The sequence below is a fragment of the Massilia sp. LMS1-1-1.1 genome (assembly GCF_040815535.1).
Classification (GTDB): domain Bacteria; phylum Pseudomonadota; class Gammaproteobacteria; order Burkholderiales; family Burkholderiaceae_D; genus Janthinobacterium; species Janthinobacterium aestuarii.
This window is the reverse complement of the sequence record NZ_JBFPNG010000023.1, coordinates 452,517-510,187: the sequence shown is the minus strand read 5'-3', so window position 1 is coordinate 510,187 and position 57,671 is coordinate 452,517. Positions and strand designations below refer to the sequence as shown.

The following is a 57,671-nucleotide window of genomic DNA, read 5'->3' as shown; positions in this document are numbered from 1 at the left end:
CCGATCCCGATCTGGATCTTTTTATTCGTCGCCGCGGCCGGCGCCATCATCCTCAACCGCACGACCTTTGGCCGCCATGTGCAGGCGATTGGTTCCAACGAGCAAGTGGCGCGCTATGCGGCCATCAATGTCGATAGAGTCAAGATCGCTACTTACATGCTGCTGGGCGTCTGTGTGGGCATCGCCACGGTGCTGTACGTGCCGCGGCTGGGCTCGGCCACGCCGACGACGGGCTTGCTGTGGGAACTCGAAGCCATTGCCGCCGTCGTCGTGGGCGGCACGGCGCTGAAGGGGGGAGAGGGACGCATCGTCGGCACCGTGATCGGCGCCATCCTCTTGTCCGTGATCAGCAATATCCTGAATTTGACCAGCATCATCAGTGTCTACCTGAATGCCGCAGTGCAAGGCGTGGTGATCATCGCCGTCGCCTTCCTGCAGCGAGGCCGCAAATAAAAACATGGCGGCGTTCTGAAAGGGCAGCCAACGGGCGCCCACAACCTTGGAGGAGAGCAGCATGAAGAGCTTTATACGGGTAGCAGGGATGGCAGTGCTGGTGATGCAGGCGTGGGCGCTGCCGAGCGCACAGGCCGCTGAAAAGCTGGTGGTCGGCGTGGCCATCCCCACGGCTACGCACAGCTTTACGTCGGGCATCGTCTGGTGGGCGAACCAGGCCAAGGCGGAACTGGAAAAAGCCCATTTAGGGCTGAAAATCATCGTCAAGACGGCCGCCACGGCACCGGAGCAGGCGAACCAGTTGCAGGACATGTTGACGGTGAACAAGATCAACACCCTGGTGATCTTCCCCATCGAATCGGCCTCGCTGACGCAGCCCGTCGCGCAAGTGAAAAACAAGGGCGTCTACGTCACCGTGGTCGACCGTGGCTTGACGAACACGCAGTCGCAGGATGCCTACATCGCCGGCGACAACACTGCGTTTGGCAAGCTGCCGGCCGAATACCTGGCGAAAAGCCTGAATGGCAAGGGCAATATCGTCGTGCTGCGCGGCATGCCGACCACCCTGGACAACGAGCGCTATGATGCCTTCAGCGCCGTGATGAAGGGCCATCCCGAGATCAAGATCCTGGACGCCAAGTATGGCAACTGGAACCGCGACGATGCCTTCAAGGTCATGCAGGATTATCTGACGCGCTTCAAGCAGATCGACGCCGTCTGGGCCGCCGATGACGACATGGCCATCGGCGTGCAGAAAGCCATCGCGCAAGCCAAGCGCACGGACATCAAGCAAGTGTTCGGCGGCGCGGGCGCGAAGGGTGCCGTCAAGAAGATCATGGACGGTTCCGACCCGCTGATCGTGGCCGACGTGTCCTACTCGCCCAAGTTCATGTACGACGCCATCAAGCTGACGACGGAAGCGCGCCTGAAAGGTGATAAATTGCCGGCCAACACGATCATCCCATCGGTGCTGATCACGCGCGAGAACGCCAAGCAGTTTTACTTTCCGAACTCGCCTTTTTAACGACACCCCAAAACAAGGGCTGGGGTCGTACCCTCAGGGTACGACCCCGGGTTTCGGTTTGGGTTAACAGGACATTGACATGAAAACCATCCAGGGCCCGGCCATTTTCCTGGCCCAGTTTCTCGGCGATGAGCCGCCGTTCGACTCGCTCGAGCACCTGGCGCAATGGGCGGCCAGCCTCGGTTACAAGGGCTTGCAGCTCCCCACGGCGCCGCGCCTGTTCGACCTGGAGCAGGCGGCGGCCAGCCAGCAGTACTGCGACGACGTGAAAGCCTTGCTGGCGCGCCACGGCTTGCAGGTGACGGAATTGTCGACGCATCTGCAGGGCCAGCTGATCGCCGTGCATCCCGCTTACGACGCCCTGTTCGACGGCTTTGCGCCCGAGCACGTTCGTGGCGATCCGGCTGCGCGCACGGCCTGGGCCACGCAGCAACTGCTGTGGGCGGCTACCGCCTCGCAGCGCCTGGGCCTCAAGGCGCACGTGACGTTTTCCGGCGCGCTGGCCTGGCCCTATCTGTATCCGTGGCCGCAGCGCCCGGCCGGCCTGGTGGAAACGGCATTTGCCGAACTGGCCAAGCGCTGGCTGCCCATCCTCGATGCCTTCGATGCCGCTGGCGTGGACGTCTGCTATGAACTGCATCCGGGCGAAGATTTACATGACGGCGTGACCTTCGAGCGCTTCCTGGCCGCCGTCAACGACCACCCGCGCGCGTCGATTCTGTATGACCCCAGCCACTTCGTGCTGCAGCAGCTCGATTACCTGGCCTTTATCGACATTTATCACGCGCGCATCAAGGCCTTCCATGTAAAAGATGCGGAATTCCGGCCGAACGGGCGCCAGGGCGTGTATGGCGGCTATGCCGACTGGCAAGACCGGGCCGGGCGCTTCCGCTCGCTGGGCGACGGGCAGATCGATTTCAAGGCGATTTTCTCGAAGATGGCGCAGTACGATTTCCCGGGCTGGGCCGTGCTGGAATGGGAATGCTGCCTGAAACACCCGGAGGACGGGGCGGCCGAAGGGGCGCGTTTCATCCGCGAGCACATCATCCACGTGGCCGAACGCGCGTTCGACGATTTTGCCGGCAGCGCCGTGGATCAACATCAGATCAATCATTTGCTCGGCTTGAAATAAGGAAACGACATGCAGCGACGCTTACGGCTGGGTATGGTAGGGGGCGGGCAGGGCGCATTCATCGGCGCCGTGCACCGTATCGCGGCGCGCATCGACGACCAGTATGAACTGGTGGCGGGCGCGCTGTCGTCCGATCCGGACCGCGCGCGCGACAGCGGCGCCGCGCTGCACCTGGCGCCGGACCGCATCTATTGCGATTACCGCGCCATGGCGCAGGCGGAGGCCGCCAGGGCGGACGGCATCGAGGCCGTGGCCATCGTCACGCCCAACCATTTGCATGCACCGGTCGCCACGGCGTTCATGGAAGCGGGCATCCACGTGATTTGCGACAAGCCGCTGGGCATCTCTTTGGCGGAAGGGCAAAAGCTGGCGGCGCTGGCGCAACGCAAAAATTTGCTGTTTGCGCTCACGCATACCTACAGCGGTTACCCGCTGCTGCGTCATGCGAAAGCGATGGTCGAGGCGGGCGAGATCGGCGAACTGCGCCTCGTGCAAGTCGAGTATTCGCAGGATTGGCTGGCCGATGCGATTGCGGCGGGCGGCATGAACGAGGGCAACTGGCATAACGACCCGCAGAAAGCCGGACCCGGCGGCACTTTGCTCGACGTGGGGCTGCACGCCTACCACCTGGCGCAATTCGTCAGCGGATTGACGCCGCAGGCCGTGCTGGCGGAACTGTCGACGTTTGTACCGAACCGCACGCTGGACGACCACGTGCAAGTGATGCTGCGCTATGCGAATGGGGCGAAGGGTACGTTGTGGGCCAGCCAGGTAGCGACCGGTTGCGAAAACACGGTGCGTCTGCGCCTGTTCGGCACCAAGGCGCAGCTGGACTTCGACCAGGAACAACCGAACGAATTGTGGTGTACACCGCAGGGCGGCAACCGCCAGCTGCTGCGTCCGGGGCGGGTCGACAGCGCCGCCGCGCGCCATGCCACGCGCGTGCCGGCCGGCCATCCGGAGGGGTATCTGGAAGCGTTTGCCCAGCTGTACCTGGATGCGGCCCTGGCCATCCGCGCGCTGCAAGCGGGCTTGCCCGTGCCCAGGGAAGCGAGCTGGCTACCGACGGTGGCCGATGGCGTGGCGGGCCTGGCCTTTGCCGAGGCCGTGCTGCGCAGCCATGCGGCGGGCGCCAGCTGGACTGCGCTGGCGGACTGTTAAACTGGAGGCATGAGCGCGCCTCCCTTTACCATCACCATCGTCCCGCAAGGCTGGCAATTCCCGGCCGAAGCGGGCACGACCATCCTGGCCGCCGCCGAGCTGGCCGGCATCCGCCTGCTCAGTTCCTGCCGCAACGGCACGTGCCGCACCTGTCTCTGCCACATGCCGGCGGGCCAGGTGCGTTACACGGTGGACTGGCCCGGCATCAGCCCCGATGAACGGCTCGACGGCTACATCCTGCCCTGCGTGGCCGTGGCCGAAAGCGACCTCACGGTGCAAGCGCGGGCTGTGCGCACCGGGGCCTGATTCACGTTGACTTGCCGCCCTTGAGCCGCTGCAGCAGCGCATCCACGCTGTCGCTCACGGGCAAGCCGTGGCGGCGCAGCAGCTGCACGTGCAAGACGAGGTTTTCCAGCACCAGCTTGGCCGCCACGGCCAGCAAGGCCAGGTTGCGGTCTTCGGGGCTGAAACTTTCCATGGCGTCGGCCATCTCGCACAGGTGGTTGGCGATCAGTCCGCGCAATTCCTGCTCGTTGAAGGGCAGGTCGGCAAAATCGATGGGATCGGCCACCTCCACTTCCTGCATCAGCACCGCTAGTTCTTCCGGGGTAATCGTCATGCCTGGCCTCCTTGTGTGCTTGCCGCTATTTTAATTGTATTGGCCGCAAAGCGGACTAGAATGAGTCGAGGCCGACGACGTCGAAGGGCAGCATGGCGCATCTGCATTTTACGCAACAACTGGCACGCTACCTCGACGTCCCCACGGTGGACGTCGATGCACCACGTCTGCGCGCCGCCCTCGATGCCGCGTTTGTGCAGCAGCCGCGCCTGCGCGGTTATGTGCTCGACGAGCAGGGCGCCTTGCGCCCGAACGTGGTGATCTTCATCGACGGCGTGCGCTGCCGCGAGCGGCGCGTGCTCGACGACGTCTTGCTGCCCGACAGCCAGGTCTATATCTTGCAAGCACTTTCCGGAGGTTAAGTATGGCTCAACGCGCGTATCTCGGCACCCGCAAGGGGCTGTTCCAGTTCGATGTCGATGCGGCCGGTGCCTGGCAGCTGGCGCTGGTGCAGTTTGCCGGCGATCCCGTCTCCATGCTGCTGCACGATGGCCGCGACGGTGCCGTGTACGCTGCCCTGAACCTGGGCCACTTCGGCGCCAAGCTGCACCGCCTCGACGCGGGCGCCAGCGCGTGGCAGGAAGTCGCCGTGCCCGCCTATCCTGCCAAGCCCGAGGACAGCACCGATACCGTGGACTGGACCTTGCGGCAAATCTGGTCGTTGGCGGCCGGCGGCCCGGACCAGCCCGGCGTGCTGTGGGCGGGCACCTTGCCTGGCGGCCTGTTCCGCTCAAGCGACCGCGGCGAGAGCTGGCAGCTGGTGGAGTCCTTGTGGAACGTGCCGCAGCGGGCGCAGTGGTTTGGCGGCGGCTATGACGTGCCCGGCATCCACAGCATCTGCGTCGACCCGCGCGACAGCAACAAAGTACTGGTTGGCGTGTCCTGCGGCGGCGTGTGGCAAACGCTCGATGGCGGCGCCAGCTGGGCCTTGAGCGCGACGGGCATGCGCGCCGATTACATGCCACCCGAGCTCGATGAAAACGAGGCTGTGCAAGACCCGCACCGCATCGTGCGCAGCGCCGGCACGCCGGACGCCCTGTGGTGCCAGCACCATAACGGCATCTGGCGTTCGGACGATGCTGGCTGGCACTGGCAGGAAGTGACGACGGCGCCGCTGTCGCATTTCGGCTTTGCCGTGGCCGTGCATCCGCGCGATGGCGGCACGGCCTGGTTCGTGCCGGCGCAGGCGGACGTGCTGCGCATTCCCATCGATGGTGCGCTGGCCGTCACGCGCACGCGCGATGGCGGAAAAACCTTCGAGGTGTTGCGTGCGGGCTTGCCGCAGCAGCATTGCTACGACCTCATCTACCGCCACGGGCTGGCGCTGGCCGACGACGGGCGCAGTTTATTGATGGCGTCGACGACGGGCGGCGCCTGGTATTCCGGCGATGAGGGCGAACACTGGCAGACGCTGTCTGCCCACTTGCCGCCCGTTTATGCCGTCTGTTTCGCCAAGCCGTAATAGCACAGGAAGATATCGACGGCCAGTTCCGTTATTTCGCGCCGGCGTGCCGGGCCCAGCAGGGGCTCACCCATGGTGATCTGCGGCCAGAAGGCAAAGGTTTTTAAAGGCGACATCAGCAGATGCGCCACTTCCAGGGTCTCGCCCGCCTTGATGCGCCCGTCTTGCTGCGCCGCGCGGATCCAGATATTCAGGCCCGTTTCCTTCTCATTCAGGCGCGTCACCATCGCTTGCGCGCGCTCGGGCGAGTGGACGGTTTCGCCAAAGATCACGCGCGCCAGGTCGATGAAGGCCGGATCGCACAGCAATTCCATTTTCTGCTCGACCAGGGCCAGCACTTGCGGGCGCAACGGCTGGTCGGCCACATAGGGCACGGCTGGCTGGGACACGCTGCTTTCCCACATGCGCTGCAGGATTTCCGCGAACAATTCGTCCTTGCTGGGGAAATGGTTGTACACGGTGCGCTTGGAAACGGCGGCCGTGGCAGCGATCCTGTCCATGCTGGTCGCATCAAAACCGTGGTCGCGGAACTCGGCGATGGCGGCATCGACGATGGCGACGCGCTTGCGGTCGGTGAGGCGTTGCGGTGCGGCCATGGCTGAAAATCTCCTTTGAAAACAATATTTTACACCTCTTGGTTTACTTTGCCAGAAATAGGAACTACACTGTGTAGTGTAATTTAATCCTTGTTAATTCCTTGCCGGGCCATATATGCACTTGCACCGAGCCGCACGTCGTCTCTTCTTTCTGGGAGTCCTGATCATCATGAGTTCTTGCACCTTGCGCGCCGCGCCTGCCGCGCCCGCTGAATCCCCACAACGCCACGAAGGCAAGTTCCGCAATCCCGTGGAAATGTACAAGCTGGGCACGACAGCGACGCTCAAGCTGCTGTGGACGTTTGTCTTCGACAAGCCGGACAGCACGGTGCCGGCCGCTGCCGTTCCCGTGCAAGCCTTGACCCGGGCGCAGCTGCTGGCCGCGCCCGACAACAGCCTGTTTCGCCTCGGCCATTCGACCCTGCTGCTGAAACTGAATAATGAATTCTTCCTCACCGATCCCGTGTTTTCCGAGCGCGCTTCGCCGGTGCAGTGGGCAGGACCGAAACGTTTCCACCAGCCTCCCATCAGCATCGCCGACTTGCCGCCGATCAAGGCCATCATCCTGTCGCATAACCATTACGACCACCTCGACTATGCCGCCGTGCTGCAACTGGCCGCCAAGACCGAACACTTCGTCGCGCCGCTGGGCGTGGGCGACACCCTCGTCGAATGGGGCGTGCCGAAGGAAAAGGTGCAGCAATTCGACTGGTGGCAAGGCACGACGATTGCCGGCGTGAAACTCGTCGCCACGCCATCGCAGCATTTCTCGGGACGCGGCCTGTTTGACAGCAATCAAACCCTGTGGGCCTCGTGGGTCATTGACGCTCCGGACGTGCGCGTGTTTTTCAGCGGCGACTCCGGCTATTTCGACGGTTTCAAGCAGATCGGCGACAGGTACGGCCCGTTCGACGTGACCATGATCGAAACGGGCGCCTACGACAAGCTGTGGCCGGACGTGCACATGCAGCCGGAACAGACCTTGCAAGCGCACCAGGACTTGCGCGGCAAGTGGCTCATGCCCGTGCACAACGGCACGTTTGACCTGGGTCTGCATGCCTGGCATGAACCGTTCGACCGCATCACGGGACTGGCGGCCAAGCAGGGCGTGAACCTGGCCACGCCGCAGATGGGCGAAGCGGTCGACCTGGCGCAGCCGAAGAAGGGAGATAAATGGTGGCTGGCGATGCTGGAGGAGGAGATGGGCCAGTAATTTACGCCGTCACGTCGATCAGGCGGCCGAGGGTCTGGCCATAGCCGTTCAACTGGGGCGTGCTTTTCGGTGCGGCCGGGGCCGCTTGTTGCGGCACGGCCACCTTGATCGCCTGGTCCAGCTGCGGTGCCTTGACGGCGGCCGGGGCATCGGCCTGCGCTTGCTGGCTGCTGCGTTGCGTCTGGCTCAGCGATTCCTGTTCCCGCGCCAGCAACTGGCGGCTTTGCGCCAGCTGTTCGCTGTCGCGTTGCACCTGGTTCTGGCCTTGTTCGACCCTGCGTTGTGCCGTGGCGAGCGAGGCTTGCAAGTTGTTGACGGACGTTAGCGATACCACATTGTTCACCTTTGAAAGTATGCCCAAGCGTGTACAGAAAAGAGGGAAGTCCAGGAAGATGTGCTGCACCAAGCGCAACATGCCTGGCAGTAACCTTTACCTGAATCAAGATTAGGACAAATTCTCGCACAGTTCCAGTAAATATGTTTTCTTGATAATGCTATCGCGCGCGTCCTGTGTTGCCGAAGCGTCATGCCGAAGGTAAGGAGATGATTGTCGAAGTGAGTACATGCTGTCGCCTGCGAGCATTGTTTCTCTGCCATCAGTGACTCCGTGCCGTAGAGAAGCACATGTGCTCATATTTAAAACGTTGCTTTTTAGATAGTCAATGTATTGTTGTTTTTATACCATGTCTGCGCCCGCTAATGCGCGGCCTGTTTGGCGCTCTGGGCTATAATGGACGGTCAGAGTTGGTTTCTTTTGCCATACAGACAGGTAGTTAACATGAATCTCAAGAGCCTCGCAATTGCCCTCGGCATGTCGAAAACGACAGTTAGCAGGGCGTTGAACGGCTATCCGGAAGTCAATTCCCGCACCCGTGAAATCGTCCTGGCCGCCGCCAAGAAAGTCGGCTACCGGCCTAACCCGCTTGCGCGCAGCCTGGCCGTCGGCCGCACGAATGTGCTGGGCATGATCTACCCCTTGTTGCCCAGCGACCTGGGCGACAGCGTCTTTCTTTCCGTGGTCAATGGCATGTCCGACGCCGTCGAAGCGTCGAAGATGAGTTTGATCATCGCCCCCGTGTCGCCGCAGAACGAACAGCCCTCGTATGAAAACATGGTGCGCGGGCGCCAGGTCGATGGCCTGGTGGTGGGCCGCACCAAGGTTGTCGACGAGCGCATTGCCTACCTGACGAAAGTCGGCTTTCCCTTTGTCGCGAATGGCCGCACGCGCATCGATGCGCCATACGCCTATTTCGACTACGACAACGACACGGGCATCGACCTGGCCGTGTCTTTCCTGGCGGCGCACGGGCATCAGCGCATCGCCCTGCTGAGCGCGCCGCTGGATCTGCATTTTGCGTATGAGCGCAAGGAAAGCTTTATCCGCTGCATGGCGCAAGCGGGCTTGCCGGTCGATCCCGCCTGTCTGCTCGACAATACTTTTGATCGCCGCAGCGGCTACCAGGCCATGCAGCAATTGCTGGCCTGCTCGCCACGTCCCACGGCCGTCATCGTCGACAACCACTTGTCCGGCGTGGGCGTGGTGCGCGCGCTGATGGATGCGGGCATCGAGATCGGCAAGGAAATCTCCGTCATCGTCTGGGGCAATGTGGAAGACACCTTGATCGGTATCAATGTCACCACCATCGACCAGCCCGACCTGCGCCGCGCCGGCGCCAAGATGGTCGAAATGCTGCAATCCCTGCTGGCCGGCACGCCGCCGGAACGGCTGCAGGAAATCTGGCAGCCGGTGCTATTGCCGGGGGCGACGGTGGGGCGCTGCCCCGAATAAAAAAACGCAGAGCCGAGGCTCTGCGTTGTCTTTTATGCCGCGTGCTTGCTTCCATCCGCCAGCACGGCCAATAGTCTCGCCTTATCCTTGCGGTAAGTATCGACTGCCGCTTCCTTGACGTGGCCGAAGCCGCGGATTTTCTCGGGCAGGGAGGCCAGTTCCACGCAGGTGGACAGGTTCTCCGCCGTCAGGTTGACCAGCAGGCCCGCCAGCAGTTCGCGGTATTCGACGATCAGCGCGCGTTCCATCTTGCGCTCGGCTGTGTAACCGAAGAGGTCGAAGGTGCCGCCGCGCAAGCCCTTGGCTTTGGCCAGCAGCTTGAAGGCGCGCCACATCCAGGAACCGAACTCCGCTTTCACCAGATGCCCTTTCGCATCTTTCTTGGCGAACAGCGGCGGCGCCAGGTTGAATTTGACGGAAAAATTCCCTTCGAACTGCTGCTGCAATTGCTCGACGAAACGGCCATCCGTGTACAGGCGCGCCACTTCGTATTCGTCCTTGTAGGCCAGCAATTTGAAATAGCTTTTCGCCACGGCGGTCGACAATTTCTGTCCCAGTCCCAGGGTATTTTCGCGGTCGCGCACCTGCTTCACCAAGGTCGCATAACCATCCGCATACGCGGCATTCTGGTAGGCCGTGAGGAATTCCACGCGCTTCTTGATGACGCTGTCGAGGCTTTGCGGCATTTGCACGATGATCGCTTGCGACGGCGTGGCGATTTGCGTTACACGGCGCACGTCGACGGCGGCACGGCGGCCCCACAGGAAACTTTTCTTGTTCGATTCGATGCCCACGCCATTCAATTCGATGGCGCGCAGCAAGGCCGCTTCCGTCAGCGGGATACGGCCCTTTTGCCAGGCGTAGCCGAGCATGAACAGGTTGGCGGCGATCGAGTCGCCCATCAGTGCGGTGGCTAATTTTGTCGCATCGATGAAGTCGGCCGCGTCGGCGCCGCCGACGGATTCCTCGATCAGCTGGCGCACTTCCGCCGTCGGATATTGCCAGTCCGCATTCTGCGCAAACGTGCCCGGCGGCTGCTCGTGCAGATTGACGACTGCCAGGCTGCGGCCCGGACGCATTTTCGACACGGCATCCTGCGCCCCGGCCGTCAGCATGTCGCAGCCCAGGATCAGGTCCGCTTCACCCGTGGCAATGCGCTGTGCGCGGATGTGCGCGGGGGATTTGGCGATTTTCACGTGCGAGGTGACGGAACCGTTCTTTTGCGACATGCCCGTCATGTCCAGCACGGACGCGCCCTTGCCTTCCAGGTGCGCCGCCATGCCCATCAGGGCGCCGACGGTGATGACACCGGTGCCGCCGATGCCGTTGATCAGGATGTTGTACGGCGCGTCGCAAGCGGGCAGGACGGGTTCCGGCAGGGGGCCGAAGTTGTCCGTCTCGCCTGCTTTGCTTGCGCCCGTCTTGGTCTTCTTCAGGCTGCCGCCTTCGACGGTGACGAAGCTGGGGCAAAAGCCCTTGGCGCACGAATAATCCTTGTTGCACGAGGATTGGTCGATGGTGCGCTTGCGGCCAAATTCCGTCTCTTTCGGCAAGATCGACACGCAGTTCGACTGCACGCCGCAGTCGCCGCAGCCTTCGCAGACGGCGTCGTTGATGACCATGCGCTTGGCAATGTCCGGATACTCGCCTTTCTTGCGGCGCCGGCGTTTCTCGGCCGCGCAGGTCTGGTCGTAGATCAGCACGGATACGCCTTGGACTTCACGCAATTCGCGCTGCACGGCATCCATGTCCTTGCGGTCGTGCAAGGTCAGGTGGGCGGGCAGGTTGCTGCGGTCGCTGTAGCGGCTCAGGTCTTCCGTGACCAGCGCGATGCGGGCGATGCCTTCGGCCGCCACTTGCTGCGCCATCATCGGCACGGTGATGAGGCCGTCCACGGGCTGGCCTCCCGTCATGGCGACGGCGTCGTTGTAGAGAATCTTGTAGGTAATGTTGACCTTGGCCGCCTGCGCGGCACGGATGGCCAGATAGCCGGAATGGAAATACGTGCCGTCACCCAAGTTCTGGAACACGTGCGGCAGTTCCGAGAACGCGGCTTGCCCGATCCACGGCGCGCCTTCGCCGCCCATGTGCGTGGTCAGCTTGTTCATTTCCGGATAGATCGACGTGGCCATCACGTGGCAGCCGATGCCCGCCAGCGCCAGGCTGCCGTCCGGGACCTTGGTCGAGGTGTTGTGCGGGCAGCCGGAGCAGTAAAACGCGGGGCGGAACGGTGTGTTCACGGCCTTTTTCAGCACCGCATCCTTTGCGTCGAGAAAACTCAGGCGCGCCTTGATCAGGTCGCAGGTGACGGGGTCGGAAATCAGGCGCGCGATGCGGCTGGCGATGACACGCGCCACTTGCGAGACGGAAAAATCCGCCTTCGAGGTCAGCAGCCATTCGCCACGTGGCGCCACCCATTCGCCTTTTTCGTCGAACTTGCCGATCACGCGAGGGCGCACGTCGTCGCGCCAGTTGTACAGCTGCTCTTTTAACTGGTATTCGACGATCTGGCGTTTTTCTTCGACGACGAGGATTTCATCGAGGCCTTGCGCGAATTCGCGCACGCTGTCCGGTTCCAGCGGCCACGGCATGGCGACTTTGAACAGCCGCATGCCGACGTCGGCCGCCATCTGTTCGTCGATGCCCAGCTCTTCCAGCGCCTCGAGCACGTCCAGGTAGGACTTGCCGGAGGCGATGATGCCCAGCTTGGCGTTCGGGCTGTCGATGGTGGTGTGGTTGAGCTTGTTTTCGCGCGCGTAAGCGAGGGCCGCATAGATCTTGTAATCCTGCATCAGCGCTTCCTGGTTGCGCGCCTGCTGGCCCAGCGGGATGCTCGACAAGCGTGCGTTCAGGCCGCCTTCGGGCATGTGGAAATCCTGTGGAATTTTCACTTCCACGCGGAAAGGATCGGCATCGATGGAAGCCGACGATTCGACCGTGTCGGCCAGGGCCTTGAAGGCCACCGTGCAGCCGGAAAAGCGCGACATGGCCCAGCCGTGGATACCGAGGTCCAGGTATTCCTGCACATTGCATGGATACAGGACGGGGATCATCGAGGCGGAAAACAGGTGGTCGGACTGGTGCGGCAGGGTCGACGAATAGGCGCCATGGTCGTCGCCGGCCACCAGCAGCACGCCACCCAATTTGGATGTGCCCGCATGGTTCATGTGCTTGAAGACATCGCCGCAGCGGTCCACGCCAGGACCTTTGCCGTACCACATGGCGAACACGCCGTCGTACTTGGCCGGCCCGATCAGGTCCACCTGCTGCGAACCCCAGACGGCCGTGGCGGCCAGGTCTTCGTTGACGCCGGGCACGAACTGCACGTGGTGCGCTTCCAGCTGTTTCTTGGCTTTCCACAGGTTCTCGTCGAGGCCGCCCAGGGGCGAACCGCGGTAGCCGGAGATGAAACCGGCCGTGTTCAGGCCGGCAGCCTGGTCGCGCAGGCGCTGCATCATCGGCAGGCGCACGAGGGCCTGGATGCCGGACAGGAAGATGGCGCCGGAAGTGGCCGTGTATTTGTCGTCGAGGCTGACGGTGGTCAAACGGGAAGTGTCGGGGGGGGTAGATGGCGCGGCACCGGCGTTTCTAGCGAACGCTGCGGAGCCGTTTTCCGTGGTCACGGACATGGCTGTCTCCAAAAGGGTGTTTCAGATGACGGCTGTACAAGGGGCACGCCCGGTAAGGCGCGCACTGTGCAGACGGGATGGCCGCGTGTGGGCGGCACATAACTATTTTAAATTTAAAATAGTTAATGTGGTCAGTGTAGAACGAGTGGGGGAGAGGGGCAAATACGGTTTGACGATGGGGGTATAAGAAAAATTGATGGCCTATCCTGCGCTGCAAGACAGGCCATGTTGGCCGTGCACGCTTTAGGGCTGCGTCCATTGCAGCTTGCGCGCGCGCAAGGGATAGGCCACTGGCGTCAATTCGGGCAGCAAGGCATTGAGCGAGTCTTGCGTCAGTTCCAGGGCTTTTTGGGGACTAAGCTCATTGACGCTGAGACTACTCATGAAACCTGTATCAAAGCTCAGATATATGGGAGGACCATTTTCCTTGATATTGACGGTCGTGCGCTTTTTGTAGAAGGCGAGCTCGTATGTGCCCGGTGCCAGCTCCAGCGCCACATGTGTGCCGGAATCATGATAGTAGAGGTTTTTTTTCGCGCTGCCCTGCAGATGGCTGGCCTCGATAGTGTAGAAGGTGCTGCCATCTTCGAATTTCTCGCTATCTACCGTTTCTTGCGGCATGCGGTTAAAGAGGATCAGATTGGCTTTTCTATTGAGTACCGTGCCCGCTTGCCCAGGCGCACTTGACGGCTCCAGGGCGGTCGTGCGGCGCAGGCCTTGTTCCTCTGCTTCGTGCTGGGCTTTGTGTCCCATGATCCCATTCAGCGCAATAGAGACGTTAAGTGGCCCCATGGATCTGGCCTCTTTTGCATCGTAGTGAAGGTCCTTCATGGTGGCACGCGTCGTTTCTATGGAATGCCAGATGGTTTTACTCGCCACTCGGTCATATACCACCGCTTCAATGAGCATGATGAAGGAAGAACGGCAGCCATAGCTATTGCATTTTCCTAGCGTGGTATCTGCATATTTCCAGTCCACCAGAGCCACGTAGCGCCGTCCCGTCGTGCTGGCAGGCAGTCCCTGCACGGTGTCGAGGATGGATGGTTGCTTGAACGCGGGCGGCATGGGGACGAAGGCGAGTTCTTCTTTCGGATCCTTGGCAGCGTCGACATAAGCGCGGCAAGCCCAGCTTTTGAACAGGGAGGTGTTGTCCGACGAGACGATGGTGCCCCAGGTACTTTCATGGGTCTTGGGCGTGCAACTTTCCGGGGCGATAAATACCACCACCTCGATTTCTTTTCTTTCGATGGGCTGCGCAACATCGCTGAGCAGCACTTCGCGCAAGGGAAATTCGGATTGCGGGCGGGCCGCTTGGGCGCCCTGCATCAATAGCAGCAGGGCGGTGCCTGCCGCCAGGCAGCGCAGGGACGTGGTGAGGAAGGACATGGTGACGATGGTGAAATGAATAAGACCATCATTTTATTTCTTTTGAGAAATTATTGCTGGAAAAATAATGCTCGCTACAGCACGTGCGCCCCCACCCAGCGCCCGCTGCCGCACAGCTCGGCGGCCACTTGCAGCACGAGGTTTTTCACGGCGTTGCCCGCATTGGTGAGGGGAATGTTTTTCGAGGCGCACAGGGCCACCGTGCGCGACAGGACGGGGCTGTGGATGGCGTAGCTGCGCATGGCGCCGCTGTCGAGCTCGGCCAGCAGGGGCGCGGCGGGCAGGATGGTGGCGCCCATGCCGGCCAGGATGGCCGATTTCAGGATGGCGATCGAGTTGATCTCGATCACGTTCGCCGTCTCCAGGCCCAGTTCGCGGGCGCGGCTGTCGATGCGTGGGCGCACGCCATGCTGCAGGCCCGGCAGGATCAGGGTGGCGCTCAATGCCTGCGGGAACGACAGCGCCGAGCCCGTGGGCGCGAACGGCGAATCGCTGCGGCAGATGAAACGCATCTCTTCCTCCACCAGGGGGCAGCAGGCAAACGGGGTCAGCTGGCCATCATCGAACAGCACGGCCAGATTGATGCGGCCCGATTTCAGTTGTTCATTGAGGTTGCCCGTGATTTCTTCCGTCAGTTGCAGGGTGATTTCGGGATAGCGTTCGCGCGCGGCCAGCAGCAGGGGCAGGGCCAGCGCGCCCGATATGCTGTGCGGCAAGCCCAGGGTGACGTTGCCGGACGGCCGCGTGGCGCTTTGCGTGACGGCCGAGCGGGCGTCGGCCACCTGTTTCAGGATCGCTTGTGCATGTTCGTAAAACACCTTGCCCGCGTCCGTGCTGAGCACGCCCTGCGCCGAGCGGTGCAGCAGCTGCACGCCCAGTTCCTCTTCCAGCTGGCGCAGCTGCTGCGTCAGGGCCGGCTGCGCCACGTGCAGGATCAGGGCCGCGCGCGACAGCGAGCCGTGGTCGACGATGGCAACAAAGTAGCGTAATTGGCGCAGTTCCATGGGTCCCAAAAGCGGTGCGGTGGTCGGAAAAGCAGCATATTGCGCCGCAGCGCCGAACGCGGCCAGCAGAATAACAATTTTGTTATACTCATTCTAGCGCCTTCGGTGCTCCAGCCGCGTATTTGTGGGATGACAGCATGCTCAAGAAAGTTGATTCGTCTCAATTAAAAGTGGGCATGTACATTCATGACCTCAGCTGCGACTGGATGACGCATCCATTCGTGCGCAACCGCTTCCTGTTGCGCAGCGACGATGAAATCCGCAAGATCATGCAGGCCGGCATCCACGACGTGGTAATCGACAGCGGCAAGGGCCTCGACGTGCAGGATGCGCCCACGGTGGCGCAGGCGCAGGTGGAAACGGAACGCGAACTGGTGCAGATCGCCACGCCGCTGCAAGTGGTCACGCGCGTGTCGCTGGGCATGGAACTGGCGCGCGCCACGCAGGTGCGGCGGCAGGCGGCAAGCCTGGTGCGCACGGTGATGGCCGATGTGCGCCTGGGCAAGGCTGTCGAGCTCGACCGCGTACAGCACACGGTGCAAGACATTACCGAATCAATCCTGCGCAATCCCGGCGCCCTCGTCGGCTTGTTGCGCATCAAGAGCAAGGATGACTACACCTTCTTGCATTCCGTCAGCGTATGCGCGCTGCTGGTGGCGTTTTGCCGCTCGCGCGGCATCGATGCGGCCACCACGCACCAGGCCGGTCTCGGCGGCTTGCTGCACGACACGGGCAAGGCGCTGGTGCCCGATAGCGTGTTGAACAAGCCGGGTCCTCTGAGCCCGGAGGAGTTTATCCAGATCAAGCGCCACCCGCGCGACGGCTACGACATCCTGCGCCAGTCGCCCGAGGTGGGCGCCATTCCCCTCGACATTACCTTGCACCACCACGAACGGCGCGACGGCAGCGGCTACCCGGACCAACTGGCCGGCGACGCCATCAGCGAGCTGGCGCAGATGGCCGCCATCGTCGATGTGTATGACGCGCTGACGTCGGACCGCAGCTATCACAAGGGTATTCCCGCCGCCGAAGCCTTGCGCAAGATCTATGAGTGGAGCAAATTCCACTTCAATCCCGTGTTCGCGCAGGATTTCATGCGCTGCGTGGGAATTTATCCGGTAGGCACCATGGTGATGCTGGAGTCGGGCCGCCTGGCCGTCGTCATCGAGGCGCACGAAAGCAATCTGCTGGCGCCGAAGGTCAATGTGTTTTTCAGTACGAAGAGCAAGACCTACATCAAGCCGGAAACGGTCGATTTGTCTCGCGGCTTCGGTTTTGGCGGCGCTGACAAGATCGTCGGCCATGAGTCGGCCGCCAAGTGGCAGGTCGATCCCATGCGCTTTTTATCGCTGGCGGATGCATGAACGGTGTGCGCCTTTGAAAAGAGCGCCTGAAAAACGTTCAGGGCAAGGCGCTGGCGCGAAGACAGTACGACTAGTACGGCGAGCGCCTGCAACGCCGCCATGGACGTTTTCTCAGGTGATCAGAAAAATTCCGCCGTATCGTTCGAGGTAATGGTTGTCAGCAAGCCTTTTGCCACCAGCTCGTCATAGTGGCACGCCAGGTTGCGGCCATGGCTCTTGGCGTAATACAGGGCCTGGTCGGCGCGGCCGAGGATGATGACGGGCGCCTCGTAGGCGTTGATGCTGACGAAGCCCACGCTGACGGTCACCCTGCCCACTTGCGGGAAGTCGTGCGCTTCGACATTGGTGCGGAAGCGGTCGATGATTTTCTGTGCATTTTCCAGGGTGATCGAGCGCAGCAGCACGACGAATTCCTCGCCGCCGAAGCGGAAGATGCGGTCTTGCGAGCGGAACGACGATTGCAGCTGGTTGGCGATCAGGATCAGCACTTCATCGCCATACAGATGGCCAAATTTATCGTTGACCAGTTTGAAATGATCGACGTCGATCACGGCCAGCCATTGCCGTTCCGTGTCCGTATGGTGGCGCCGTTCTTCATCGATGGGACGCGGCTTTTCCATTTCCGGTTCGCCGCGGCTGTGCAGGATTTTCGCCAGCTGGTCGTCAAAGGTCTTGCGGTTCAACAAGCCGGTGAGCGAATCGCGTTCGCTGTAGTCGAGCAGGTTCTGGAAATTGCGGTATACGCTGACGATGCCGCCGATCACCTGGATGGTGGCACCCGTGTACGGCGTGGGATTGGTGATTTCCAGGCAGGTGGTGACCTGGTCGCCGATCCAGATGGGCAGCCACAGCAGATGGCGGCCATCGGCGCACAAGGTGTCGGCACTCGCTTCATGGCGCTTGATGCAGGCGGCCAGGGCCGGGTAGTCGGACAGCGGTTCGCCGGGCAGGGTCGGGTCGTTATGCTCTTCCATGCGGGCCACGCTGCCCGCCACGATGATGGCCCGCGACCGCACGAACACCTGGCCACGCACGGTGGTCAGCGCCAACACACGGGTCTGCGACGCGGCAGCGAGTTCCTGGACCGCCGAGATCACGGAGATGTCGAGCATCGTGTGGTCGCGGTGCCCGGTCATGTCCACCATGTGTTTCAGTAGGGAATCCATTGTCGATCTCTGGAAAGTGGTCACACAAGTGTCGTCATAACAGCATTGCATCAAGCAAGAGCATGTTCGCGTCCGTCTACAAGAAGCCAAGATTTATTTGGTGGCATGACGCTCTGTACCGCCGGGCGAGAGGCCTTTCCAAAGAAGAGCTAAGCAGGATAATGTCTTTTTGCCTAATAGGCAATTAACGTATGCAATATTTCATGTAAATACATGAGATTCATGCACTACATTGCAAAAAACTTGCCCTGACGCAGGCTTTCAATCCGGATCGCAACATTTGTTTGCGCCAGCCGCCATTTCACCAGAGTTTGATAATTTCCATGTGGAAACTTGTGGCGCGTCAATTTGCCAAAACATGGACGCTTTATAGTCAATGCAATGGCGCAGAAATTTACGGCAGGAAACATATTAGCAGGAAAGGGCAATGTTTCACACCCGATTGCGCCAGGGACTTGTGATTCACTTTTGGGAGCTTGTCATGCATACCTTCCTGTCGGCAGTACAGCAGTTTGTCAAGGATGAGGATGGCATTACGGCAATCGAATACGGCCTGATCGCGGCGTTGATGGCTACCGCCATCACGGCCGGTTTCTTGCTGATCAAGACCAACTTGCTGGCCGTCCTCACCGACATTTCGTCGAACCTGGTGTTGACACCCTAAGCGGGTGCCCGCCATCGGCCGGCCGGTGGCGGGTTTTTTTCGGGAGGTGTGCCATGCCTGCAACTGCCTTGTGCGACCTGCTGTTGCTGAGCTTCGTGACGGGAGCCGCCGTCAGTGATTTGATCCAACGCAAGATTCCGAATTGGCTGGTGCTGGCCGGCATGCTCGCCGCGCTGGCGCTGCATTTGTGGCTGTGGCCGCACCGCGTGCCGCAGCTGGTGCTGGGCGGTATGGCGACGGGCTTCTTCCTGTTCCTGCCTTTATATGTGCTGCGCGGCATGGCCGCCGGCGACGTCAAGCTGATCGCCATGGTGGGTGCCTTTGTCGGTCCCTGGCCCGTGCTGCAGATCTGTTTTGCCACATTTGTCCTGGGCGGCGTGATGGCCGTGATGATGATCACCTGGCAGGGCAAGTGGCGCGTTTGCCTCGGCAATTTGCGCCAGCTGATGTGGCCGATGATCGCGCGCATGGCCGGCATTCCGCTGGCGCCAAGCGCGCTGGGCAGCGGCGCCAGCGTGGGCAACATGCCGTACGGACTGGCCGTCGCCCTGGGCTGCCTGGTGGTGCAAGGGCGGAATTATTTCTGATTGGTATTCATTGCTTTGAATCAATGGACGCCAGTTCTCGCTCGCTAGAATGAATTCTGTTCAATGCAGTCCTAACCGGCTGGGAGACGCAGCATGACCGAGGTCGATTATTCCATGAGCACCGACAGCGTTCCGCGCCCTGCCGACGCGAACCTGATGCCGCCCTTGCCGCCGCAGCCGAAGAGCTTGCGTGAAACGGGACTCGAGCGGCCGCTCGTCGTCGAACTGATCGCCAAGCTGATGTTTGTGGGCGGCAAGACGCACCTGTCGGCGCTGACGACGCGCTTGCGCCTGTCGATCAATGTCTTGCGCGAAGTGCTCGATTTCATGGTGACGGAGCAGATGGCCGAAGTGGCCTGGCGCGGCGAATCCGATATCGACGTGCAGTACCAGCTGACGGGCGCCGGCAAGCAGCGCGCCAGCGCCTTCCTCGAACGCTGCGCGTATATCGGCGCCGCGCCCGTCACCCTGGAAGCGTACCGCGCCATGGTGGCGCGCCAGTCGTGGCTGGCACAGGAACAGCGCGTCGGCAGCGATGACCTGGCCGCCGTGCTCGGTGGCGCCCATGCGGGGCCGGGCATGCTCGACGTGGTCGGCGCGGCCCTGCATTCGGGACGCTCGCTGCTGCTGTACGGTCCGCCCGGCAGCGGCAAATCGACCCTGGCGCTGCAGCTGGGCCAATTGCTGCACGGTCTCGTCGCCGTGCCCTACGCCATCGTCGTCGGCCAGGACATCATCCAGTTGTACGATCCGGCCCAGCACCTGCCGCCCGCGCCGCAGCACGTCAGCCATGCGCGCCAGGCGCTGGAGCGGCGCAGCACGGATATCCGCTGGGTGCTGTGCCAGCGTCCCGTGATCCACGTGGGCGCCGAGCTCGACGCCGGCATGCTGGAACTGCGCCACGACGCCAGCGGCGGCTGCTACCAGGCGCCGCCCCATGTGCGGGCGAATAACGGCATGCTGATCATCGACGACCTGGGGCGCCAGCGCCTGGGTGCGCAAGAACTGCTGACGCGGCTGATGCAGCCGCTGGCGCGCGGCAGCGATCAGCTGGCTTTGCCAGGCGGCGTGCAGATCAGCGTGCCGTTCGACAATGCCCTCGTGCTGGCCACGAATGTGCCGCCGGGCGAGCTGTTTGACGCCGCCTTGCTGCGCCGCATCGGCTACAAGGTGCAGGTGGGGCCGCTGGCCGAGAACGCCTATCGCGCCCTGTTCCGCCAGCAATGCCGGCTGGCCGGCCTGGCCATCGACGAGCTGGTCCTGCACCATCTGCTGCAGCTGCATGGCGCGCAGGGACGGCCCTTGCTGGCCAGCTATCCGCAGGAATTGCTGGCGCGCATAGGCGACTTCGCCGGCTTTGCCGGCTGCGACGCGCGCCTGACGGTGACCGCGCTGGAGCAGGCCTGGAGCAGCCTGTTTGCCAGCTGCGACGTGCCGGCCGCCAGCCTGTGCGAGCGTATCGCATGAAAAACCGGCGCGCCCTCTTGATGATGGCCCTGGCCGTGGTGCTGGGTCTGCTGGCCGTGCTGCTGGCCTCGCACTGGCTGCTGCGCCAGACGCCGGCCGGCAAGGGCAAGATCGTCGTCGCCTCCAGCGATGTCAACCTGGGTCAGCGCCTGACACCCGAGATGCTGCGCCTGGCCGAGTGGCCAGCGGAAAGCTTGCCGCAAGGCGCGCTGCAAGAACCGGCAAAACTGGCCGGACGGGTGCTGAAAACCAGCGTGCTGCGCGGCGAGCCGCTGAGCGAGGCCAAGCTCGCGCCCGTCGGTACCCTGGGTGGCCTGTCGGCCCTGATCACGGAAGGGCGGCGCGCCATCACCGTGCGCGTCAACGACGTGATCGGCGTGGCCGGCTTCGCCTTGCCGGGCAACTATGTCGACATCATCGTCAGTACCCAGCAAGATGCCGGCGACCGCGCGTTTCCGCAAAGCCGCAACATTTCCAAGATCGTGCTCGAACGCATTCTCGTGCTGGCCGTGGCGCAGGAAGTGGGACGCGACGAGACCAAGCCGCGCGTGGTCAATGCCGTGACCCTGGAAGTGACGCCGGAACAGGCGGAAAACCTGGACCTGGCGCGCAGCGTGGGCAGCCTGTCGCTGGTGCTGCGCAACCAGGTCGATCCGCAGCCGGGCGTGACGGCGGGCGCCACCAAGCTGACCTTGCTGGGCGGACCGCACGAAGCCGAGCCTGCTTCTGCGCCTGCCACCGTCGTGCCCGTGGCTGCCGCGGCGCCGCGTCCGGTGCGCGTGGCGAAGGCGCCACCGGAACCACAGCGCCAGTGCAGCACCGTCATCGATGGGACGCGCCAGTCGCGCGAATGTTTTTAGCCAACCATGGACACGCTCATGAACCGCGCCCTGCTGACACTGTGCTGCCTGCTGTTGCCGCTTGCCGGCACGGCAGCCGATCCTGGCCCCCGCTGCGGTGGCGAAGCGGCGACACCGGGCAACTTGCAGCTGCAGGTGGGCAAGTCGAGCATGCTGCGCCTGCCCGAGGCGGTGCTGGCCCGCAGCGTCGGCAATCCGGCCATGCTGCAAGCCATGCTGGTCGCGCCCGACACTTTATATGTCGTCGGTGTCGACGTGGGCAGCACGAATATGATCATCCAGGGCAGGAGCGGCGTGTGCAGCGTGGTGAACGTCAGTGTCAGCATGGACCCGTCCGGCTTGCAAACGACCCTGGCGGCTCTGATGCCGGAAGAAAAAGCCATTCGCGTCACGGCCGTGGCCGACACCCTGGTGCTGTCGGGCACGGTGCAGGATGCGGGCGCCGTGCTGCGCGCCACCGAGCTGGCGCACGCGTATGTGCGCCGCGCTACCGTGCCGCTGGCCTTGCCCAAGCCGGCCGACGGCGCCGCCATGCCGGCGGCGGCCACGGCGCCCGCTGGCAGCGCGAACAGCCGCATCATCAATATGCTCGACGTCAGCGCGCCGCAGCAGGTGATGCTGGCCGTGCAGATCGCCGAAGTGTCGAAGTCGCTCCTGGAACGCCTGGAAGTGGGCGCCACCTTGCGCTTCGCTTCCGGCAGCTGGGCCACCACCTTGCTGTCGAATTTCTTGAGCGGCACGGCCAATGGCTTGCTTGACGTGCGCAAGTCGAATGGCCAGCAGCTGACCATCGAGGCGCAGAAACAGGATGGCCTGGTGCGCATCCTGGCCGAGCCGACCGTGATGGCGATCAGCGGGCAGGAGGGCAGTTTTCTGGCCGGCGGCAAGATCTTCATTCCCGTCGGCCAGGACAACAACAAGATCACCTTGGAAGAGCGCGAGTATGGCGTCGGCCTGCGTTTTACGCCCACCGTGCTGTCGGGCGGGCGCATCAATTTGAAGGTGGCGCCGGAAGTGTCGGAACTGTCGCGCGAAGGGGTGGGCATTTCCGCCGCCGGCGTCAGCGGGCGCTCCATTTTGCCCGTGATCACCACGCGACGCGCCTCGACCACGGTGCAGCTGTACGACGGCCAGAGCTACGCCATCGGCGGCCTGATCAAAAACAACCAGGTGAGCAACATCACGGGCGTGCCGTGGCTCAGCGAGCTGCCCATCCTCGGCGCGCTGTTTCGCAGCACGGACTTCCAGCATGACCGCACGGAATTGTTGTTCGTCATTACCGCGCACCTGGTCAAACCCTTGCCGGCCGATGCCGTGCTGCCGACGGCGCAGCTGGCGCCTCCCTCGCGCACGGACTTGATGTTGCGCGGCAAGATGGAAGGTACCTTGCCGCTGGCGCCGCCGTCCGTGCCGCCACCGCGCGCGGCCAACGGCTTCGAGTTGAAATGAGACGGGGAGACACGCCATGCCGAACTCGTTCCTGATACCGCTGCGGCGCCTGGCCGCCCTGGCCCTGGTCACGCAGCTGGCCGCCTGCGCGCACAGCAGCACGCCGCAGCTGGACCCGCGCTTCGGCAATGCCGTGCGCCTTTCCATGGCGCAGCAGGTCCGTTATCCGGCCAGCGCGGGCAATCGCCAGCCTGCCGACGGGCTGGACGGCCCCAGCGCGCACGCCGTGATGCAGCGCTACCGCGCCTCGTTCGTCGAACCGAACGGCCAGGCGCCGCAGCCGGTGCAATTCATGCTGGGAGGCGGCAATGGCAAATAGACGCCAGCGCCAGCGCGGGGCGATGCTGATCGCCTTTTCCATCCTGCTCATCCTGGTGCTGGGTTTTATCGGCCTGGCGCTCGACGTGGGTCAGGTCATCGGCCGCAAGACGGAATTGCAGAACCTGGCCGACAACGCGGCGCTGGCGGCGGCCGCCGAACTGGTGGGCACGCCCGAAGGCTTGCTTGCTGCCGTGACGCAGGCCAAGAGCAGCGCGGCCGACAAGAGCGCGTGGCGGCGCCGCATGCAGGGCGCGATCCTGTCGGACGCCAGCATCCGCTTCGCCAGCGCGCCCGATGCGCCCGCCAGCGAATGGCATGCGGCGGGCGCCGTGCCCGATGCGGCCACAGCGCTGTTCGCGCGTGTCGATACGCAGGCCAATGACCCGTCGCTGGGGCGGGTGGCGACGGCGTTCCTGGGCGCCTGGTCGCCGGCGCTGCGCACGCTGGACACGGGCGCGCGCGCCGTGGCGGGGCGTACCAGTTTGAACCTGACGCCGCTGGCCGTCTGCGCGTTGTCGGCCAGCGCGGCCAGTGCGCGCACGAATGCGGCGCTGCTGCCGGCCGTCGAGCTGCTGGAATATGGCTTTCGCCGTGGCGTGGCGTATAACCTGTTGAAACTCAATCCGCACGGCCCGGCGGCCGAACATTTCGTGCTCAATCCGCTGGGCCAGCCGGGTGTGGTGGGCTCGTCGCTGCAGGTCGGCGAGACCAGCGTGTTGCCGTTCGTGTGCAGCGGCACGGTGCTGTACCCGCGCATCGGCAGCGCGCAAGTGCACGTGCACCGGCCGTTTCCCGCCACCTTGTGGCCGGCCTTCAACGCGCGCTTCAATCTGCACGCTGGCAGTGGCTGTCATCCCGTCACGGCGCCGCCCGACACGAATATCCGCGCCTATCCGAATACGGCCGCAAACTGGTGGATGACGAACACGCCCGACGCACCGAGCGCCCTGAGTACCGGCAATCCGCTGCTGTCCGTGGCCGATCCGGAATCGAACGCGACGCCGCCCGCCGTTGGCAGTTACGGGCCGTTGTGGTCGTTTGCCAAGGCGGCCAAATACAGCAGTGTGAAGCCGGCCGGCGGCTACCTGCCGTTTGCCACCAGCGACTGGGCCAAGCTGTATCCGGCTAGCCCCGCCGCGCCGGCCGCCAAGTCCGGCTATCCCGCCACGCCGCCGTACCAGACGCTGGCGTACCAGACGGCGCCGACCGGCAATACGGGCGTGGCGCAGCGGCGCCTGCTGCATATTGCCCTGCTGGCCTGTCCGCTGCCGGCCGGCAGCGACGTGCTGGCGCAGGTGCGGGGCATCGGCCGTTTCTTCATGACGGCGCCGGCCAGCAATGGTGTGTTGAGCGCCGAATTTGACGGCCTGGTAGCCGAAGGCGCGCTGGTAGGCCCTGCGGAGTTGCTGCAATGAGGCCGCGCTGCCGCGCGCCACGCCGCCAGGATGGTGTCGCCGCCATCGAGCTGGCGCTGATCCTGCTGTTTTTCATGGCGCTGCTGCCCTTCGTGCTGCTGTTCGGCCGCGCGCTGCTGGTGTACACGGCCCTGCAAAAAAGCACGCACGATGCGGCGCGCTACATGGCAACCATGCCGCTGTCGCAGATGGCCGGTATCGGCACGGCGACCCAGGCGGTCGCATTTTCACGGCAGATGGTGACCGAGGCGATGGCGGAAAGCTGGCCCACCATGGAGGCCGTCAGGGTCAGCGTGGACTGTGTCTATGCCGACGATTCCTACAGTTGCGGCACTTATGCGACGCCGCCGCTGCAGGTGCGCATCAAGTTGTCCGTGGATATGCCCGTCGATATCTTGCCCGAGCTGACGCGCAAGTGGCTGCCGCAACTTGCGCCGATCCCGCTGCGCGCCAACGCGACATTGCGCTATGTCAATTAACCCGCCTCCCCGCCGGCAGCGCCAGGGCGGTGTTTTTGCCGTCGAGTTCGCCATGCTGGCGCTGTTGTTCCTGCTCTTCCTGTTCGCCATGCTGGAAGTGGCGCGCGCCGTGTATCTATGGAATATGGTGCATGAGATTACCCGGCGTGCCGCGCGCGGCGCCGCCGTCGCCGATTTCAGCAATGCAAGTGCGCTGCAGGCCGTGCGCACGCACGCCGTGCTGCGCGCCGCGCCGGGCGTGCTGCCGCTGGGCGGTGGTATCAGCGACGCGTATGTGCGCATCGATTATCTGTCGCAGTCGAGCGGCGGCGCCGCGCTGGCCGCCGTGCCGGTAACGGTATTGCCGGGCTGCCCGCAACGCAACCGCATCAATTGCCTGGACGATCCGCATGGCGCCAGCTGCATCCGTTTTGTGCGCGCGCGACTGTGCGTGCCTGGCGACGGCGGGCGCTGCGAGAGCGTGCCATACCGGCCCATCCTGCCGCTGCTGAACGTGATGTTTCCCTCCGGCGCAGGCGCCGTGCGCCTGCCCAACGGCGCCACCATGGCGGTGGCCGAGTCGCTGGGCTATCCGGACAATCCCGGTTTTTGTCTTTGAGCGCCACTTGCGGCGCAGCCGAATGTGTAGACCTGAAAGAAGCGAGGAAGTGCGATGAAAGCCTTGATGATTAGCCGCGACACCAGCTTGCACGATGAAATTGCCGCGCAGGGGGCGGCCCGCATGCCCGTGCTGCGCCTGCTGGAACGGCGCAGCGGCCTGCGCGACGCCGTCGAGCGCATGCTGCCGGAAGCGCCGGAACTGGTGATCGTCGACGCCAGCGGCATCGATGCCGATGAAGCCGACCTGCTCGAGCGGCTGGCGCGCCAGTATCCGCTGGCCGTGCTGATGCTGCTCACGCGCGGCCAGCAGCAGGATGTGCTGATACGCGCCATGCGCGCCGGCATGCGCGAAGTGCTGCAGCTGCCGCTGGTGCACAAGGCCTTTCACGAGGCGATGGACAGGGTCGATATCCAGGCCGGCGTGACGCAGATGCGCGACGGTAAAGTGCTCGCCTTCATCTCGTGCAAGGGCGGCAGCGGCGCCACCTTCCTGTCGACGAATTTTTCCTACGCGCTGGCCAGTCTGGCCGGCTGCAAGGTGCTGCTGATCGACCTGCACGGCCAGTTCGGCGACGCCACCTTGTATGTGTCGGACCAGAAGCCGGCCATGACCCTGTCCGACATCTGCGCGCAGATCGCGCGCATGGATGGCGCCTTCCTCGCCTCGTGCCTGGTGCACGTGACGCCGAACTTCGGCGTGCTGGCGGCGGCCGACGACCCTTCGCACAAGGTCGACATGCAGCCCGAGCACATGGACCGCATCCTGGCCGTGGCGCGCCAGCACTACGACTACATCGTGCTCGACGTGGGACGCCAGATCGATGCGCTGTCGCTGCGCGCGCTCGACAACGCCGACGCCATCTATCCGGTGCTGCAGCTGGCCTTGCCTGACATCCGCGACGGGCGCCGCCTGCTCGACATTTTCCGCTCGCTCGGCTATCCGGGCGAGCGCCTGCGCCTGATCGTCAACCGCTATGAGAAGGGCGGGCGCCTGCGCCTGGCGGACCTGGAACAGGCGCTGGGCGCGGAAGTGGTGCACACGGTGCCCAACGATTACATCGCCGCCACCGATTCCGTCAACCAGGGCATTCCGCTGCTGCAGCTGTCGCGCACCAGCGCCGTGGCGCGCAGCCTGGCCGAATTGGTGGAACTGGTGACGGCGCGCCGCGTGACGGAAAGCCGCGGCCTGTTCGACCGCCTGTTCAGCCGCAGCGAGGCGTAGCGCAGCAATCGATGTCAAGGCTCCCGCCGGGGGCCATCATGGGAGCCGAGATGACTTTACGCGAGCGCCTGGCGGCGAATGAAACGGTGCGCCCCGCCACCAATGCACAAGGCGCGCTGGCGCTGCACGCCTACCAGGAACTGAAAAAAACCATGCACCAGACGATACTCGACCGTATCGACCTGGAACGCTTAAAACGCCTGACGGCGGAGCAGTTCAAGCACGAGCTGGCGCTGCTGGTGCAGCGCGTGATCGAGGAAGAACGCATCGTGCTGAACCAGCATGAGCGCCATAGCCTGGTGCTCGACATCCAGCACGAGATGCTGGGTTTTGGCCCGCTCGAACCCTTGCTGGCCGATGCCAGCGTGTCCGACATCCTCGTCAATACCTGCGACAAGGTGTATGTGGAGCGGGGCGGGCGGCTGCAGTTGACGGACGTGACTTTCCACGACAATGCGCACCTGATGAAGATCATCGAAAAGATCGTCTCGCGTGTGGGGCGGCGCGTCGACGAATCGAGCCCGATGGTCGACGCGCGCCTGCCCGACGGATCGCGCGTGAATGCCATCATTCCGCCGCTGGCCGTCGATGGACCGATCCTGTCGATCCGGCGCTTTGCCGTGCAGCCGCTCACCATCGCCAACCTGCTCGACTACAAAAGCCTGACGCCGCCCATGGTGCAGGTGCTGCAGGCGCTGGGCCAGGCCAAGGTCAACATCCTGATCTCGGGCGGCACGGGCAGCGGCAAGACGACCTTGCTCAACGTGCTGTCCGGCTTCATTCCCGGCAGCGAGCGCATCGTGACCATCGAGGATGCGGCCGAACTGGCGCTGCGCCAGCCGCACGTGGTGCGCCTGGAAACGCGCCCGCCGAATATCGAGGGCAAGGGCGAAGTGAGCCAGCGCGCGCTGGTGCGCAATGCGCTGCGCATGCGGCCCGACCGCATCATCCTGGGCGAGGTGCGCGGCGCCGAGGCGCTCGACATGCTGCAGGCGATGAACACGGGCCATGAAGGGTCGCTGGCGACCATCCACTCGAACACGGCGCGCGACGCGCTGGCGCGGCTGGAAAACATGGTCGGCATGGCCAATGTGAACCTGACGCCGCGCGCCACGCGCCAGCAGATCTGTTCGGCCGTGACGGTGGTGATGCAAGTGTCGCGCCTGACGGACGGCGCGCGCAAGCTGGTCAGCCTGCAGGAAGTGACGGGCATGGAAGGCGACATCATCGCCATGCATGAAATCTTCCGCTTCGAGCAGACGGGCGTCGATGCCGACGGCAAGGTGCAGGGGCACTTCTGCGCCACGGGCGTGCGGCCGCGTTTTACGGAACGGCTGCGCATGTTCGGTGCGCCCGTGCCAGACAGCGTGTTCGACCCCGACCGCATCTATGAGTAAGGAGGGAACCATGGACCTGGTCTTCTACGGCTTTGCCGTGCTGCTGTTCGCCGCCTGCATCCTGATGGTGGAAGGCGTTTGGCTGTGGTGGTCGGGCACGCATGGCAGCGCGGCGCGGCGCATTAACCGGCGCTTGCGGCTGATGGCGGCGCGCGGCGAGGGGGGCGGCGAGCGGGTCTCCATCCTCAAGCAGCGCCGCTATGCGCGTTCGCCCGGGCTGGAGCGCTTGCTGCGGCGAGCGCCGCAGGCCGCAAAGCTCGACCATTTGCTGCTGCAATCGGGCCTGTCCTGGTCGGTGGCGCAATTCCTGGGCGGCACCGGTGCCTTGCTGCTGGCGGCCTTGCTGCTGCTGGCGGCATGGTCCATGCCCGTGCCCGGCGCCGTGCTGCTGCTGTCCTGCGCCGCGAGCGCACCGTGTTTGTGCGTGCTGCGCGCGCGCGCGGCGCGGCTGAAAAAGATCGAGGCGCAACTGCCGGAAGCGGCCGATTTCCTGGCCCGCGCGCTGCGCGCCGGGCACTCGTTTTCGAACGTGCTGCAGATGGTCGGCGATGAACTCAATGAGCCGATCAGCGGCGAATTCAAGATGGCGCACGAAGAGATCAATTACGGCGTGCCGATGAACGAGGCGCTGCAAAACCTGGCCGCGCGCATACCGCTGACGGACTTGCGCTACCTCGTCATCGCCGTGCTGGTGCAACGTGAATCGGGGGGGAATTTGGCCGAGGTGCTGGTCAGCATCGCGCGCATCATCCGCGCCCGTTTGAAGCTGCTGGGGCAGGTGCGCGTGCTGTCGGCCGAGGGGCGCATGTCGGCCTGGGTGCTGGGGCTGATGCCGGTGGTGATGATCGGTGTCATGGCACTGGTCAACCCGCAATACATCCGCCTGCTGTGGACCGATCCCAGCGGCATCAAACTGCTGTGGTACGCGGCCGGCATGGTGGCGCTGGGCGTCGTGTGGATGCGCAACGTGATCCGCATCCGCATCTAAAACAGGAGGTGCTATGAGCGGTGCACAACTGCTGTTTCTCGTGATCGTCTTTGCCGTGGTGGTGGCGCTGGCCCTGCTGGCGTGGGTGATCTTCTTTCCCGGCACTTTGCGCCAGCGCCTGTTTGGCGCCACGGCGCCGGCCGCCAGCGAGGCGGTGGTGGAAAATGGCTGGGTGGAGAGGGTGGCGCGCGTGGCGCAGCCGTTCAGCAAGCTGTCGCTGCCGGAAGAGGGCTGGGAACGTTCGCCGCTGCGTACGCGTTTCATGAACGCGGGCTGGCGGCAAGCCAGCGCGCCGGCCCTGTACTTCGCGGCGAAATCCGTGCTGGCCCTGCTGTTTCCCACCGTGCTGGGTTTGTATGCGGCCAGCGCCATGGCGGCGCAGCTGCGCAGCGTGCTGCTGTTGCTGCTGTGCGTCAGCGCCACCATCGGTTACTACCTGCCCAACCTGGTGCTGGCCAGCACGGCCAAGCGGCGCCAGCGCGACATCTTTGAAAACATCCCCGACGCGCTCGACTTGCTGACCGTCTGCGTGGAAGCGGGCCTGAGCCTGGAGCGCGCGCTGGTGAAGGTATCGGGCGAAATCCACATCAAGAGCGTGGTGCTGGCGCAGGAATTGCAGCTGGTGCTGATGGAAATGCGCGCCGGCTTTTCCAAGGAAAAGGCGTTGCGCAACCTCGCCCTGCGCAGCGGCGTGGAAGACGTCGACACTCTTGTCGCCATGCTGATTCAATCGGAGCGCTTCGGCACCAGCATGGGCGATTCGCTGCGCGTGCATTCGGAAAACCTGCGCGGCAAGCGCAGCCTGCTGGCCGAGGAGGCGGCAGCGAAGATCGCCCTGAAACTGCTGTTCCCGCTGATCTTTTGCGTCTTTCCCACCCTGATGCTGGTGCTCATGGGGCCGGCCGTGATCGAAGTCTATCGCGTGCTCGTGCCGGCCATGGCCAGCCGCTGAAAGGAGTCACCATGCGCTTGACGATTTCCCGCCTTGCCGCCGCCTGCGCCTGCCTGGGCCTGGCCGCCTGTACCACGCAGTTGGCCCATGTGCCGGTGGCGGTGTGGCCCGACGCCGATGCCGCCTATGCGGCGGGGCGCCAGCATTTCGAGCGGGGCGACTTGCCTGCGGCGCAAGCGGCTTATGAACAAGCCCTGCGCCATGCGCCACGCCACGTGAACGCGCGCAACGGCTTGGCCGTGCTGCATGCGCAGCGTGGCGAACACGACGCGGCGATCGCCCATTGGCTGGCCTTGACGCAGGAAGCGGGTACGCCGCAGCCGCGGCAAGCCTATCTGTTCAGCAATCTCGGTCATGCCTATTATTTGAGCGGACGCGATGCGCAAGCGTTGACTGCGCTGGAGCAGGCCTGTCTGCTCGACCCGCTCCATGCGCTGGCCTGGCGGCATCTGGCGCAGGTACTCGAACGGCTGGGGCAGCACGAGCGCGCCGCCGTCATGCGGCGCCAGGCGGCCAGCTTGCAGGAACACGATGTGCGGCGCGATATGGCCTTGTTACGCGCCGAGGCACCGCCGAAGCTTGTGCCCGAGCCTGTGCCGGATGCGCCCGCCATGGCGCGCGTGGAGATCACGCAGAGCGATGGCATGGCCCGCTTGCGGCGCGTGTCGTCGGCCGTTGTGCGCAGCGTGCCCGCTGCCGCGTCGGTGTCTGTGGCGCCTGCACCGGCAGCTGGCGCGCCGCATCCGCGCCTGGAAATTGTGAACGGCAACGGCGTGCCTGGCTTGGCCGCCGCGCTGGCACGCAGCCTGGCGGGTGCGCCCGTGCAGGTGGTGCGCCTGACCAATGAAACCAGTTTCCAGGTGGCGCGCACGCGCGTCGAATACCGGCCCGCGCAGGAGCAGGCGGCGCGCCAGCTGGTCCGCCAGTTGGGCGCCCAGGTACAGACCCAGGCCGCCGACTGCCCCGCCAGCGAGCTGCGCCTGGTACTGGGGCGTGACCTGAGCGACCCCGCCATGCTGCACCGCTATTATCTGCAGCAATTGCAACTGGCGCGCCGGGCGCTGGCACGGCTCGGTTAAAACATCGTTGTCGGCATAAAAAAACGCGGCGCCTTTTACGGGCGCCGCGTGTTTTTCATGCTGCGGATTATTTCGGCTGGCGGCGGCGCGTAAAAGCCAGGGCCGCCAGTCCCATGCCCAGCAGGAAGAGAGTGCCTGGCTCCGGTACTTGCAGGGGCTCGATGACGACGATGTCGGTGCGCGTGGACTTGGAAAAGTTCAAGGTGTAGCTGCCGGCGGGCAGGGCGAAATTCGAGGTCAGGGAAAACATCGCAAAACCATTCGCAAAGGCGCGCGAGGTGGCCGGGTCGTTGGTGCCTGCCGTCATGTTCAGGCTGAAGGGATCGAGGCTGCCGACCGTATGGTTGCCATTGACGTCGCTGCCATTGCTGGCGTCGCCATCGGGCGCGAACTGGAAGATCACGCCATCGGCATTCGCGTTCGACAGGCAGCCCACGGGACTGGAAGTATTGCACGAGATATTGAAGATATCCATGATCGATACGCTCGACTTGTCACCCATGGTCGTCACGCTGGTGCGCAGATCGCGCCGTCCCATGAAGTTGAAGGTGATGAAGCCGGCGCTCGACAGGGTCAGATTGACGGAGCCGGTGAGCGTGTCGCCAGCCGTGGCCGTGGCGGCGCCGACCGTGTCGCGCTGTGCTTCCGCAACGGCGCGCACGGTGGAGCCGCCATTGAGCATGTTGCCGAATGCGTGCGCGTCGCCGCGTGCGAACTCCAGGGTGGAACTGGGGCTGGGCACGTAGTTATTTTGCGGCAAGCCGCCGCAGCCGCTGCCCGAACACACTTGCAGCACGTCGGCGTTGGCGGCCGGGCCTGTATTGACGGCGCGCGGATTGACGGCCACGCCGCCTTCGAAGAAGGCGCTGTCGCTGGCATTGCGGTTGGCGCCGGCCAGCGACAGCGCGCCGGCGCTGGTGGTGATGCGGAAATTGTTCAACTCATTGACGGCCAGGCCGTACGCACCGGCCTGCGCCTGACCGCTGGCCAGCAAGCTTGCCGCCGCCAGTGCGCCCAGCCAACCCAGGGTCTTGTTTCGTGTGTGATCGACGTTCATCGCAGCCTCTTATCGTAGTCAGTCTCGGAAAATCCGGGGGAGAAAGAATCCAGAATGACCTGCCTGGATTCATCTCGTAGACAGTGATAAGCAGCTTGCGTGCCACACAAAAAAAGCATATTGAATCAAGGGCTTGCGCAAAGCGGACTGAGCCGGTGGAAGCAAAGTGTAAGAAAGGCCGACGCCGTTTTCAGGTGCCCCGGTGATAGCCGAGGTGGCCACCCGAATTGCGCGCGCAGCCGCAACCGATGCGCGCCACTTCCTCGCCTTCCGCCAGTTTCCAGTTGGTAATCGTCGTGTGCTGCCAGTCGATGTCGCTTTTCTTGACAGGCTTTACCGTCAAGGTGCGTGTTTCCGCATCCGTGTACTCCATCAGCTCCTCGTCGTCGGCGATGTCGAAATGGCGGTGGATCAGGGAAATGCCGAAGCGGTCAAGGGCGCCGTAGCGTTGCAGCACGTCGCGCAGTTCGCGAAAGCAGGCGAGGTCGTCGGGTAGCAGCGGATTGACGGCGGAAATATCGGCGACGGGCTGCCATTGCATGGCGTGGATGTTCAGGCTGTGCATGATAGGCTCCTGTGCCCCGTGATGGCAGGACCAGGCTGCCAGAGGGGCACTGGCACGCCTGTCGAAACGTCCATCGTGGCCGCAAAGCCGCTACGGCGTTTGCGCCAGATCAAAGGTGCGGCACATCGCGCCTTGCCCGGTAAAATAGGCCATGGCAAACAAAACCCCCACCTTCCCCGGCGCACGCACGGGCCGCGGCCAGGTCCTGGCCGTGCTGCTGTCGAACCGTGACCAGTCCGGCGCCGAACCGCTGCAAGGCCGCGTCTCGCTGGCCGCCATCGTGAAAGCGCTGAAACGCAAATACCACTGGCCGATCGAGACGCACAGCTTTCCCGCCAACACGCAGGACGGTCGCGCCAGCTGGGCGACCGTCTACAGCTTGCCGGAAAAGGTCATAGCGACCGCGCTGGACAGCGGCGGGCGGGAATGGCTGGAGAGCCGGGGAGTACCTGGGCGGCGCTGAACGCGCCGCCTACTTTACTCGATCTCTTTATTCGAGCCGGAAGCCGACCTTGAGCGTAACCTGAAAGTGCGCCACCTTGCCGTCGACGATATGGCCGCGCGACTCGGTCACTTCATACCAGTCCATATGCTTGACCGTCAGCGCCGCCTTGGCAATGGCATCGCGTATCGCCTGATCGCTGCTCTCGGTCGAAGTGCCCACCAGTTCGATCAGCTTGTAAGTGTGTGCGGACATGATATTTCCCCCGGTAGGCAAGTCAGACAACGGGAGCCTGCTTTGCGCAAGCACGTGCTCATCTTGCGCTTAAATACGCTGGACGTCATTGCGCGGTGCAGCAATGCGTCAACCTGAATGACGATGCGTTTCAGTGTCCCGGATGGCTCCCGCAGGCGGGAGAAAAAGAAAAAAGGGCTACCAGCCGAAGCGGGTAACCCTTTGATTTCCTACTGAATTCTGGTGCCGACTGCCGGTTTCGAACTGGCCACCTGATGATTACAAATCATCGAAAGTCGGTATTCAGGACTGTTGAAGGTTGTTGAAAATTTCAAGGATATTCTTATAAATCAAAAGCTTACGTGAGTTTCATTTTTATTTTATGCAGATGACTGTTGATCGTTATGCTACCATTTGGGTTACATGGTGGTTACATGGCGCTTACACAGCACGTCCTCATGAGGTAATAGTGAAAAAAATAAAGTTCGCGGCGGGTAGGGTAGAAGAGTTCGCCTGTGAGGGTGGAAAAAGTCAGTCATTCCTTTGGGATACCGCTTCACCAGGCCTCGGTTTGCGGGTGACGTCGAAGGGCGCAAAGTCCTATATTTTTCAGGGTAAGCTGGATGGCGTCACCATCCGGCTGACGATCGGTGATCCTCGTACATGGGACATTGCCAAGGCCCAGGCCGAAGCACGGCGCCTCAAGGTACTGCTCGATAATGGGCAGGATCCAAGAAAGGTACGGGAAGATGCACTCGCTGCAGAGCGAGACGCGCGCGCATTGCAGGAAGCTGTCATTGTGGCGGAACAGGAAAAGCAACTGCGGGAGTCTGTGACCCTGGGCGGCGTCTGGCCTGAGTACATTGCTGATCGCATTGCCACGCGAGAGGCCGGCTGGTCAGAACATCATATTGCCGCCCATCGCAAGATCATTCAGGATGGTGGCCAGCCGCGAAAACGCAGTTCGGCGCTGACGAAAGCCGGTCCGCTCTGGTCCTTGTCCTCGCTCCGCCTCATCGATCTGACAAACGAGCGCGTTGAAGCCTGGGCGCGAGAGGAAGCAAAGACCCGTCCATCCAGCGCGCGCCTGGCATGGCGACTGCTCAAAGCCTTCATGAACTGGTGCGCTTCGCACAAAACGTATTCGAGCATGGTCACTAGCAATCCGACAAAGAGCGCGCGAGTGCGCGAGAGCCTCGGTAAAGAGAAGCGGCGCCATGACGTTCTCCAACGCGAGATGCTGCAGTCATGGTTCAGCGCCGTGCGCAAGATCGGAAACCCGGTCATTGCCGCCTACCTGCAAGTTCTGCTGCTCACCGGCGCCAGGCGCGAGGAGCTCGCTGCACTGAAGTGGACAGACGTAAATTTTCAGTGGGGCAGTATCAAACTGTCCGACAAGGTCGAGGATTTTCGGATGGTCCCGCTGACTCCCTTTGTTGCTCAGCTCCTGGCCAGCCTGCCGCGCAGGAATGCCTTTGTCTTCTCCAGTCCCGCTTCCGCATCGGGGCATATCGCCGAGCCGCGTATCGCGCATAACGAGGCCGTCGCCGTGGCGAATTTGCCGCAACTCACGCTACACGGCTTGCGACGCTCATTTGCCACATTAAGCGAGTGGATCGAAATGCCGAATGGCATCGCCGCGCAGATTCAAGGACACGCGCCGCAAGGGGTGCGCGAGCAAAATTATATTCGCCGGCCGCTTGACCTGCTTCGTGTCTGGCACGCGAAGATTGAAGTTTGGATACTTGAGCAGGCGGGTGTCCAATCTGTATCTTTGCCGGCATTACTGCGCGTTGTGGGCGCTTAGCTAGCCAGTGGTTGGCACTTGCGGCGGTGTATAGTCATTTATCCCGCTTGCTTGATCAGGGGCAACCAGATCAACGAGACCTGGTCCATGGACTTCATGCATGATCAGTTGGCCGGTGGTAGAAATATCTGCTTATTCAATATGGTCGATGACTACAACCGTGAGTGGCTTGGTATCGAAGTCGATTTCCGAACACGTTATCCGCTCCCTTGACAGGAACATCGAATGGCATGGCAAACCCCAAGTCATCCGCTGCGATAACGGCCCGGAGTACATCAAATCGGTGACACTACTCTGGGCGGCCACACGTGCAAGCGGGAAGCCGCTCCTGTAAGCTGTCAGCCTGAATAAACCTTAATTGATGGCAATGGCGTCTGCGCGATTGGATTAGAAATCCTCACAGGTGACTATCCGGCTACGTTTAGGACGCAAAGACATCTGTATCTCCCTTCACCCGCTGGGGAACGGCGAAAGCCCCGAAGTTGGTGTCCAACTTTCGGGGTGCAGTTCGCGGCGATAGTCGATTTTTTAACTCCGTTCAGTTTTGTGGCGCCGGCAAGTCGACACCTTTTCCTCCGGAGCTAAAGTCGTCCCGTTGATTCATTCCCTTAAGTGGCGGTCTGGTACCGGACAAGCAGCTTTTGTAAAAGTAGTTGTCGCGTGCTCGACGACATTGCGTCAACACGTGCGATCAGGTCCGAAATATCCAACTCGTCAAGGCGCCTCTCGATCAGCTTTTTCACCTCGTCGAAACGTTCCAGCTCGGTTGCCGAAACATATACTGGATGGTTCTGCAGCTTGGCCAACACGTCGACACACCTCTGCTTGGAAAGCGTAGTAGTCTCGCCCGCCGTAGTCTGCAATTGCGCAATCCAGGCAGCCGCATCACGCGCGCGCTGCGTCTCGAGCGCTTGCGCCAGTACCTCGCGCAATGACTCGATTTCTCCCGTCACACGCAGCCGGTCCTGCTGGGTTAGAAAATCGGGAAGCGAGACGCACAGCGCCGGCATCCCTTCAGCCGCTAGCCGCACTGGATTGGCGCCCCATCTGCTCACTTCTTCCAACGCCGCGGCGGTCCACATATTGGAACGCTTGGCCTGCGCTGATTCCCGTTCGATTGCGTATGCGGTGAAGCAAGCGTTAATCCATTGCAGATCGAATTGCATTTCGTCATCGGTTTCGTTCTCGGCGTCGTCATCGACGAAGTACGGCGAAGCCATGTAAGCCGCTTGCAGCGCTCCTGCGAGTTGGTCCGCGGCAGCGCTGAGTGCGTCGAACTCTGACAGCAACGTGGCCACCGCTGCGCAGGAAGCGTAACGGTATTCGATTTCAGCAGCGTCGGGAGTGCTCGAGAACTGCTGGAGCAACAGATTCCACTGGTAGAGCGTGTCCTTGGCCTGCTGTGCTGTCGATGGAAGAATATCCAATAAAGTCGAATACTGTTCCTGGCGGCCCCTCCGAAATTGGCGCAATGCGGTCTGTTTTTGCCTTAATGCAGCGATCAGTGCGTGGACGTCATCAGGGGTAGACAAGGTTACGACCGCTTCATCAAGGACTTTAATCAACCGCTCCGCTTTCTCGATTTGATCGTTTATCTCTCGCACTCGTGCTGACGCCACCGGATCCGGTGTGCGCGACAGGTCCGCCGCTTCGTTCAAGGAAGTCGCGTACCGATACCGTTCTTCGACTGCCACGATGTTCTTTTTTGCCTGGCGCGCGGTAAGTTGCGCCAGATCGGCCAACCCTAAGGTTTTCAGCACTTTTTCCCACTTTTCCATCCGCGACCGGAAATCCGATACCTGTTGCGGCGAGTTGCAAACTTGAAGGCTGATCCATTTCGGGGCGGTCTCCTGAATCAGGTTCTTGATTTGTTCGCACAGGGCGTCGATCTCTTCCACCTGCTCGCTCGTCCATTCGTACGGCGCATTGGCCATTGCATTTTTGCGTACCACGTATCGATCAGCTACCCCGAGGAATTCGCCGACATTACTGTTGCGTAATGCCGTTTCCAGCCGGCGCTCCGCGTCTTGCAGCGCACTCAAATGATCGTTCAGTTTCTGTTCCGCACCTTGCGCTGCATCGCGCAAATATTTGTAGTTGGGTTCTAGTGTTTCCGGCAGAGGGTCTCTCTGCCGCATTTCGGCCGCTTCGTACAAGCGCTCGACACAGCCTTCCAGGGTTTTTTCGGCCTCCCACTCTTGCATGAAGGCATGCCAACGCGCGACTGCATCCGCAGCAAGGAAGATCACCCTGGTTTTACGCAGCACGGCTTCGTTCATGAACTTGCCGTTGGTTCCATACGCAGCCTGCAGCCAGTCCCTCAGGGCCGTTCCCTCGTCCTGATACTGTATAGCGCGCGGAGGCACCGCTTTCCCGAGAAACAGGCCAAGCAGCATAGAGGCGGACGCGAGGTTGCAGCCGTACGGCGGCCGCAACAGCATATCGAGGTCGTCCCCTAGCGTGCGCTGCGGCGCATCCTGATGCGCACGTTCAAGAGCCTCAAGAACACTGCGAATTTGCAGGTTGTCGGCGATCGCCTTGACCCTGCCATCTTGCGTCAACAGGCCCCACGATGCGCCGAGTACGTTACGCACTCGATTCTGCAGCTTCACCTGTTGTACATTCAGCCAAGCTGCGGACACCTCCCCCCCGAACAGCGCGCGAGCCAGCATTGCGGCGTCCGCACTGCCATTGCCGGAACGCGAGCTTAAGCCATCGAACGGGAACGGCAGCGCGTTTGCGTAGACTTGTTTGAAGATCGCGTTCGCTTCTGCCGACAGGCGCCCGGCCTTGATGTGTACGCCGCCAATCATCGAAACCCGGTCCTGGAGCGCTTCCTTGAGAACCATACGCAAACCGCGCTTGGCAGCTTCGCGTTCTTCCGGAATGAAGCGCGCATAGCGCTCCTTTTCGTTTGACTCGAAGCGTTCGTCCAGCACATATAGTGTCGACACATACTGCTGGATGCGCTGAGAGCGGTCGCTCAGAAAAATGGTCCAGATCGGCGCCGCTGCCAGGTTCGATTTCTTCAGCTCATCGGTGACTAGCGACTCGACCTTGACTTGCAGCGCTGACCAATCAGCGTCCGGCCCTACATAGCAGTAGATGACCTGGCCTTTGGCCTGGTCCGGCTTTATCGCCAGGCGCCAGTCGCGAAACGCGTTCTGAATCGTGCTCGAAACGGTCTTGTCATTGGCAAGCTGCGTGGTAAACACCCATTCGAGAGTCGGGATATCCCGTTCTTGACCGAAGGGCGTCGAAATGTCCTGGAACAAGTCCTCGCCCCAGGCCTTGGCGCGGGTGATGAAAATTTCTTTTGCGTCGGCAGCGCTGATCGCTGCCAGCTTGAGACGCAGGTCCTTTTGATACTGGCCGCGCGTCGCCGCATCGGTAATGATTTCGTACTGCTTGAGTTCATGGCTCCAGGCCAGCACGCCGAGTTCCAACTCCAGACGGGCCACACGTGCGCGCGTGTCGCCCATTGGGCTACCGCTAAATTCAGATAGCAGGCGGTCGTACTCGGCGCGATCGTCAGACACCACACGCATTTTCTTGGCCGCCGCTACCGCGACCAATAGCGCCCGATCCAGCTCGCTCAACTGCGCGTCATACTTGCTCAAAGTGGCAATCAGGTTGTCGATAGCGACGCCACCGTGCGCGCGTTCGGCCGCGAGCATCTCCGATAGCATATTGCCGGCGACGATGCTGCTCGCGGGAATCGTGACGAGCTGGTCGCGCTCAAGGGCGTCTCGAGACAAGGCGCCATCGAGGGCGGTCTTAACAAAAGTAATTGCGGAGCGCGACTGAACGATATCCTGTTGGCGTGTGAGGAACCACGTTGCTAGCGGATGCAGCGGCCAACAACCGCGCACGATCACACGTTCAAATTCGGCCGGATCGCTCCACACGGGCAGCTGCTTTAGGCCGGGGAGCATGGATGCCATGGTCGCGTGCAGCGACTGGCACGACGAGCTCTGTTGATCGAACGCGCGATCGAGCGCCGCCTCGTCCTTTTTTTCGATCAGATGCGCAATGATCGTTTCCAGGTTCGACGAAACGTAGTATTTTCGGGCGACGTCGAAACGGGTGATGTACTTCTGAATGTGCATCGCGTCGCGATTGCCCAAGCGCGCCAGATACGCCTTCAGCTCGTATTGGATGAAACCGAGGAAATGCGCGCGCGACGCGTTGTCCTGGATACCTTGGAAAATTTGCTGCAGCGCCGAGTCGCCCGCCAGTGCGGGTCGTTCGGCCACATATTCCAAGAAACGGCCGAATTCGTCGAACACGATGACCAGGCGGGAAAAGGGGCCGTCCGCGCCGCAATACGCATCGCAAAACGTAGTGATCAGGTCTTGTACCGACTCGCGTCCTTCGACTGGAATATGGATGCCGTTCGCCTGGAAATACACTTCATCGACCAGGGCGTAGACGTCTTCGTCGCGCGCCTCGAGTGCATCGACAATGTCCTGCCTGCTCCGGTCTCCTAATCGAGAGGCGAATTCGCCCGACCGCAGTTCGTAATTTCGCTTGACGAAAATTGCGGCGTCCTCGAAGCGCGGAGAAAGTTCGCGCAACACGCGGTCGTCGATCTGCCGTTCCTTCAGCGAACGGTAGATCGACGCACCGAGTGCGTTACCCAAGTTGAAATTGCCGGTGCCGTCGAGGGTGACCACTAGCGCTGGCTTCTCGATGCGGCCGATTGCTTGCCGCGCAGTCGCTGCCATGTTCGGCTCTGCCAGGGCGAGGTTCGACAGAATTTTTCCGCTCAACTCGGAGCGAGGGTGGCGTAGCAGTTGCGTCAGCGCCAACGCAAAGTGCGATTTGCCCGAGCCGTAACCGGCAATTGCGAGCGAGAACGGATTGTTATTCGGCGCGGTATCTTCCGATAGTCGTCCAAGCAAATCGGCGAGCAACGTCGCTGTGTCGGTCAGTCGATAGGCATCGTCGGTGTGCGCTTCCTTGCCGCCGCCATGGTAACGAGGGCCATGGAATACGAACGTGCTTGCCGCCTCGCCGGCACGCCGGGGGTTCTGGTCGGCCCAAAGCAGCTGGACCGCTCCTTCGAAAAACAAATCCGACCGAAACTCAATCAACTCCTGCACTTTCATTGCAATTCCCTGTAAATTATCTTCAATCTCTACAGCATTTCGGCGTAAATACGGTCCACTAGGTCAGCGCTACATTTGGTTTTCATGACCAGAGTAGTCCCCGTTTGGCGGTCGATGCGTACGATTCCCTGCTCGGTGGCCCAGGACAGGAAATCCTCGAACCCGGCTTCGTTCCAGCCGCTTACTTCGACAAATCCGCATGCTGCCTCCAATTCGGACAAAGACAGCTGTTGGGCTGCCGAGGCGGTCTGCTCCCAATACGACAGCCAGCAATAGGCGTAGCCCCAGTAGTACTCCTCCAGCGACGGCAAGCTGCCGCGCGTCAGCGTATTTTTCTCCACTACCAACATGGCGGTTCTGGCCAAGCTGGCTTCCTCGCGGTAGGTCGAAAAGAGCGGACCGGGCAAGGACGTGCTGCTACCCAGTTCTTTGGCTAACCAGGTCACCGCAGTGTCGACGGACATCGTGCGCCCCAATGCGAGGCGAGTGCGTCCGAACAACACATGCCAGCTCACCGCACCGCCAATCGGTCGCGACAGCATCAGGTGCAGAATCAACTGGGTTAACGGCTCGTGCAGCATTGGGTCCTCCGCCAACATAAGCCTGCCCAAGGCAGTCGGGCGAAGCGCAAACTGGCCATTTCCAGACGACGGCTCGGCGATCAGGCCCATCGCGCTAGCGTACTTTAAATGAGGGATCACCTTCCCGGATTTTTTGCCGGTCGGAATCCCAGTTTTTGCTGCGATTTCCTCCACTGCGCCCGAGAAATCCTGGGCCGTAAGTTTTAGCAGCGCAGCCAAATGCCGGCGCTCAGGAAAGAAGGACAGATGAAAACTGAGCGGCAGTCCTTGAATGATTCGTTGTTGCATAATTCGATTATCGAGTTTCCATAGATGAAATCTTCAGCTTTACCGGGTCGCGTCGCACCGGCCTCCCTGCAGTCTGTCGCTGCGGTCCGATCGCCCAGCACTCGCCCTTACCGAGTTTGCTTAATTCTGCGATCCAGTCGTCGCGGCTGCGGCCTGACGACACCTGGGCCAAGATCTCCGCGAACTCCTTGCGCTCCGTTTCAGCAGGCTTGAAAAACAATTTCTGAGCGCACTGAAAGAGCCGGCTGCGCTGTTCTTTATTGAAATTTGAAATTGTTTGGGTTGCCAAGATCATGCCGACGCCGAATTTGCGTCCTTCACGCAACAATTTATCGATGGCCCGGTCGCTGCGGTGGTCGAGGTTTTGCATCTCGTCGAGGACGACTGGCAGCGGCCTGTCCTTGCTGCCATAGCGGGTCGCATAAGCGAAGAAGTCCCACAGAGCAAATTCGGCGATCAGGCGCTGCACTTCTTTTGATAGGTTAGTAAGCTGCAAAATATGGGCCGGCGACGATCCTTCAAAAATTTGCTGCCAGCCCGAACCTTGCTCGCTGGAGAACGGCTTTTGTTTGACCAGTTCGGCGATTTTGAGCGCCAACGTTGGCGGCGCCGCTGAATCGCCTTCTAGAGCTGCGAGTAACTCCTCAAGTCCGAACTTCCCTCCGTTGCTCAAGCCGAGCTCGATTTGCTTGGCAAGCGCCGCGCGCTGCACGTCGCCCACGTCATACACGGAGCAAAACACATCTGACACCCGACTGGCAACGTTGTGCGGCAGCTCCGGCAGCTCTCCGATGCCGGGCTCTTCGCGAGTCAGGCATTGGAACGGATTGATAGGAAAAGGCTGACGCACGAGTACATGCGTGACTGGTGCGGCCCGCCTGACAAACACTGGATCGAGGTGACTCGGCAGAAAACCATCGGTATAGTCGATAATCGCGGTGTGTTGCTGCTGTTTCATCATTTCCAGCAGCAAACACTGAATCGCATAAGTCTTGCCAGAGCCGGACCCGCCGAAAATCAACAAGTGGCGGTTTTCCAGTTCAGGGTCGCCGTATTCCCAGAAAATGTCTTGACCTCGATTATCGCTACCAAGTAGCAGACGCGAGACCGGAGCAACCTCGACAGGCATGGCGACCTCGGCCTGCACCTGAGCGGGATCGCTTGGCGGGGGGAGGGGCTCAGACACGGGTGGCCTTACCTCTGGCACGGGGTCGGCCGTCGGCAACGTCGCCGGTGCTGCGGAAGACGATACCTTAATGTTGTCCAGAGGCTGGCCCACCAGAATCCCCGCTTCCGGTGCGAATTGTTGAGGGGGCGCCGGCTCTCGCTGCACCGGAGTGTCAGCAACTGTGGTCGGCTTATGCTGCACGGGTCGTATCGGCTCCGTTTCTTGTATTGTGCTGGCGCAATTCGCAGCCACCACACTGGCGCGTGACGACAGGATCAGAGGGGTGCCTGGGCTAGCGAATGGAGCATGCTCCTTGTCCGTCAGCAGACGGATGACTCTATCGGCGCCGAATTGCAACTGGTACACGCCAAAACCGTTCGGCAACGGGCGATCCAATCCAACATCGACCGCCCCCATGAAATTAGGAGTGGCATCTACTTCCGTTTTGTCGGTCCAAAAAGTTGAGGCAAAGGCGCGCCATTCAATGGTGAACTCGCCTTCCGCGAGCCGCTCGAGTGCCGCACACAGGCGCTGGTAGGCGTCGCTCGGCAGTGTCACCACTGCGCGGCTCGACAAGGCTCGATGCAGTTGAGCCCACCAGTATTTTCGCTCGAATATCGTCGACTCCAGTGGAGCGTTGTGTGGCGCGAAAATACGTACCAGCTGCCGCAGTCCCGCGCTTGCTTGGGCAAAAGCTTTTTCCGAGTGGACGCTGTTTTCGTGACCAAATTTGCTCTCGACTACGGTGGCACTGATGTGCAAACCTTCGCCAACGAGGGTAGCGGACATAAACAACAAATCCGGAATGTTAGGATCGTCGCGATCGCGGAACCAATGGCGGAAACTGTCTAGTGGGATAAGTACCTGGAGGACCGAAGTTGGAGCTCGGCCGAACAGTCGGCTGATCAACGAGTACCCGATCACATCGCGGATATATTCATCGTGTCCTGCCGCGCGGACCAATGACAGCCCTGGAATCTCGCAGGCGGTGCCGATTATGTTGCGGGCCGCGAGCTCGGCCTGATCGCTCGACATTTGAATCAGGTGTTGCCGCAAGCGTCTACCGATCGCGCTAGTGAGCGTGGCAAGATCGCTCACTTCGGTCGAGATCGTCTGATTCAGTTCGCCATAGTTGCCTAGTCCGCAAGAGAACCCGACGACCCGGCGATCGCCATCGCCGGCGCCAGTGGCGACCGACGCGATGAGGTTACTATCGATATGTCGGTCAACGCAGGATACCCACAAGGCCTTTTTGTGCAGAAGGTCGAGCGTTGTGCTCCATGCCGAAAATTCCACCTGCGTCACCACCGCATGTTCCTGGCTAGGGGCGGCTTGCGGATATCTCAAACGCGCCGAGATCTCGGTATGTTTGCTCGCCATTTGCACGCGGCGATTGCTGATCAGCGTCTTGCGCAGACTTTGCAACGCCAGCATAGTTGCAGGTCGAGGATATTCGGCGATCGGAAACTGCCTCAGTACTGAGCCTTGCACAGCGTCGAACGGCTCCACATGCTCGAGCTGGTCACCCGCATGTTTTCCCTCCAGGAAGTGCGAGACCACGGCGATGTCGAAACGCAGGTCCGGTTCCATGCGCAACATGCTCTCGAGGTCGTTCACCGCTTTGGCATGGCGATGGCCAATTTGGATCGAACATGGCCGCAAGTTGGGGAACTCTCCTTCCGCCCACGCGTTTTTCCAAGCTACCAAGATATTTAAGGCAGTAGTAGTGGCCACGCCGGTCGTGATGACCTTCACCTCGAGGTTGAACGGCGCTACCTGCTCCACCGTCTCGGTCAGGTAAGTCTTGAGCCATCGGTCTATGCCCGACAGCATCACTTCGATTTCTGAGACATTCGTAAGGAGCAAATTCAACTGATCATTGGCGTGCCGGTGCAAGACTTGGTAATCGCGGATTAGTCGCTCGTAGATGCGCGAGTTGGCCGAGGACTGCAGTCGTTGGCCAAGATCGTCCTCGTCGAAGATGTCCTGGCGCATTAGGCTTTGCGATGCGACCGGCAAATATCTGTTATCGGCGCTGCCGATCAAATGCGTCAACCCAAAAGACCGCGACCAAGTGGTCAGCGCCTTGTTGGCATCTGCAATCAGGCCGACGATCGGCCGGCGGAGTTCGGCCAGTTCTACCAGATGTTGCCAGCGCTGCTGCGCAGCCGTGCTGCCGCTTTCGAACAGTTCCCCGATCACTTCGCGGAATCCGTCGCGCAAGAATACAGCGCGTGCGCTGCAGAGTTCAAGAACGAAGGGCGATATCGGGAGCACCAGCGCGGCGTCGACATAAGGCTGCGACGGATTATCGTTGCCGCGGACCGTCAAGAATGCCCGATAGAGCCGAGGGAGAACGTGCTCGGCGCCAAGGGCGTGGGTACCGATGACCTGCGCGACGGTAGCAGAATACGCGTCGATCACTCGATACACAGAAGAATTCGCCTGGTGAAAACCGTTGGTGAGAATCGCTTCCAGGTGCTCTTTGTACAGGCTGGTCAACGCGGTACAGCTCGACACAAGTTCGGGGGACACATACTCGATCGCCAAGCCCTCGAAGGCGTTCTTCACATCGAGGTCACTTATGCCGAGCAACAGTAATCGATGAGCGTCCTCATCGTCGATCGCATAGAAGAGCTCGTCGAAACCGCCGATATTGAAAACGGGCAGGCGCGGGGCACTGAGGCGTGCCAACAAGCGCAGCGTTTGGTCAGCCAGTACCAGTCGTAAGCGTTCCGGGTGGGTGGTAGGCACCGGCCATACGAACTGTTGCTCAAACGGGTCAGTGTCGATAGTGGACGTGACACTGATCGTGAAACCGACCCGGGCGGTCGCTCGCGTTTCCTTGGGAACAATGTCCTCTAATCCTTCGAAGACGACAGCGATGTCGGCCTTGTTTTCGCCGCCGCCAGGTAACTTCTCGGGAATGACGGCTCCGACGATGCCTTTTAACAGCTGCTGCACTTCTTGATAGGGATCGTCGCCATCGGCGTGGTAGTGCGTCACCTTAACCTTGATTTCCTCGATCTGTCCGGACGCAAGGTCTGCGCGGTATTTTTCGATCAGCTTTTGCAAGGTCAGCTGAATGGCCTGCAGGAATACAACGTCGCTTGATCCCTTGAGGGTGGTCGCTTTCGGCTCCGATGTCCCCTTTTTCTCGCGCTTTTCGAGAAGCTTGAGCAACGAGCTCGCATCCGATTGGCGCAAGCGCTCAAGTGCCTCGCGGTCATTGTCCTTCACGAAAATTCGAACGTCTTCCAGGTACTCGTCCGCGCTGTCGTAACCCCCGCCGCCGAAACCCACTGACAGCGGAAGTTCGAATTCTACGTCTTCGGTGTGCGCATTTGCTAACTTGTTCATCACCTTGTCGCGTTCTGCCTTGGAGACGAAAATCGAATGGTTGCAGAAACGTTGTCCTAGTTCGATCAGGCGTCGGATTCGGGGAAGATTCCTGCCGATCGGCACGTCGAGCAAGGGCAATCCGCCCCAACTCGGTAGTTCGGCATAGCAGCTACGCACGAAATCGCGCAGGTCTTCCGGCTCGCGGTCGAGCAGCTCTTCAAAGAAACGCGCCACGCGTACCAACCGGCGTGCATTGGTCTTGTGGACCGCGTCCAAGAAATTGAGCAGTGCGGCACTGGCGTTGGTATCGTTGTCGTCGAGCTTTTCGCCGATCCGTTCCACCCATTGATCGAAGCGCCTGTTAAGAATACGTGTCCACAGCAGTTCTTCGCTGACCAGGTGAAAATCCTTCAGGCTTCCTTTGTCCGACGCATGGTCGAAACCGAAGAAAACGCAGTGGCCTTCATTCCGGTAGGTGGTCAGCTGGTCATTGATGTCGACCCAAGACCGCTCGACTGACTCAGCTGACGGCAGCGCCGACTTGTCTTCGTCGCTCCAGCTCATCCATAGGCCGCGAGAGATCTTCAGGGCGCGCGGCGTGCCCGGGTGCTGCGTGACAAAGTAATTGTTTAACTTAATTAATACGCTGAGCGTCTCGCTCAAAGGAAGGCTCTGCACGACGAGGGTGATCTTGTTCGATTCGGCGGAATCGGACGTCAGGACCTTGGCGCACTCGTTAATCAGATACTCACTCAAGACATTAACAAACAAATTCACGTTTCATCCCTTGTATGGATTAATCACCAACGCCACGGCGTCGGATAGCGGAATGAGGTAGCCGCCACGGCGCAGCTCTTCCTCGAACCAGGACGAGCCGATACCGAACCCATTCGCACCATGCTGCATTCCGTATGCCGCCAACGCGACGCCGACGAAGTCCTGATTGATTGCAATACCGAAGTGCGAAAATATCCGTTCGTAAAATACGTCGAGGCGAACGCGTTTGCCGGGCTGAATCAGGGCCGCCACCAGTAAACGTACGATGTGCGAAGGCAAGGTAATACGCATGCCGGACCCTTTGCGCGGAACGATGACGCCGATTTGCTTTCCTATCTTTCTAAACAGACGCAGTACGTTGTCGTCGCCCTCGTCGAGCCACTGCTCTTTTTCTTTACGTTCGGGAGGCTGCAAGTCGGCACTACGCAGCGACTTGTAAAGCAGGCTTTCAATCGCATCGTATGCATTAATTCCCAACTTTTTGTTATTGTCGTCCTTTGCTTCGCTTGGCGCGCACGCCACCCACGCGTAACCGCCCGCGAACCCAGAAATCTGGCACGCCGCCGTCACCCGAGCGCTCTGGAAGCACAGGCTACGCATCACATGCAAAACGCAAAGGTCTTTGAGCAAGGATATTTTTTGCAGGCCGCTGTGCTGTGCCTTGCAAATGTTTTCAGTTTCCCAGGCGAACAGGCACGCTTCGGCTGCGGTTTCGCTGGGTACCCAGCCGAGATCGGCCACTGTTGGCTTGCTCGGCTCGCCGTTGACGCCGGCACTCGTGAACGCGTGCGCGATGAATTCGCCGAGCGGCCCGATGGCTTGGTCGCCTTGCCGCAAGAGGTCGGCTAGCTGCGTTTGTAAACTACTGTGCAACGCTCGCAGGCCGGATGACATGTTCAGATGGTCATAGGTTGCGCCTTGGTCGCCGTTAAGCAGCGCCGCTACCGGGCGGTCGATGTGTGAATTGAAGAGGCTCGTCAGCTGCAGATACAAGACCTCCCCCCCCCGTGCCATGAAGCTGTGAGCGCTGGGATTGAAATAATTGCCGTTCCAAGCCTCGTCCCACTCGAGGTTAGGGCACTTAAGTGCGCCTGAGTTCCCGCCGTGTTTCCACAGAATTTCGCGCGCCAGAAGGCTGCCGGAGGCCGGCAGGAACGTGTGCGCAGTCCAGGTACGATCGCCGGCCACGCCGACAAAGCCAGAAAACAGGCCCTGCACAAGACGCACGGCATCATCGGGAGTAATCGCGGAGCCAGGATTAATGCGTCGCTCAATCTCTGCGATGCCGTCCTTAAACGAGCGAATATGGACCGGGTGCCGTGTTTCCAGCTTCGAGGCGCCGAGAAATGCAAAGAGTTTCAGGCTTACGCGATAAGGTGGATGGTATGACAGCTTTAATATCGGCGTGCTGTCGTAAATAGGAAACGAACATGCGTGTGAGTGGTCATCGTCCTTGGGGGAAGCAAAGACGAGCAGGAATTCAGCCAGATATTCGACTGGGGTCTGATCTTTATGGAAGCGGCGACCGAAGACCTGTATCGCGGCGTTGCTATCCTCGTGCGCTAGGTTTCGCTCATCGGACGCCAAATCCGATGCGATGTTGGGGAACCTTGCCATGACTAGCAAACCTCCATAGTCAAGTTATCAAGTTCCACGCTGAAGACTTTCTGTTCACCGGTGACGCCAACACTTAAGAGGCGAATGTCGTCAGGCTGCAAGTGTTTTTCGGAAACGAGCTGGGAGCAAAAGAGATCTAGCTGGTTCACATAGATGGGATCGAGGCTTTGCCCGAATTCGCCTGTACTGCGGCGGGTGACGAAATCAAGCAACGGCAGCGGTAGCCGCATGAAGACTTTTCCGCTCGCCGGAACATAGCACAACCTAGGCATTTTTTCGCCTTGGTCAAACGTCAGCTCGAATTCTTTCTCGTCATATTCGCCGATCACCACTTGGACTGGCTGCGTGGTTTCCAGATCGTCGCGGCGCAAGGTCACGTAAAGCTTGTCGTTAGCGACTGGAACCCGGGTAAAACCGGTGCAGCGTTCGCTGAGAACCGAGAGAATTTGGCGAATGAGTTGCTTGCGTACAACTTTACCCTGCGAAAAATCGCACTTCGTGCGCCATTGTTCCCAATCCTGGAGCCTCTCGGAGCCGGAAAAGGCTTCCACGAAGTTTTTCCACCACCGCTCGTCCTTTTGCAGGCCGAACATAAACATCAAGCGGCGCAGTGAAGCACGCGCGGCCCCGCCGTGCACTCCATCGAGCGACTTCTGTTTCAGGTAGGCGGCCATTGCCTTGACGCGCGTTGTGATCGGTGCGTAGGTGTCGCACTCCTCGTTTTGCAGCTTCAGCTCCACCACGGGCCGGGTCCGTCCCGGCGCGATATACGCTTGCAGTTGCTCGACGCAGTACAAATTTTTCGTTTCCAGACTGTGTCTGCGGTCGGAAAAGCCGAAGAAAAGCTCGCTAAATACGTGCTGACGAAACGCACGTTCAGGCCCGAACTGATCGAGCAATGCCGGAACCTGAGCGCAATCCGTTCCGCCGGTAATGCTATAGGCAAGATGAGCGGTCATTTGGCGCATCGTCAGTCTGCGCTCATATGACGTGAGCAAGCGGTACATCCACGAAACACGCTGAAGCAGTTGCGGCGAATCTTGCATCGCGCTGACGTTTTGCTTGATCGGGCAGGTGGCGCACGACGCGCATTGCTCGCAATCCTTCCAGGACGAATGGAAGGACATTTTCTTCAACACGTTAATTGCCGTCTCGACATTATCGAGCTTGCTCAGGTTTGCCACGTAAATGGGTTTCGCGAAGTCACTGATGCAGTGCGTCGTATCGTGCAGGCTATCACCGATGGGCTGATCGAGCAGTTCCAGGATTCTTTCTTCGACGTCCCCCAAACCTTTCAAAGTGTTGAGTAACGGCCCCGTATTGCTAACAATCAACCAACTGCCCGAGCCGGCACGCAATGCGTCCTCGAACTTCTCGTGTCGGCTGTCGGCCGTATGCTCGCTCATGTCCTTCAAGATGGAGATGCGCTTACCATGGAAGTCGACTTCTTCCAGTGGCTTCGGCGGCCGCGCCAATGCCGTTTCAGGGCTGACGTCACGTAGTTGCTTGAGCACTTCGAGCGCCACCGTTGACTTCCCGTCGCCCGCATGGCCGGACAGGACGATCACCACCTCTGCCCCATTGGTCAGTCGGTGGTAGATATCTCCCGCCATCGGTGTGCTCTCGTAGATACTTGAGAAATAATGATTCGTGGCCTGGTATTCGGCTAGCGCGTTGGCGTTTCCGGCGCTGACGTTATGTAGTGAGTTCAGGTAATGCACAAAAGGGTTGCCAGGCAGCTGCGCATTTTGTTTGTCGTGTCGCAGCGCGCTATCGCCCGTCTGCTCGGTTTCCTTGATGGGGGGCGCCATAGCTCGATCGAGCTCTGCCAGCATCTCCGCGGCGGAGCCGTATTCGCAGCCTGCCTCCGCCATCGCTCGTTTCAGCCAATGCCATAGCGCGGCCTGTTCCGCGTTGGCAGTCGTCAGCGTGTCCCCATTCTCCTCGCCACCGCACAACCATTGACCCAATGTCTTGGCCAAGGCAAACAAATCTCCTTGCGGGCATGCGTTCATCTCGCCGCGCGAGACGAGCGCGGGATGCACGTAGCCGGGCGTACCGCGCAGCGTCACCACGCCAGCCGGCGATGCGCATCCGAAATCGATGAGACCGACCGCATTGCTGGTGCCACCGATTAAAATGTTGTTGGGATTGATATCGTTGTGGATGATTGCAGAATGGTCATCATCGTGCGGATCATGCAATGCGGCCAGGGCTTCGAGGAGGACACGAGCCACATTGACGAACTGTTGCAATGACGGCGTTTCGCCAGCTTGCAGGAGTTGCCGCATGGGGCGACCCGGCACGAGGTCGGTCGCGAGGCACCACCGATGTCCGGACACTTCAGAAAAATGCCGCACGCGGGGATACAAAATTTGCAAATTCAGCCGATCGACCGCGCGTAGTACATCACGCTCGTGTAATGCCTGGTCGCGCGTGACCCCGGACTTGTATATTTTCTGGATGAAGAATTCGCCATGGTTGTCGACACGGAATACTTCCGATGTCGCTCCTTCGGAAATTTTTTCCCTGGCTGTGTAGGTGGTTTCTTCCTTTATGCCGTCATCCTTGGGCTGCTCTTTTGTTCCCTGGACATCAAGCAGGCGCCCAATCACCACGTCGACCTCCGCCGCAGAAGGTCGAACCGCCGGGCTGTGCGCCAGCATCTGTTGCACAAGCGCGATCAGCGCCGCGCGCGTGTGCCCGGCGCATGCTTCGCCGTCGAGGGCGTTCGAAAGGAGTGGCGCTCGTTCAGAGTTATCGTTCAGCTCCTGACCTGTCAGTGCAAGAAAGAACACAGCGCCGAGCGAGTATACGTCGGACTTGAAGTCGGCTTGTCCCAAGAAGACTTCGGGCGCCGCAAATTTAGCCGACAGGTGCTCATCGAATGCTGATCCGAGTACGGTCAGCATTGCGCCAGGATCGAAGGTGAGGTCGAAGTCGGTCAATTGAGCATGCCCGTCCGTGCCGACCAGAATACTTCTAGGCTGAACGTTGCGATGGACCAAGCCGGCCGCGGAATCATGAATGAATGCGAGTGCAGAGGCAATATCGCGCACGATCGTCCCTGCCCGGTGCCAGTCCAGGCGTTCGTGTTCGGCCAACATATCATCTAGCGAGCGCGTCGCGGTCCAATCCGACACTTCGACGATGAGATCGCTCTCGTTGGGATGCGACTGCACGGTCTTGATGCCAGGATGGTAAGGCAAAGCCGATGCGGCTTTCAGGCTGCGCAGCTGCTTTTCACGGATGCTTAAGTCGTTGCTGAGCTTGCCGAACACACGCAGCCTGTACAGGCGGTTGTCAATATTGGGATTGCGTTCGGCGATATATGTAATGTAGCGCGACGTCGAACCCCTGTCCTCACGAATCCGATACCCCGCAATTTGGTCCGCATATTCGGTCCGCAGCTCTTGCTTGTCCCGATCGAGCTGCGCCACCAACTTGTGGAATTGCTGCTCGGTCAGCACTCGGCCGGAGGTGGTTGCATGGTGCAGCCGCAACTTCAGGTATTGTGCCAACTCCTCCACACCATCGAGCGTCACGGTGCCGACTTCACTGCCGACCTGCCGCGCCGAGGGCGCACCTTCGACGTTCGCCTTGGCGCTGGTCAGCGCGATGATCGATTGCACAAACGGAAGCTTCGATTCGGCGACACCGCTCAGGACGTGCTGCATGTAGCTTTTCAAGACCTTGCACTTGCGATTGTTGACCACATGCGGGCTGTCGATCAGCGTGGCACCGCGCCGCCATTTCGGCTCCTGAACAAAGATTGAGCCGATCCATTCCTTCAGATCGATTACCGCAACAAACGATCTTGTAACGACAATTGCGTCACATTCAAGATAGGCATGTTTTGACGGATCGAATAGCTCGATATTCGGAAAGACCATGATATCGGTAGTTTGCGGCAGGGAGCGCGCAAGGAACTCGAATACCCTTCGTTCCGTCTCATACTGGCAATGGCCGAAATCTTTTATCAATGTAATCTCTCATTTTTCCCAAAAAATTACTTCACTCCCGACAGCGATCGCCGCCTTGTATGAACGACATCATGCCAACAGGCATTCAAGTGCGTTGTGCTTTACAAAGTCACCAGAATAGCCGATGTTCTGATATCCATTTTAATGGTCGAGCGCATTCGTAAAGCATGAAGACGCACTGATTATGAGGCTTTCAACACAATAGTAGGAGCTCACACTCTCGGGAGTGTCAATAGGTGAACAGCCCGCCATATTCTTTTTCACAGTCCGAATTTAGGTGCGACGGAACATTATAGATTGAAGCCAAGTCCAATTCCTTTTTTTTTGCAGGATTTTGTTTTTATTTTGATAAACAAAATACATTGATATAAAAATATTATCTATGGTCATGATGCTGGCGATAAGCAGTGGCCTGCTGCACAAGTACGCTGCCGTTTTGTGACATGCTAAAAGGGTCTATCTGCGTAGCCTCATGCAGCACCATAACGATTGTTAGTGTCGTACAATCGAACTTTGCTGGACGCAAGAGGTATCGCAAGGGACTTGGTGCGCCTACATGAATGACGTAGGCGGACATCTTTTTGCTCACGATTGGAGTCTCATTGCTAGTGTTTACCGCGGCGCATTGGGAGCTAAAGTGTGCATTCCAAGATCCTTGGCGGTGAATAACGTGCAGGGCATCGCGCTAAGCCTGTAAAATTCACTATTTGCGAACTGGAGCCCATCTCCAGTCCGCGTGCACTGAAACTGGCGAAAGTCGCCAGTACGGCGACCACTTATCATATGACTATTAACGAAATGCAACTTTCACCCCATTTCTCGGGACATGAGACCTTTCCACTTCGGCAGATGTGGCTGAAAAAGGCCATTGAACAATCTGACAAGGATTGGATCATTTCAAAGGAAACGTTCTCGAATGACGACGCGATCGCCACGTTCGGCGTCGGTCGCAATATGGTGTCATCTATCAAGCATTGGGCGCTTGCCTGCGAAGTGATGGTTGACGACCCATCAAAGAAGCATTTTGTGCTTGATCCCGTCGCCCGCGAAATTTACCGAGATGGTGGCTTCGATCCCTACTCCGAAAATCCGACGACCGCCTGGTACGCACACTGGTGCCTTGCGGGACGGGCGTCGCGTTCGACCACTTGGTTTTGGCTATTTAATGTCTTGAACGTACAGACCTTCACGCGCGACGAAATCCTGCCGATGCTGACGAAGTTTGCGCAGTCGCTATCGCCAGGAAAGAAGCTATCGCAAGCTACTTTAGGCCGGGACCTTGAGACTTGCGTGCGCGGGTATGCGCCACGCTCTGCGGCAACTCCAATTGAAGAGGCCGCCGAACCGATGCTCGCCGAGCTCGGCTTGATGCAGGAAGTGCGCAAGGGCGTGTTTTCGTTCCGGCGTGGGCCGAAGTCGTCGCTGAGCAACGCTTTCTTCGCCTGGGCCCTTATTGACTATTGGGACCGTTACCACGCCGGGGAAACGTCACTAACTTTCGAGTCAATTGCATACGCGGCTGGCTCGCCGGGGCGGGTCTTCAAACTCGACGAAGAATCCACGGCCGAACGCTTATTCGTTCTCGCCGACTTGACGGACGGCAAACTGAAGTGGTCCGAGACGTCCGGATTGCGCCAAGTCTACAGAAGAGACTTCGATGCGATGCGGTTCAAGAAAAGCATGATGAGAAAGACCTATGAATAAAGCCGCAGAAATTCCCTTGCAGCAGGCAGTCCGAATCGCGCGACATTATCGTCGCTCGGTGCGCATCGACGCGGACATCGGCCAGGCCGATGCCCTCGACGGCTATGTATTGACTGACACCGCGCGTCAAGCTTTGTCGATCATGAGCCGCCAAATCGAAGGTTCCAATGACCGCGCCTTCACTTGGACCGGCCCATACGGCGGCGGCAAATCTTCCTTGGCGGTCGTGCTGGCTTCGGCGTTGTCCGGCAATGCCGATATACGTAGGCGCGCCGACGCCATCCTTGGTGATAGCGTGCCGTTTTTTCGCGACGCATTCAATGTCTCCGGCAAGGGGTGGCTGGTGCTGCCGGTTGTCGGCAAGCGCGGCAGCATCGCGGTCGAGACCGCTAGGCTGCTCGACAAGATGCTGAGCCCTGCCAAATCATTCAAGCCACAGCATGTGGTGGACGACCTTGTTGCCTTGGCCGAGGGTGACCGTTTCGACGGAGTGCTGCTTATTGTTGACGAGATGGGCAAGTTCCTGGAAGCTGCGGCGGCCGGGGGCGAGGACATCCATTTTTTCCAGAACTTGGCAGAGAAGGCGGGCCTTTGCAAGGGCCAGCTCACGATAGTGGGGTTGCTGCACCAAGCTTTTCGCCAATACGCATCGCGGCTGGGCATCGAAGCCCGCGAAGAATGGGCAAAGATTCAGGGCCGTTACGGTGATATTTCGTTTGTAGGAACCGGCGACGAAGTGGTGCAGCTAATCGGCAAGGCGGTCGAATGCGACTTGCCCCATCCAGACAGTCTCGACAATGCACACGCAATTGCTGCAGCGATTGCCGCCCGGCGCCCGGCCGTTGGCGACGGCATGGGCGAACTTCTTGATGCGTGCTGGCCGCTGCATCCAATAACCGCCTCGTTGCTCGGTCCTTCCTCGCGACGCCAATTCGGCCAGAACGAACGCAGTGTGTTCGGTTTCCTGTCGTCACTCGAGCCCCACGCATTGCAAGATTTCCTGCAAACGTGGGATGGACGCTCAGTTTATGGACCGGACAACTACTGGGATTACCTACGGACGAACCTGGAGCAAGCGATTCTTGCCTCGCCCGATGGTCATCGCTGGGCGCAAGCCGTTGAGGCTGTTGAGCGCGCGGAAGCGAAAGGAGCTGCCAGTATCGACATGGCCTTGGCCAAGGCGTTGGCCTTGATTGACTTCTTTCGAGGCTCCTCCGGCCTCGTGGCGACCGATGCAGTTCTTCGCACCGCAGTTCCTGGCGCCAGCGAGCAAGCCGTTAAAGATAGCCTAGAAAAACTGACTCAATGGCGCGTTGCCCTATTCAGAAAGCACGTACAGGCCTGGACAGTTTTTGAAGGCAGCGACTTCGACATCGAGCAGGCGGTCACCAAGGCACGCGCGGGCTTCGTGCGGGCAGATACCGCGACGCTGACGAAGATGGCGAGCCTACACCCGGTAATCGCCAAGCGTCACTACCACGAGACCGGCAGCTTTCGTTGGATGGGAGTTTCGTTGCATTCGCTTGAGGAAGCGGAGCATCTGGTCAATCATTACCTGCCTGACAGCGGCGAGTTTGGGCGGTTCGCGCTGGTCCTGCCCAATTGGCAAGCGTCGGGGCAGGACGTACTGAAGTCATTGTCGACAATCGAGCAGCAGGTGGCCAAGCGAGTTGTATTTGGTGTCCCTCCGAACCATCAATTGATTGACGACTTGGGTGCCGAGTTGATTTGCCTTCGGATCGTTGAGGACAGCAGTCCGGAGCTCGAAGGGGACTCGGTGGCCAGACGCGAAGTAGCTGCGCGCCTGACAAGTGTCAAAGGCGCGCTGGAGGAAGCCCTTCGTGAAGCAGTCAACGGAGCGCAGTGGCTGCTTAACGCGCAACCCCAGACTGTCTACAGCTTGTCAGCGGCCTCCTCGCAAATGGCGGACGACATCTACAGAGCTGCACCCAAGGTATGGAGCGAGCTGGTAAATCGAGAATCGCTCTCGGCCAACAGTGTAAAAGCACGTCGCGACCTGCTACATCGTATGGTCGATCACGGCGACAAGAAGCAGCTCGCTATTGAGGGTTTTCCTGCTGAACGCGGTTTGTACGAAACGCTGCTTGCGGCGACCGGCCTTCATGGTCGAATCGCGGACAATACCTGGGGCTTCAAAGCCCCAATTCCGGACGACGACTCGAAATTGCACCCGATTTGGGAAATGACCACACAAGCGCTTTTGCAGGCGGGTGGCAAGAGTATTAGCGCCGCTGAGCTTTACGACAAATGGAGAGCCGAACCTTACGGTGTGAAGGCCGGGCTGATGCCAGTAATTCTGCTCGCGTTTGCGCTCGCCCATTCGAACCGGGTAGCAGTCTACCGTGCAGGGATTTTTGAACCCAAGCTTACCGATGTCGACGCCGACGAACTTTTGCAAGATGCGCACCGATTCACACTGCGCTGGGTGGACGAAGAGCACAACCAGATTGCAGCTGTGGCGTCCGTGGCGGACGCAGTGAGCCGCTGCGGCTTCGCGCCTAGCGGCACCTCGCCCCTAGATATCGCACGCAGCCTGGTCAAGCTCGCCTTTTCGCTGCCGGCGTGGGCGAGACGAACGCAGCGTGTGTCGAAAGAGGCAAAGGCGGTGCGCGACCTCTTGCTTCGTGCCAATGACCCGAACCGGTTATTGATGATTGATCTGCCTGCGACCCTCGGCGTACCAACTTCGGAAGTCGGCCCTGCGCTTGAACCGCTGATGGTCGAATTGTTGGATGCATATCCGCAAATGCTGATGAAAGTGGACCAGGCGATGGCACGCGCGATCGATGCTGGCGAGAAGGATGATCCAGAACTACGCGAACGGGCCGAGTCTGTTTCCAAGCTCACCGGTGACCTTCGTTTAGAAGGGTTTGCCGCCCGCTTGAAGAAACGCGACGGCTCGCAGTTGTCCATCGAGGGTATTTTGAGCTTGGCGGCCAACAAACCGCCGCGTGATTGGACTGATCTTGACATCGATGGGGCTGTGGTCGCTGTGTCTGAACTTGCGCTTGCTTTTCGCAGAGCGGAGGCTTTGGTCAACGTTCAAGGGAGAGGGCCGGGCCGCGAAGCATTCTCGATTATCGTCGGTGCCGCAGGTACATCCCAGGTGTTCACGAAAACCTTCGAACTTGCCGGCCGCGACAAAAATGTTGTCCAGGTCGCCGCCGATGATCTGCTGCGGCATTTGGAGAACTCGGGTTTGAAAGGTGATCTACTGTTCGCTACGCTGGCGCGCGCAGGGTCTATCCTTAATGAAAAGGAAAACAAAAATGAATGAGCGACATGTACTTGGATTGTCTGGCGGTCGCGACAGCGCAGCGCTGGCAGTGTATGTGCGGCAGACGATGCCTGACGTGGACTTCGAATACTTTTTTACCGACACCGGAAAAGAGTTGCCAGAAGTGTACGAGTTTCTTGGGCGCTTAGAAGGTTTCCTAGGGAAAACTATTTTACGCCTGAACCCTCGTCGGGACTTTGATTTCTGGCTTCGGGAATA

Annotated in this window: 44 protein-coding genes and 1 pseudogene (2 of these 45 cut by a window edge); 30 read left to right on the top strand and 15 right to left on the bottom strand. The window is 60.7% G+C overall.

What is annotated here, in order from left to right; genetic code table 11:
* From MRBLMS1_RS17305 to MRBLMS1_RS17285, 5 genes are all read left to right on the top strand, one after another.
* A protein-coding gene (locus MRBLMS1_RS17305; RefSeq protein ID WP_485880646.1) for an ABC transporter permease crosses the window boundary here: on the top strand, window positions 1-453 show its end. Its footprint begins 555 nt before the window's first position; 453 of the gene's 1,008 nt are visible here — the last part of the coding sequence; its start codon lies beyond the left edge, outside the window; it ends in the stop codon at window positions 451-453.
* Between the two features lie 88 nt (window positions 454-541).
* Entirely contained in the window at window positions 542-1,477 is a 936-nt protein-coding gene (locus tag MRBLMS1_RS17300; RefSeq protein ID WP_485881032.1) for a substrate-binding domain-containing protein, read from the top strand.
* 79 nt (window positions 1,478-1,556) lie between these two features.
* Window positions 1,557-2,609 carry a sugar phosphate isomerase/epimerase family protein gene (locus tag MRBLMS1_RS17295; protein ID WP_485880644.1) on the top strand — a complete coding sequence of 351 codons (1,053 nt, stop codon included), beginning with the start codon at window positions 1,557-1,559 and terminating at the stop codon, window positions 2,607-2,609.
* Between the two features lie 9 nt (window positions 2,610-2,618).
* On the top strand, window positions 2,619-3,770 hold the full coding sequence (locus tag MRBLMS1_RS17290) for a Gfo/Idh/MocA family protein (protein ID WP_485880642.1): 1,152 nt from the start codon (window positions 2,619-2,621) through the stop codon (window positions 3,768-3,770).
* A 9-nt stretch (window positions 3,771-3,779) separates the two neighbouring features.
* Window positions 3,780-4,076 carry a 2Fe-2S iron-sulfur cluster-binding protein gene (locus tag MRBLMS1_RS17285; protein ID WP_485880640.1) on the top strand — a complete coding sequence of 99 codons (297 nt, stop codon included), beginning with the start codon at window positions 3,780-3,782 and terminating at the stop codon, window positions 4,074-4,076.
* 1 nt (window position 4,077) lies between these two features.
* On the opposite strand, the gene MRBLMS1_RS17280 is transcribed toward MRBLMS1_RS17285, so the two are convergent.
* Window positions 4,078-4,389, bottom strand: coding sequence for a hypothetical protein (locus MRBLMS1_RS17280; protein ID WP_128140975.1), 312 nt, complete (start codon window positions 4,387-4,389; stop codon window positions 4,078-4,080).
* A 92-nt stretch (window positions 4,390-4,481) separates the two neighbouring features.
* Here MRBLMS1_RS17280 and MRBLMS1_RS17275 point away from each other — a divergent pair, with 92 nt between their 5' ends.
* Both MRBLMS1_RS17275 and MRBLMS1_RS17270 read left to right on the top strand, forming a co-directional pair.
* Entirely contained in the window at window positions 4,482-4,751 is a 270-nt protein-coding gene (locus MRBLMS1_RS17275) for a MoaD/ThiS family protein (protein WP_331778256.1), read from the top strand.
* A gap of 2 nt (window positions 4,752-4,753) precedes the next feature.
* The gene (locus MRBLMS1_RS17270; protein WP_485880637.1) at window positions 4,754-5,851 is read left to right on the top strand and encodes a WD40/YVTN/BNR-like repeat-containing protein; all 1,098 of its coding nucleotides are present in this window, start codon (window positions 4,754-4,756) and stop codon (window positions 5,849-5,851) included.
* Here the strand turns inward: MRBLMS1_RS17270 and MRBLMS1_RS17265 are convergent.
* Window positions 5,824-6,447, bottom strand: coding sequence for a TetR/AcrR family transcriptional regulator (locus MRBLMS1_RS17265; RefSeq protein ID WP_128140978.1), 624 nt, complete (start codon window positions 6,445-6,447; stop codon window positions 5,824-5,826). The two genes, MRBLMS1_RS17270 and MRBLMS1_RS17265, sit on opposite strands and share 28 nt — an antisense overlap.
* A 169-nt stretch (window positions 6,448-6,616) precedes the next feature.
* Between MRBLMS1_RS17265 and MRBLMS1_RS17260 the strand changes: the two genes are divergently transcribed.
* Window positions 6,617-7,660: an MBL fold metallo-hydrolase gene (locus MRBLMS1_RS17260; RefSeq protein WP_485880635.1), complete on the top strand. Its 1,044-nt coding sequence runs from the start codon at window positions 6,617-6,619 to the stop codon at window positions 7,658-7,660.
* A 1-nt stretch (window position 7,661) separates the two neighbouring features.
* On the opposite strand, the gene MRBLMS1_RS17255 is transcribed toward MRBLMS1_RS17260, so the two are convergent.
* Window positions 7,662-7,994, bottom strand: coding sequence for a hypothetical protein (locus MRBLMS1_RS17255; RefSeq protein ID WP_034753595.1), 333 nt, complete (start codon window positions 7,992-7,994; stop codon window positions 7,662-7,664).
* A gap of 444 nt (window positions 7,995-8,438) precedes the next feature.
* Between MRBLMS1_RS17255 and MRBLMS1_RS17250 the strand changes: the two genes are divergently transcribed.
* Window positions 8,439-9,449, top strand: coding sequence for a substrate-binding domain-containing protein (locus tag MRBLMS1_RS17250; protein ID WP_485880633.1), 1,011 nt, complete (start codon window positions 8,439-8,441; stop codon window positions 9,447-9,449).
* Window positions 9,450-9,481: 32 nt separating this feature from the next.
* On the opposite strand, the gene MRBLMS1_RS17245 is transcribed toward MRBLMS1_RS17250, so the two are convergent.
* From MRBLMS1_RS17245 to MRBLMS1_RS17235, 3 genes are all read right to left on the bottom strand, one after another.
* The gene (locus MRBLMS1_RS17245; RefSeq protein ID WP_485880631.1) at window positions 9,482-13,078 is read right to left on the bottom strand and encodes an indolepyruvate ferredoxin oxidoreductase family protein; all 3,597 of its coding nucleotides are present in this window, start codon (window positions 13,076-13,078) and stop codon (window positions 9,482-9,484) included.
* 243 nt (window positions 13,079-13,321) lie between these two features.
* The gene (locus tag MRBLMS1_RS17240) at window positions 13,322-14,464 is read right to left on the bottom strand and encodes a hypothetical protein (RefSeq protein ID WP_139091388.1); all 1,143 of its coding nucleotides are present in this window, start codon (window positions 14,462-14,464) and stop codon (window positions 13,322-13,324) included.
* A 74-nt stretch (window positions 14,465-14,538) separates the two neighbouring features.
* Window positions 14,539-15,468, bottom strand: coding sequence for a LysR substrate-binding domain-containing protein (locus MRBLMS1_RS17235; protein WP_485880628.1), 930 nt, complete (start codon window positions 15,466-15,468; stop codon window positions 14,539-14,541).
* Window positions 15,469-15,644: 176 nt separating this feature from the next.
* Here MRBLMS1_RS17235 and MRBLMS1_RS17230 point away from each other — a divergent pair, with 176 nt between their 5' ends.
* A complete protein-coding gene (locus MRBLMS1_RS17230) occupies window positions 15,645-16,832 on the top strand; it encodes an HD-GYP domain-containing protein (protein ID WP_252867152.1) in 1,188 nt (395 codons plus the stop codon).
* Window positions 16,833-16,951: 119 nt separating this feature from the next.
* Here MRBLMS1_RS17230 and MRBLMS1_RS17225 read toward each other — a convergent pair whose 3' ends face one another.
* A complete protein-coding gene (locus MRBLMS1_RS17225) occupies window positions 16,952-17,998 on the bottom strand; it encodes a GGDEF domain-containing protein (RefSeq protein WP_485880626.1) in 1,047 nt (348 codons plus the stop codon).
* A 481-nt stretch (window positions 17,999-18,479) separates the two neighbouring features.
* On the opposite strand from MRBLMS1_RS17225, the gene MRBLMS1_RS17220 reads away from it, so the two are divergent.
* The 14 genes from MRBLMS1_RS17220 to MRBLMS1_RS17155 all read left to right on the top strand — a co-directional run bounded on the left by MRBLMS1_RS17220 (window position 18,480) and on the right by MRBLMS1_RS17155 (window position 31,478).
* Window positions 18,480-18,662: a Flp family type IVb pilin gene (locus MRBLMS1_RS17220; protein WP_034752975.1), complete on the top strand. Its 183-nt coding sequence runs from the start codon at window positions 18,480-18,482 to the stop codon at window positions 18,660-18,662.
* 53 nt (window positions 18,663-18,715) lie between these two features.
* Entirely contained in the window at window positions 18,716-19,249 is a 534-nt protein-coding gene (locus MRBLMS1_RS17215) for an A24 family peptidase (RefSeq protein WP_485880624.1), read from the top strand.
* 93 nt (window positions 19,250-19,342) lie between these two features.
* Window positions 19,343-20,716 (top strand): ATP-binding protein, encoded by a 1,374-nt coding sequence (locus tag MRBLMS1_RS17210; RefSeq protein WP_485880622.1) that lies wholly within the window; start codon window positions 19,343-19,345, stop codon window positions 20,714-20,716.
* A complete protein-coding gene (gene cpaB, locus MRBLMS1_RS17205) occupies window positions 20,713-21,576 on the top strand; it encodes a Flp pilus assembly protein CpaB (protein ID WP_485880620.1) in 864 nt (287 codons plus the stop codon). The genes MRBLMS1_RS17210 and cpaB overlap by 4 nt, the downstream gene beginning before the upstream one ends.
* Before the next feature lie 18 nt (window positions 21,577-21,594).
* The gene (locus MRBLMS1_RS17200) at window positions 21,595-23,025 is read left to right on the top strand and encodes a type II and III secretion system protein family protein (RefSeq protein WP_485880618.1); all 1,431 of its coding nucleotides are present in this window, start codon (window positions 21,595-21,597) and stop codon (window positions 23,023-23,025) included.
* A gap of 16 nt (window positions 23,026-23,041) precedes the next feature.
* Entirely contained in the window at window positions 23,042-23,344 is a 303-nt protein-coding gene (locus MRBLMS1_RS17195; protein ID WP_139091395.1) for a hypothetical protein, read from the top strand.
* Window positions 23,334-24,761, top strand: coding sequence for a pilus assembly protein TadG-related protein (locus MRBLMS1_RS17190; protein WP_485880616.1), 1,428 nt, complete (start codon window positions 23,334-23,336; stop codon window positions 24,759-24,761). The genes MRBLMS1_RS17195 and MRBLMS1_RS17190 overlap by 11 nt, the downstream gene beginning before the upstream one ends.
* A complete protein-coding gene (locus tag MRBLMS1_RS17185) occupies window positions 24,758-25,240 on the top strand; it encodes a TadE/TadG family type IV pilus assembly protein (protein WP_128140989.1) in 483 nt (160 codons plus the stop codon). The genes MRBLMS1_RS17190 and MRBLMS1_RS17185 overlap by 4 nt, the downstream gene beginning before the upstream one ends.
* Window positions 25,230-25,838 (top strand): TadE/TadG family type IV pilus assembly protein, encoded by a 609-nt coding sequence (locus MRBLMS1_RS17180; RefSeq protein ID WP_485880614.1) that lies wholly within the window; start codon window positions 25,230-25,232, stop codon window positions 25,836-25,838. Before MRBLMS1_RS17185 ends, MRBLMS1_RS17180 begins: the two co-directional genes overlap by 11 nt.
* Before the next feature lie 54 nt (window positions 25,839-25,892).
* Window positions 25,893-27,062, top strand: coding sequence for a CpaE/TadZ family protein (locus MRBLMS1_RS17175; RefSeq protein ID WP_436482302.1), 1,170 nt, complete (start codon window positions 25,893-25,895; stop codon window positions 27,060-27,062).
* Window positions 27,063-27,112: 50 nt separating this feature from the next.
* Window positions 27,113-28,459 carry a TadA family conjugal transfer-associated ATPase gene (locus MRBLMS1_RS17170; RefSeq protein ID WP_436482303.1) on the top strand — a complete coding sequence of 449 codons (1,347 nt, stop codon included), beginning with the start codon at window positions 27,113-27,115 and terminating at the stop codon, window positions 28,457-28,459.
* Window positions 28,460-28,469: 10 nt separating this feature from the next.
* On the top strand, window positions 28,470-29,447 hold the full coding sequence (locus tag MRBLMS1_RS17165) for a type II secretion system F family protein (RefSeq protein ID WP_485880612.1): 978 nt from the start codon (window positions 28,470-28,472) through the stop codon (window positions 29,445-29,447).
* A gap of 13 nt (window positions 29,448-29,460) precedes the next feature.
* Window positions 29,461-30,399 carry a type II secretion system F family protein gene (locus MRBLMS1_RS17160; protein ID WP_072455840.1) on the top strand — a complete coding sequence of 313 codons (939 nt, stop codon included), beginning with the start codon at window positions 29,461-29,463 and terminating at the stop codon, window positions 30,397-30,399.
* 11 nt (window positions 30,400-30,410) lie between these two features.
* A complete protein-coding gene (locus tag MRBLMS1_RS17155) occupies window positions 30,411-31,478 on the top strand; it encodes a LytR C-terminal domain-containing protein (RefSeq protein WP_485880609.1) in 1,068 nt (355 codons plus the stop codon).
* Between the two features lie 67 nt (window positions 31,479-31,545).
* Here the strand turns inward: MRBLMS1_RS17155 and MRBLMS1_RS17150 are convergent, their stop codons facing one another.
* Both MRBLMS1_RS17150 and MRBLMS1_RS17145 read right to left on the bottom strand, forming a co-directional pair.
* Complete coding sequence (locus MRBLMS1_RS17150) at window positions 31,546-32,535, bottom strand: EDSAP-1 family PEP-CTERM protein (RefSeq protein ID WP_485880607.1); 990 nt, start codon at window positions 32,533-32,535, stop codon at window positions 31,546-31,548.
* 190 nt (window positions 32,536-32,725) lie between these two features.
* Entirely contained in the window at window positions 32,726-33,100 is a 375-nt protein-coding gene (locus MRBLMS1_RS17145; protein WP_128140996.1) for a hypothetical protein, read from the bottom strand.
* A gap of 151 nt (window positions 33,101-33,251) precedes the next feature.
* Between MRBLMS1_RS17145 and MRBLMS1_RS17140 the strand changes: the two genes are divergently transcribed.
* Window positions 33,252-33,563 (top strand): hypothetical protein, encoded by a 312-nt coding sequence (locus MRBLMS1_RS17140; protein ID WP_485880605.1) that lies wholly within the window; start codon window positions 33,252-33,254, stop codon window positions 33,561-33,563.
* Window positions 33,564-33,590: 27 nt separating this feature from the next.
* On the opposite strand, the gene MRBLMS1_RS17135 is transcribed toward MRBLMS1_RS17140, so the two are convergent.
* Window positions 33,591-33,797, bottom strand: coding sequence for a dodecin (locus MRBLMS1_RS17135; protein ID WP_034753599.1), 207 nt, complete (start codon window positions 33,795-33,797; stop codon window positions 33,591-33,593).
* A 448-nt stretch (window positions 33,798-34,245) separates the two neighbouring features.
* On the opposite strand from MRBLMS1_RS17135, the gene MRBLMS1_RS17130 reads away from it, so the two are divergent.
* Together MRBLMS1_RS17130 and MRBLMS1_RS17125 are read left to right on the top strand one after the other, a co-directional pair.
* Complete coding sequence (locus MRBLMS1_RS17130; protein WP_485880602.1) at window positions 34,246-35,583, top strand: tyrosine-type recombinase/integrase; 1,338 nt, start codon at window positions 34,246-34,248, stop codon at window positions 35,581-35,583.
* A gap of 69 nt (window positions 35,584-35,652) precedes the next feature.
* Window positions 35,653-35,884, top strand: a pseudogene (locus MRBLMS1_RS17125) (DDE-type integrase/transposase/recombinase); the annotation flags it as partial.
* 307 nt (window positions 35,885-36,191) lie between these two features.
* Here MRBLMS1_RS17125 and MRBLMS1_RS17120 read toward each other — a convergent pair.
* The 5 genes from MRBLMS1_RS17120 to MRBLMS1_RS17100 are packed head-to-tail and all read right to left on the bottom strand — an operon-like array spanning window position 36,192 to window position 52,450.
* Complete coding sequence (locus tag MRBLMS1_RS17120) at window positions 36,192-40,694, bottom strand: hypothetical protein (protein ID WP_485880600.1); 4,503 nt, start codon at window positions 40,692-40,694, stop codon at window positions 36,192-36,194.
* A gap of 29 nt (window positions 40,695-40,723) precedes the next feature.
* The gene (locus MRBLMS1_RS17115) at window positions 40,724-41,563 is read right to left on the bottom strand and encodes a hypothetical protein (RefSeq protein ID WP_485880598.1); all 840 of its coding nucleotides are present in this window, start codon (window positions 41,561-41,563) and stop codon (window positions 40,724-40,726) included.
* 7 nt (window positions 41,564-41,570) lie between these two features.
* On the bottom strand, window positions 41,571-46,850 hold the full coding sequence (locus tag MRBLMS1_RS17110) for an ATP-binding protein (RefSeq protein ID WP_485880596.1): 5,280 nt from the start codon (window positions 46,848-46,850) through the stop codon (window positions 41,571-41,573).
* A gap of 3 nt (window positions 46,851-46,853) precedes the next feature.
* Entirely contained in the window at window positions 46,854-48,467 is a 1,614-nt protein-coding gene (locus MRBLMS1_RS17105) for a hypothetical protein (RefSeq protein ID WP_485880594.1), read from the bottom strand.
* A gap of 2 nt (window positions 48,468-48,469) precedes the next feature.
* The gene (locus MRBLMS1_RS17100; RefSeq protein WP_485880592.1) at window positions 48,470-52,450 is read right to left on the bottom strand and encodes a protein kinase domain-containing protein; all 3,981 of its coding nucleotides are present in this window, start codon (window positions 52,448-52,450) and stop codon (window positions 48,470-48,472) included.
* A 783-nt stretch (window positions 52,451-53,233) separates the two neighbouring features.
* On the opposite strand from MRBLMS1_RS17100, the gene MRBLMS1_RS17095 reads away from it, so the two are divergent.
* The 3 genes in view from MRBLMS1_RS17095 to MRBLMS1_RS17085 are tightly spaced (each overlapping or abutting the next) and all read left to right on the top strand, a layout consistent with a single transcriptional unit that may run on beyond the window.
* Entirely contained in the window at window positions 53,234-54,154 is a 921-nt protein-coding gene (locus MRBLMS1_RS17095) for a DUF4007 family protein (protein WP_485880590.1), read from the top strand.
* The gene (locus tag MRBLMS1_RS17090; RefSeq protein WP_485880588.1) at window positions 54,147-57,452 is read left to right on the top strand and encodes an ATP-binding protein; all 3,306 of its coding nucleotides are present in this window, start codon (window positions 54,147-54,149) and stop codon (window positions 57,450-57,452) included. The genes MRBLMS1_RS17095 and MRBLMS1_RS17090 overlap by 8 nt, the downstream gene beginning before the upstream one ends.
* Window positions 57,445-57,671, top strand: the 5' end (the start) of a protein-coding gene (locus MRBLMS1_RS17085; RefSeq protein ID WP_485880586.1) for a phosphoadenosine phosphosulfate reductase domain-containing protein. The gene runs 613 nt beyond the window's last position; 227 of the gene's 840 nt are visible here — the first part of the coding sequence; the start codon lies at window positions 57,445-57,447; its stop codon lies off the right edge, out of view. Before MRBLMS1_RS17090 ends, MRBLMS1_RS17085 begins: the two co-directional genes overlap by 8 nt.

What these genes read in the sequence shown, in the direction of transcription:
- MRBLMS1_RS17095 (WP_485880590.1), top strand. Translation starts at nt 53,234, where the DNA reads ATGACTATTAACGAAATGCAACTTTCACCCCATTTCTCGGGACATGAG.
- MRBLMS1_RS17270 (WP_485880637.1), top strand. Translation starts at nt 4,754, where the DNA reads ATGGCTCAACGCGCGTATCTCGGCACCCGCAAGGGGCTGTTCCAGTTC.
- MRBLMS1_RS17170 (WP_436482303.1), top strand. Translation starts at nt 27,113, where the DNA reads ATGACTTTACGCGAGCGCCTGGCGGCGAATGAAACGGTGCGCCCCGCC.
- MRBLMS1_RS17245 (WP_485880631.1), bottom strand. Translation starts at nt 13,078, where the DNA reads ATGTCCGTGACCACGGAAAACGGCTCCGCAGCGTTCGCTAGAAACGCC.
- MRBLMS1_RS17190 (WP_485880616.1), top strand. Translation starts at nt 23,334, where the DNA reads ATGGCAAATAGACGCCAGCGCCAGCGCGGGGCGATGCTGATCGCCTTT.
- MRBLMS1_RS17145 (WP_128140996.1), bottom strand. Translation starts at nt 33,100, where the DNA reads ATGCACAGCCTGAACATCCACGCCATGCAATGGCAGCCCGTCGCCGAT.
- MRBLMS1_RS17200 (WP_485880618.1), top strand. Translation starts at nt 21,595, where the DNA reads ATGAACCGCGCCCTGCTGACACTGTGCTGCCTGCTGTTGCCGCTTGCC.
- MRBLMS1_RS17185 (WP_128140989.1), top strand. Translation starts at nt 24,758, where the DNA reads ATGAGGCCGCGCTGCCGCGCGCCACGCCGCCAGGATGGTGTCGCCGCC.
- MRBLMS1_RS17135 (WP_034753599.1), bottom strand. Translation starts at nt 33,797, where the DNA reads ATGTCCGCACACACTTACAAGCTGATCGAACTGGTGGGCACTTCGACC.
- MRBLMS1_RS17300 (WP_485881032.1), top strand. Translation starts at nt 542, where the DNA reads ATGGCAGTGCTGGTGATGCAGGCGTGGGCGCTGCCGAGCGCACAGGCC.
- MRBLMS1_RS17090 (WP_485880588.1), top strand. Translation starts at nt 54,147, where the DNA reads ATGAATAAAGCCGCAGAAATTCCCTTGCAGCAGGCAGTCCGAATCGCG.
- MRBLMS1_RS17115 (WP_485880598.1), bottom strand. Translation starts at nt 41,563, where the DNA reads ATGCAACAACGAATCATTCAAGGACTGCCGCTCAGTTTTCATCTGTCC.
- MRBLMS1_RS17195 (WP_139091395.1), top strand. Translation starts at nt 23,042, where the DNA reads ATGCCGAACTCGTTCCTGATACCGCTGCGGCGCCTGGCCGCCCTGGCC.
- MRBLMS1_RS17105 (WP_485880594.1), bottom strand. Translation starts at nt 48,467, where the DNA reads ATGGCAAGGTTCCCCAACATCGCATCGGATTTGGCGTCCGATGAGCGA.
- MRBLMS1_RS17220 (WP_034752975.1), top strand. Translation starts at nt 18,480, where the DNA reads ATGCATACCTTCCTGTCGGCAGTACAGCAGTTTGTCAAGGATGAGGAT.
- MRBLMS1_RS17265 (WP_128140978.1), bottom strand. Translation starts at nt 6,447, where the DNA reads ATGGCCGCACCGCAACGCCTCACCGACCGCAAGCGCGTCGCCATCGTC.
- MRBLMS1_RS17210 (WP_485880622.1), top strand. Translation starts at nt 19,343, where the DNA reads ATGACCGAGGTCGATTATTCCATGAGCACCGACAGCGTTCCGCGCCCT.
- MRBLMS1_RS17260 (WP_485880635.1), top strand. Translation starts at nt 6,617, where the DNA reads ATGAGTTCTTGCACCTTGCGCGCCGCGCCTGCCGCGCCCGCTGAATCC.
- MRBLMS1_RS17250 (WP_485880633.1), top strand. Translation starts at nt 8,439, where the DNA reads ATGAATCTCAAGAGCCTCGCAATTGCCCTCGGCATGTCGAAAACGACA.
- MRBLMS1_RS17295 (WP_485880644.1), top strand. Translation starts at nt 1,557, where the DNA reads ATGAAAACCATCCAGGGCCCGGCCATTTTCCTGGCCCAGTTTCTCGGC.
- MRBLMS1_RS17280 (WP_128140975.1), bottom strand. Translation starts at nt 4,389, where the DNA reads ATGACGATTACCCCGGAAGAACTAGCGGTGCTGATGCAGGAAGTGGAG.
- MRBLMS1_RS17235 (WP_485880628.1), bottom strand. Translation starts at nt 15,468, where the DNA reads ATGGAACTGCGCCAATTACGCTACTTTGTTGCCATCGTCGACCACGGC.
- MRBLMS1_RS17120 (WP_485880600.1), bottom strand. Translation starts at nt 40,694, where the DNA reads ATGAAAGTGCAGGAGTTGATTGAGTTTCGGTCGGATTTGTTTTTCGAA.
- MRBLMS1_RS17140 (WP_485880605.1), top strand. Translation starts at nt 33,252, where the DNA reads ATGGCAAACAAAACCCCCACCTTCCCCGGCGCACGCACGGGCCGCGGC.
- MRBLMS1_RS17275 (WP_331778256.1), top strand. Translation starts at nt 4,482, where the DNA reads ATGGCGCATCTGCATTTTACGCAACAACTGGCACGCTACCTCGACGTC.
- MRBLMS1_RS17215 (WP_485880624.1), top strand. Translation starts at nt 18,716, where the DNA reads ATGCCTGCAACTGCCTTGTGCGACCTGCTGTTGCTGAGCTTCGTGACG.
- MRBLMS1_RS17285 (WP_485880640.1), top strand. Translation starts at nt 3,780, where the DNA reads ATGAGCGCGCCTCCCTTTACCATCACCATCGTCCCGCAAGGCTGGCAA.
- MRBLMS1_RS17175 (WP_436482302.1), top strand. Translation starts at nt 25,893, where the DNA reads ATGAAAGCCTTGATGATTAGCCGCGACACCAGCTTGCACGATGAAATT.
- MRBLMS1_RS17155 (WP_485880609.1), top strand. Translation starts at nt 30,411, where the DNA reads ATGCGCTTGACGATTTCCCGCCTTGCCGCCGCCTGCGCCTGCCTGGGC.
- MRBLMS1_RS17165 (WP_485880612.1), top strand. Translation starts at nt 28,470, where the DNA reads ATGGACCTGGTCTTCTACGGCTTTGCCGTGCTGCTGTTCGCCGCCTGC.
- cpaB (WP_485880620.1), top strand. Translation starts at nt 20,713, where the DNA reads ATGAAAAACCGGCGCGCCCTCTTGATGATGGCCCTGGCCGTGGTGCTG.
- MRBLMS1_RS17160 (WP_072455840.1), top strand. Translation starts at nt 29,461, where the DNA reads ATGAGCGGTGCACAACTGCTGTTTCTCGTGATCGTCTTTGCCGTGGTG.
- MRBLMS1_RS17240 (WP_139091388.1), bottom strand. Translation starts at nt 14,464, where the DNA reads ATGTCCTTCCTCACCACGTCCCTGCGCTGCCTGGCGGCAGGCACCGCC.
- MRBLMS1_RS17225 (WP_485880626.1), bottom strand. Translation starts at nt 17,998, where the DNA reads ATGGATTCCCTACTGAAACACATGGTGGACATGACCGGGCACCGCGAC.
- MRBLMS1_RS17290 (WP_485880642.1), top strand. Translation starts at nt 2,619, where the DNA reads ATGCAGCGACGCTTACGGCTGGGTATGGTAGGGGGCGGGCAGGGCGCA.
- MRBLMS1_RS17150 (WP_485880607.1), bottom strand. Translation starts at nt 32,535, where the DNA reads ATGAACGTCGATCACACACGAAACAAGACCCTGGGTTGGCTGGGCGCA.
- MRBLMS1_RS17230 (WP_252867152.1), top strand. Translation starts at nt 15,645, where the DNA reads ATGTACATTCATGACCTCAGCTGCGACTGGATGACGCATCCATTCGTG.
- MRBLMS1_RS17180 (WP_485880614.1), top strand. Translation starts at nt 25,230, where the DNA reads ATGTCAATTAACCCGCCTCCCCGCCGGCAGCGCCAGGGCGGTGTTTTT.